Below are 57671 nucleotides of genomic sequence, written 5' to 3' on the forward strand. Positions count from 1 at the left end.
TCACCTGTCCCGCTGCTCCCGCAGGAGTCTCGCACTTCCGCTCCAATCAACCTTAAATAGTTTCGTTTAAAAACAACAATCTTTACGAAAAGAGCCTATCTAAAAAACCCTTAGACTTAAATCATTCTAAGGGTTTCTACATTTAATTTATCCGTTTCAATAAGTTACAGTTGAAAGTCATTTGTCACCAAGTTCGTTTATTTTTTTCGTAAGCTCATTAAACTTCTTATCGAGTTCTGTGTACTCTTTATCGTTTGGAGTCATAAAGCTAAGCTTTCCCAAAACTTCCTGCCTTTCTGTTTCAAGTGTTAATCGCAGTTCTTCCAAATTATCTCTTTTTGAGGATGTTGATTCATGCAATTGCTTTTGTATGCGATTATTCGAAATGACAAGTTTGCTGCTTGTCGTTTTTTCGAGAAAATATCGATCATGCGAAACGACGATTAGCGTTCCAGTATACTGTGCTAAGGTTTCTTCAAGTTGTTCCCGTGAAGCTAAGTCCAGATGATTTGTCGGCTCATCCAAAATAAGCACATCTTTTTCTTCTAATATATATTCCATTAACTTACACTTCACCCGTTCACCCATACTCATATTCTTAATGGGTTCTGTCCAATGAGACGCCGTGAAGCCTAAATGCTTCATTAAAGTTTGAACGGTCCCTCTCGACTCGAATGTATCTTTATGAAAAAGCTGGGCGGGTGTTAGTTCAAGTGGTAAATCAAACACTTCTTGCGTCAGATAGCCTATTTTTGCAGATGGAGAAATCCATACATCGCCCGCAAAAGTTTCATGTCCAAGAATTATTTTTAATAATGTCGTCTTTCCGCAGCCGTTGGGGCCTATAATGGAAATCTTCTCACCATGCTGAATCGTGAAATTGACGTTTTTAAACAGTGTTCGCCCGCTAAAAGTCTTCGTTAAATTCTTAACTTCCAAAAAACGTTTTCCCGTCTTGTTTTTTGTTTTAATTGAAAAGCGTACAGTATATTCTGATTCAACAGGTTCAGCTTTTGCTTTTTCAAGCTCTTTTTCAAGACGCTTTTGTTTAGATTTTACCTGTGCATCCATTCGCTTCGCTTTCACGCGATAGTATTCCTTAACTCCTTCCTTTTTCGTCGATTGTGAATGGGCTTTTTTTGACCAAGAAGTAATTTCTTTCATTTGTCCCTCAATCCGTTCAACCATTTTTTGCTGTTTTTCATATTCACGTTGTTGTGTAAGTCTTTTCTGTTTGCGAACCTCCATATAACTGGAATAATTCCCTCTGTGCTCAATTAGTTTTTTATCTTCAATCGACCAAATTTTCGTTGCTACAGCATCCAAAAAATAACGATCGTGCGAAACAAAAATGATGGTACCTCTATAATTTTTAATTTGTCCTTTGAGGAATTCTAAACTTTCCTCATCAAGGTGGTTCGTCGGTTCATCTAATAGTAAAAGGTCAGCATCTTTAGAAAGTCCTTTTGCTAACCGGGCTTTCAGTTTTTCTCCCCCGCTTAATTGTGGGAAGTCATGGCTTGGTACATGCATTTTATCAAGTAATTTAACTTCTGAAGGCGTCTTATCTTCTGAAGAATGGGACTCGACTTCTTGTTCAACCATAAAAACGTTCACGTCTTGCTGCAGCCATTGGATTTGTCCATGTGCAGGCTCTAAATCATTATTGATTAATTGCAACAACGTAGATTTTCCGGCACCATTTTTACCAATGATACCGATGATCTCGCCTTGTTGAACTGTAGCATTAACTTTTTCAAAAATGTTCTGGTCCAATACTTCATAACTAATATTGGTTAATTTTAAAAGTTCTTTCATATATTCAATCCCTCTCTTTAAGGGAGAATAAAAAAAATCCTCCCAGTTCATTTGGAAGGATTAGTCGTACCTGTGCATTATCAAATAAGAGCTATTTTCACGATAGCTCTAAAATTTATAGAAAATGGGTAGACTAATCCTATTTTGTATGATTTGAAATATGCGATTTCAAATTTAAAAAATAAGATTAGTTAATCATCGGCCACCCATCATCCCTTCTGATATTAATAAAATCAGTATAGCATAAAATAATCTTTGAAAACAAAAGGAAACAGCATATTACTTTGCTTTCAATCTGAATTTAAGGCTGTTTTAACATACTTTGTTGCTATTTACCAAGTAGTGAGTTGTGGTGGTTGATTTCCCCTCCAGATGCTCGCTTTCCTTGGTGCGGGCGGTGAGCCTCCTCGGCGTAAACGCCTGTGGGGTCTCACCTGTCCCGCTGCTCCCGCAGGAGTCTCGCACTTCCGCTCCAATCAACCTTAAATAGTTTCGTTTTAAAAACAACAATCTTTACGAAAAGAGCCAAATTTAAAGATTTAAAATTGTTTTAACCCAATCAAATATCTTATTATAAGGTGGGCAGTGGGCAACCAGCCTGCAGTTTTCACTATATGATGTTTTTATAAGGGATATGTTAAAATCATAAAACATTTACCCCCATAGGGTTGTTTCCTTAAGGAGGACTTTAATATGGAATATATCAAGGGAATCGATGTTTCACATTGGCAAGGTACTATAATTTGGGGGGAAGTTGCAAAGGCAGGCGTGAAGTTCGTTTTTATTAAAGCAACAGAGGGAACGAGTTATTCTAAGCTATCCTATTTCAAAGAAAATGCACCACTAGCATTGGCAGCGGGATTGAAAGTCGGGGCCTATCATTATGCAAAGTTTGCAACTGTTGCAGAAGCAAAGGCTGAGGCTGCTTATTTTTTAGATTCAATCAGCTCGTTTGCTTTAAATTACCCTGTTGTTCTTGATCTTGAGGAAAATAAAAAAAAGGCAAATAAAAAAACGCTGACCGATGCCGCAATCGCCTTTTTAGCAGCCATTGAAAAAGCTGGATACACGGCTATGCTGTATACTGGTAAATACTTTCTCGAAAATGATTTAGATGAATCAAGGTTGAAGAATTACGCTTTTTGGATTGCCAGATACAACAGGACGTTGGGACGCAGCACGGACATTTGGCAGCATTCTGATTCAGGTAAGGTAAGTGGAATCAGCACAAAGGTGGATTTGAATATAGCCTATAGGGATTTTACAAATACCATAAATACTGTTAGGACTGACGAACCACGTGCATTTAAAACTGAAACAACCTCAACTTATACTGTAACAAAAGGCGACACACTTAGCTTCATTGCAAAAAAACATAAAACAACCGTAAAATCGCTTGTCAGTCTAAACGGAATTAAAGACCCAGACAAAATTTATATCGGTCAAAAATTAAGGTTGAAATGAGCAAAGGAACTTTCAAAAGGTCAAAACAAGTAGGGGGAGCGGGTTTGCGATACTCGCGGGAAAAGCGAGTCCAGGGGGAGACCCCACAGGCGCAAAGGCGCCGAGGAGGCTTCCCGGAACGCCCGCGGAAAGCGAATGCCTGGAGAGTGGATCAACGTACAATTTGTACAAATCCTTAATTTACCGTAGACAAACTGGCTCTTCTTATAAGGAGGAGCTTATTTTAATGGATATTATATTTCTTTAAGTTCGTCTATTGCTACGTCAGATCTTTCCTCTAATGGGCCTCTTAGATGTACTGTAGCTGTTCTTCCATCTTCATTTAAATTATCAATCCAAACTGAAGTGCCATTATATCTAACCTCAATGTCAGATGAAGACGAAAGAATCTGCTTTACACGCTTAGCATCCATATAAATCCCTCCCTGTTAATTAGTCTTCCTATTATTTAGGGAAATCCTTGATTTTATTCATTTGATTAATGTTGCAACTAAATCATATAAGGAACAATGATGTTTACCTTTCCATGTTATCCGCCCTAGCTCTCTTTTTAATTAAGCTTGTATGAAAAGATGGGGATTATTAACACCTAAAATATTGAGTCAAATGAAAGTGACTATGTTTTTGTTACGAATATCTCCGTACAATGGCAGATGCCAGGAACATCATAAAAATATATGACAGAAATATCATTTAATGGAAGAATAGGAAGTTGGTGCTTTTCGAAGTGCGGAGATATAAATCCTAACCAATTGGAATGAAGTCTAAGCATAAAAGAATATTATAGAGCTGACGGATGCTTTACTTTAAATAGGGAGTAAGCTAATTGGACGGAAGGATTGAATAAGGAAGAAGAGAAGATGGGACAATATTGGAGGAGAAAGTGTTGTTGGGTTTGAAGTCATATACGCATTCTTTTACATGCTTTTAGGGGGGTATCATGGAACTATCGTTATTATTGGAATATGGCTGGGTGTTAATTATTCTAATTTTTTTAGAAGGGTTATTATCTGCTGATAATGCATTGGTTTTAGCCATAATGTCAAAGCATTTACCAAAAGAACAGCAAAAAAAAGCGATTAATATTGGATTGCTTTTGGCTTTTATATTTAGGATCGGTGCAATCTTCATCATTTCGTACCTTTTCCATGTTTGGCAAGTTCAAGCCATTGGGGCTGCATATCTGATTTTCATCTCATTAAAGCATTTATTAAAAAGGGATCACGGAGAAAAAGATAAAAAAGGGAAAAGCTACCGGATGACCGTTGCGCAAATTGCATTGGCTGATATTGCTTTTGCTATTGATTCCATTTTAGCTGCAGTCGCTCTAGTCATTGCCTTGCCAGATACGCCAATGGGGGATATAGGAGGAATGGATGGGGCAAAATTCATTGTTATTTTATTAGGGGCCATTGCAGGTTTAATCGTCATCCGGTTTGCGGCAGGATACTTCGTTAAGGTACTGACGGAGCGGCCTAGCCTCGAAACGGCAGCCATGTTAATCGTTGGTTGGGTAGGGGTTAAGTTATTAATGCATACCCTTGCACATCCAGCCGTGCACATTATCTCTCACGATTTTGTTGAAGGACCGGTTTGGAATATAATCTTTTGGTCTGTCATGCTTCTTATCGCTATAGGCGGATGGTTTTTATCTGGAAAAACAGTAAAAAACGATAAGCAAAATCACTAATGTTATTAAGAGTTGAAATAGTTCATTTAATTCCCTAAATGAGCTCCTTAGGGTTATTTTTTTGTTAACGTTGCCAAATTAGAACTTTAGACAGACTTCAAATTTGAACTGCACCTCCAATTGTTAGACATCATTCTAACAATTGGAGGTGCTTTTTTGCCATTGCTGCCATTTACCAAAGCCTTCCCGGCTGCAGTATGCCTTGTTTTCCATAACATTATCACCCTTATTTTTCTTTTAGTGACACTAGACTCTTCGTCATTCACAGTAGCAAGCGCAGCATCAAAAAAGTTGTCATTAGATTAAGAGCTAGCTTGATGGCACAAAATATTTTGGACTTTGTTCATAGAACTATAGTGTTTTCCATGATGTTTGGAGAAGGACTGCATGCACTTCAACCAGTAGTCGTCATTGCCTACGTTACACTCATCTTAATTATGGCGATGGCATCGATATCTCTCATTAAATGGATTAAAGAGGATCAAGCAGAAAGCAGCAGTATAGAAAAAACTTTCAATGAAGAACCTATAAAGCTAACATCTTAAAGTATCATTCATACTCAGAGGATACAGTAAAAGGGATAAAACGCCAACAGGCACCATCTTAAAAACAGCTGGTGCCTGTAGTGCGTTTGATGAAGACGTACAAATCTTTTTTGACCTGTAAACAAAAAATGCTTCTAAAATTACTCATCGTAAAGCCGATGATAAATGGCAGGTGATTCAGCGGAGCTTATTGTCGGGAGGGACTCAATTACCTATCTGTCTCTCCATTAAAGAAATGATGCACCGTATGAATAAAAACAAAAATGGCTCCTCATATTAAATGAGAGGGGATGTGTCACATGATAAAAAGTATATCTACTTTTCAAGCAACAATGGTACTGATTCTATCTATTGGGTTGATGAACCATGTTATCGTTTTGCCTTCACTGCTTGGTGCATCCGGAAGAGATTCATGGATAAGTACTTTAGTAACCGGGATGCTTTTTCTATTATGGCTTCCCATGGTTTATTGGATAATAAGTAAAACAAAGCAACAGCATATCATTGGTTGGCTTCATACTCACAGTCACCCGCTCGCCGCCTGGACCATAAAAATCCTTCTTTTCTTATATATTTCATTAAACTTATTTGTCACTTTATATAGCACATTTTCCTGGGTGAAAAGTACTTATATGATTCAAACGCCAGAATATATATTATTCATACCTTTCATCATTCTATGTTTTATTGCTGCCGAGGCTGGAATCAAAACAATAGCCATTGCCGGGGGATTGGTTTTACCCCTTGTTGTTGTACTTGGATTTATGATTATGACGGCAAATATACAGTATAAGGATTACTCCTTGCTTTTCCCTATTTTTGAAAATGGGATTACACCTGTTTGGGACGGTATCGTAATACTAGGTGGAGGTTTTACAGAGATCTTTCTTCTCGTTTTAATTCAACAGTTTGTAAAGACTGATATAAAGTTCAGGAGTTTACTTTTTTTAGGTTTATTTCTTTTGTTTATCAGCATGGGACCCATAATAGGCTCCATTACAGAGTTTGGTCCGGTACAGGCTGCAAAAATAAGCAATCCTGCATACGCTCAATGGCGGTTACTAACCATGGGTAAGTATTTGAACCGGCTGGATTTTTTATCAATATACCAATGGCTTTCAGGTGCATTTATCCGTGTTTCGTTATCGATATTCCTAATGGGGGAACTGTTTCAAATTAAAACAAAGAAAATAAAAAATATTGTATTGCTTGCTATATCAGTCTCCTTAATCATTGCGCTTTGTATACCAATCGACATTCCAGCATACAGGAATTTTACGGAACGATATTATTTTAAATTGAGTGTGATTAGCATTTTGGTTATAACCTTTTTCATTAATATAGTCATTTTTTTGAAAGAAAGGGTGAAGAAGAATGGAGCCTCTATTGAACAAGGCAAATAAGGGGAGTTCTTCGGAAATCCAACTAACGACGGAATATTTCAATGAACTATTCGGAATGAGCTCGGATGTAAAATTCAAAAGGCATATCATTACATCTGAGGGGAAAACAGATTCGGCCCTTATTTGTACTTTGATTTATTCAGAGGTGTTGGTCGATGTCAAAAAATTGTGGGAATCAGTAGCACGGCTTGAAGGTAGTGTATTCATTAATTCTAAACTGAAGGAAGAAGAGGTTATAGAGGATCCGCAAGACGAATTTAAAGTCAGTAGGGTTTTCCCTTCCTCCACTATAAAAGAAGATGTGGAGGAAAACGTATTTTCCGGGATGGTCCTGATGCTATTTGAAGAATTGGAATTATTATTTATGTTTTCCCTACCAAGCATCCCGAATCGAAGTCCCGAAGAAACAAGTAGTGAAATTTCCATCCGAGGTCCACGTGATGGATTTATCGAAGATATCTCTGTTAATTTAGGGTTGATCAGAAAAAGATATAAAACGGCATCACTCGAAAATCAAGCATTTACTATTGGCAAAAGGAGCAAGACAAAAATCAATTTATTATATGTGAAGGATGTTGTAAATCCAGAAACCATTGAAAAAGTAAAAAGGAAAATCTCCTCAATAAACACAGATATCTTGTTGGGAACTACTGAACTTGAAGAATTTTTATCAGACAGTAAGTTCAACCTGATCCCGTTATTTGATTATACAGGGAGGCCGGATTATGCTGTAGCCAGTTTAAATAATGGGCGCTTTGCCATTTTAGTGGATGGGTCACCAACTGCCTTAATTGGACCAGGCAATATTGCATTATTGTTAAAAGCCGCGGAAGATCGTCATACTCCATCTTACTATACAAATTTCGAATATTTATTTCGCATTTTCGGACTAATGGTATCAATATTTCTGCCAGGTTTTTATATAGCACTAATATCATTTCAATTAGACCAGCTCCCCTTCCCATTTTTGGCGACAATAACCGTATCTAGATTTGGGTTGCCCATATCACCTCAACAAGAGGCCTTCTTGATTTTGGGTTTATTTGAGTTGTTTCGAGAGGCAGGGATCACACTCCCAAAAGCAATCGGTCAATCACTTGCCGTTGTGGGTGGGTTAATTATAGGGGATGCGGCAATCAGAGGAGGGATTACATCCCCGACGATGTTGGTGGTGGCAGGTACTACTGCGGTAGCCACCTATACATTAATCAATCAATCTTTAGGTGGAATTGTAAGCATGGCCAGGTTTTTTGTATTATTTCTATCTTCTGTTTTAGGTTTATTCGGATTCTTTCTCGGTGTTTTCTCCATTATCCTTTATTTATCAAGGCTGCAGATTTTTGGTTTACCCTACTTAGCGCCTATATCACCACTATCCTTGAAAGATCTTTTAGGGGGCGGTGTCTTTGTGAAGCCATATCTCTTTAGAAAGAAACGAGCCGAAATGCTGAAAACAAAGGACAGAACAAAAGGGAATCGCTAATGAAAATGATCCTTAGATTTATACTATTCGTAATGAGCGTTGCTCTTTTAAGTGGCTGCTGGGATACCAAGGATATTCAAGATATTCAATATATAAGTGCAATGGGAATAGATTATCAGAATGGGCAGTATGTCATTTATGTGCAGGTGACGTCTTTTGCCGGTGTGGCTAAACAAGAAGGCTTGGAACCAAAACCAACACCTGTTTGGGTCGCCAAGGGACGCGGGAAAACAATGAATGAGGCCATGAATGACATTTATAAAAGGTCAAACCAGTATATTTATTGGGCTCATGTTAAATTGATCATTTTCTCTGAAAGCTTACTAAAACATGGATTGGACAACGTAAACGACCCCATTTTAAGATTTCAGCAAATTAGGGAAACAACTTGGTTATATGGAACGGATGATTCATTAGAAAAGATTCTCTTTGTCAATAGTTTATTCGGCTCTTCAGTGCAAACAAGCATTTTCAATCCGATGGATATTTATAAATTAAGATCCTTTGTCGAACCCATCAGGATCCAAAGATTTTATACGCAAAATTATGAAACAGGGATGACAATAAAACTACCGAAGATTTCATTAAAAAATGAGGTATGGAAAGCAAAAGAAAAAGCACAGAACACCGTAAAACTATCAGGGTCCTATTTTATTAAAAATAATCAGCTAAAGGGGGAGATAGCAAATAAACATCTTGGGGGGATGAGATGGTTAACAAAATCAACGGTAAGGTCCCCAATTGGAATAAAAATCAACAAAAACAAAAATGTTCAAATATCTCTAATGAGGCCAAAATTCAATATAAAGCCTATCTATGTAAATGATGCAGTCGAATTCGATATTTCAATTGAAGCAGAAGGTGCCATAACGGATATGGAAGAAAACATCTCCTTACCCCACCTTAAAGAAAAAATCCAAGGGGCATTAGAGAAAGAAATCAGGGATACCTACAAATATGCTCTTGAAAAAAATATAGATATCTATAATTTAGAAGGAGTTATCTACAGAAAGCATTTGAAAAAATGGAAAGAAATTTCTAAAGAGGATTTTAGCCTTAATGAAGGATCAATCCGTAATATTCAGGTGGAAGTTGGTATTAAAATAACAGGCGATTATAAATATGAGTACATGAATTGATCCTTCAAAAGTGGATTGCAGGCTGATATGACAGAATCTTTCTTCAAACCCGTTTTTTCAATGATCATGATATGGCAGCTAATGTAAATGATATATTCAACAACTAACTATGTAAGGATTTAATTTGGCTTACACAATGAGTAAAGGTAATTCAATTTTACTTCAATAGGCCTAACCGAAAACCAAGGGAGCGGTCCGGACTATGACTAAAGATGCTGCGATCGAGTATGCTTCAAAAGGGGTACGTGTGAACTCGATTCATCCAGGATATATCCATACCGGGATGGTGGACTATGCTTCTGAACAAACGGTCAGTTCAAAAGATGAATGGGGTAAAGAGCTCCCGTTGGGACATCTGGGCAGCGTCAATAAATGTGGCGAATACAGTGCTTTTCATTGCCTCGGACGAATCTTCCTATACGACGGGTACTGAATTTGTGATAGACGGCGGAGCGACTGCTCGCTAAAACCTGACTTTCTAGCGGGTAGTAGTAACTAAAACTAAGGAGTGTTTAGATATGAGATTAGAAAATAAAGTGGCAATCGTAACAGGGGGATCAAGCGGGATTGGAGCAAGTACGGCTCAATTATTTGCAGAAGAAGGAGCAAAGGTGGTCATTGCCGATTTTGCTGATCATGGACAAGCGGTGTCAGAAGAGTTAAATGGAAAAGGGTATGATACTCTTTTTGTTAAAACTGACGTGACGAATGAAAATGACGTAAAGAATATGATCGAAGAGACGGTTAACAAATATGGAAAACTGGATATCATGTTTGCAAACGCAGGAATTGCCAGAGACGGAAACATCCATGAGTTAAGCTATGAACAATGGCAAAAAACGATTGATATTAATTTATCCGGTGTCTTCCTATCCGATAAATATGCGATAGAGCAAATGCAAAAACAATCTACTGGCGGCGCCATTGTCAATACGGGATCCATCCATAGCCATGCAGGGAAACCGGGGGTAACAGCCTATTCTGCTGCTAAAGGCGGGGTCAAACTATTAACACAAACATTAGGTGCGACTTATGCGAAAGATGGCATTCGTGTCAATGCAGTTTGCCCTGGATATATTGATACTCCACTTATTGCCGAAGCACAAGGTGAAATAAGACAAGGTTTAATCGATTTACATCCAATCGGCCGGTTAGGCAGAGCGGAAGAAGTGGCTAAAGCCGTTCTCTTCCTTGCAAGTGACGATGCATCATTTGTTACTGGCACTAGCCTAATTGTCGACGGCGGTTATACGGCAGTATAAAACCATGTAAGGGTTAATAGCTGGTTCTATCAATCAGGAAAATCGTTAGATGTGATAATTGCATGTGAAATTGAGCTACTTCCGTAAGATGAGTGATGTTAGATTACTCAACTCTGCTGGAGGGCTCTTTTTTTGCATATTATAAAAAAATACCGGTGAATGCTAAAAACATATCCTTGGAAGAAGAAACGATACAAGCAGTTGCAGGGTTCAGTAATTTTTATGTTTATGGAGGATACTTTTATACTCTTTTTGAATGTGCAGTGATAAATAAGGCCAAACGGATAATTTGATTACGATCTAGTTTGGTCGCTTTATAGATATTCTCTATATAATTTTATATACATCCGGGGGAAAAATGGGGTTTTATCTAAAATTCAAAACAGAGTTGATTGGAGCATGTGTGGGAGACTCCTGCGGGAAAAGCACGTCGAGGGAGACCCCACAGGCGCAAAAGCACCGAGGGCGCGAACCGCCCGCGAAAAACGAGTGCCCTATGTTCCAAGCGACGTTCAAGGTTTTATAAAACTAAATAAAATGGAGACAAACTTGTTCTTCAGCGAGTTCGTCTACAGTCTGTACTCAGTTCTTTCTTACTTTGGAACTGAGCGTTTTGTATTTCGCGTCAGATCATTTTTATTGTTGATCCTATAATTAGCTTAATAGCGTTTTTCGTAAAAGACACTTTTACGAAGGAGCATTTTTAATGGCCTTATATTAATATCGCAAAAGTATAAACAAAAGAGAAGGTTAGTTCATTGATGAAAGTGGAAGTGAATCCAATTAATAGTGTTTTTATGTTAAAGTTATACAGTTGATATTTTATTACATAATTTCAATAGAAAGGAACAAAATCTGTATGATAAAGGATGGGTCAAATGGCGAAAAGAATAGTAGGTAGTATGTTGTTTTTATTACTAGGCATGGTTAGTTTTACTTTTTTATCTGGCTTAAAAGTTGAAGCAGCAGATCCAGTGCATACTGTATCCTCTCAAGAAACGGTAGAATCGATTGCAGCGATCTATGATATATCGACAGAGCAATTAATGGATATGAATGGTTTACCGGATGGTAAGTTATATATTGGCCAGAAGTTAACCATTCAAAATGCTTATACTCCTTCGAACTATCAGTGGTCAGAGAGAGGGAAACAAATTGGGAATTATGCGAAAACTTTTACAGGATTTAAAAAAACGGCTGGACAAGAGACACCTATCAAAGGGTTTGATTCTAGCGGATTGATTCATTGGGTACTCTCCCGGCAAAAGGTGCCTATCGACCGTTTGTCAGTTGAAGGCTATTATAAGCAAGGAATGGATACAAATACACCTAAGGCTGGAGATATTATATTTTTTCTGGAAAAGGGGAGTTCAAAAGTCGTGACCGCTGGAATCTATCTGGGGGGAAATCAGTTCGTTAATTCTGGATACGGAGCGGAGACAGTTCAGGTGAGATCTACCATGGAAAAATATTTTGCACAATACCAAGCCGAGTATAAAACGTATACACCAAAAGGAGAGCATGTCGTTCAAAATAATGAAACACTTAAAAGTATCTCGGATAATTACGGTGTATCGGTGGATACAATCAAAAAGCGTAACGCGTTACCAACTGATAGCTTGATGCAGGGACAGTATCTTCAAATATACAGCAGTCCCATGTATCCATTTTATTCCAATCAAGAGGCTTCCTATGATAAAGCTTATGATGTCATAAAGTATGCTTATACTCTACGTGGATTTACCTATGTTTTCGGAGAATATGATCCGATGATTGGAATGGATTGCAGCGGTTTTATCTATTGGGCCATGAAGGAGCAGGGTATTTCCCTTAAACGGGGTTCGGCAGCGGACTACTATTCCTTGCTGCCGAAACTCAGAGATCCAAAGGCAGGGGACTTAGTATTTTTTAGCGATACAGACTTAAGTCAAGAGATAACCCACGTCGGTATTTATCTAGGGGATGGTCGTTTTATTCATACAACAAGGAATACTGGTGTTCATATATCTGACCTTACTTCAAGTGATTTTAATAAGAAGTTCGAAAGTTTTGGGCAAGTTCAAATCAATATGGACTAAGATAGACACGAGAGAGTTAGAATACTTGGATTTTCTAGTCATATTATCCCCTTAAGGTAGGCAGTGTAACAAGATCACGAACAAACGATGTTACAACTACTATCTTGAGGGGTTTTTAATGGCTTAAAAAGGACAAAAGTTTTGTGGAATATACAAATGAAAAGAAAATGAAAGTTGTTAAGTTTTATCGGATATTAATAGATGTTTTAACTGCAATAAGAATCGAAATTGTGGATTAGAAAAAAGTTGTACTGTTTATAAAAAAGAAAAACCGAAATGACCTGATTTCGGTTTTTCTTAATGGGCTAATTGGGCAGTTAGTTCATTAAGAAAACTTTATTTAAATGATTGTGGTAAAAATTTCAAGTTAATTTTAAGAAAATGCTAGTTTTAGAAGGGACTGACTATGATATTGGAAACGAATATTTAAAGAGTAATTGAAAGATTTAAAAGTGTAAAAAGCCTTGGAGATAAAGCGGTAAATCAATTTCTATAGGAAAATACATGGGACTCATAATATCGAGTCTGTTGCGGTAATAGTAAAGCATTTGAGTGGAAATATGATTTCACAAGGTGGAATGACTTTTTAACTTTAGACGGGGAAAAGGGATATAGAAATCGTGATGAAGAATTTATAGAAGATATATCTTCAAAATCCGAGCTAACTATTGTTTGGGAAAAGGATGGAAAATCCTAATTGATATATACTTCAGAAAAAAACTGTTTTCTTAACGGGTGCCAGAGAATTTTATCTTGGTATAATCCATATGGATATTTTTATTTACTTTCATAATTTCTGCCACCAGCTTTTCTTGGTGAGATGATCTTAGATCCTTTTACTATATTCATCGATTTCGGTTAACATAGCAGCTGTTTTTCTTACTCTTAGAGTTGTTGAGCCTAATACTTCCCGCAATCGAATGGCTTTGATCCTCTTGTCCCTATATCCTTAAACAATGCTTGTCTCGTTCTTTCCCTTACGTTATGAATGCGTATACTTCCAATTTTTGTGCGATTGATTGAATATTTAAAAAACATTTGTTAGTTTCTGTAGTTTTATATTAGATTCTGTGGTTCCTGTGATAAATTAAAGGTGTTTTTTTGTAAGAAAAACACGAAAAAAACAATATATGTGTTTTGGGGTTTAATGGTATGCAAACTTTAAAGAAACGGTAGAAAGAAACTTTATAATTCTTGCAAATGGAAACAAACTTAAGAGGAGAAACCAATATGAATCATCTACAAAAGCAAATACTTTCTTTCCTTGAGGAATGCAATAGAGAAAGATGTGTAAGTAAAATTGCTGAAAAGTACGATAAAAATCTTGAAGTGGTAAGGGCTGAGTTAGTGATACTTGCGAACAAGAAGCTCATAGCTATCAAAAAGAGTACAACTGGGAAGATAAGCAGAGCAACGATTAGTCCAAAAGGTAAACAGTGCTTCAGGGAAGCTACTGCAATTAAGGGTTCAGTCCAAGAGCAAATCAATGAGTTGAAACAAAAGTTGTCAGCTCTGGAAGCCTCCTTCATACGTGCAAAAGAGAATCCAACTGGGGAGAACAAACAGTCACTATTGGATAATGCGAATACGGTTCAATCAGTGGCTTATGGATTAAACTCATTTTTAAAGTTGGATTGGATACCTTAAAGTAAACAATAACCTGAGAGGATAATCTGGGAACTCTTGTACATCTACATCATCAGGATCAAAACAGGCTAGCTCATGGGTTTATTGTCTAGGTGAGCTAGTTAATGAGATCCACCAAAAAAGGTCCGAGCCTAGTTGTATTGTTATCATCCATTATTTATTGTCAACCCCTTAAGGGAGCGACAGTCTGTGATGCACCGAGGCCGTTGGAGTCATACTAACGAATGGGCTCTATTGGCACCATAGTTCATCGCCTTACTCACCCAGCCATAGAATGGGTATGGACGATTATCATTCTGTTGGTGGAGCGCTGATTTTTGCGCTTAATGGATATGGCTGACATATTTGCAAGCTCTTGTCCTAATTCAGTACCAGTAAAGGTTGCTACAGATAGTTGAGTGTCTATTTTTTTTGCTGTTGTTTGTTTTTTGACATAATAGAAAACCTTATTTAGATAAATTATGGCTAAGGGGCAGAATAGCTTAATAAAAATAGGTAGATTAAGTGTGTTCAAGAAAGAAAAGTTTGTGGACTAATGAAAATAGAGAGTGTTATGTAGACTAATGATGTATAAAATATAACAAACAAAAGAAAAAACCAGTTTTATTAGACTGGCTTTTTCATCTTAATAGAACACTTTGTTAAATTCAGTTTTTGAGACTTACATGCTCAATCATCCGCTTCATTACCTGAATTTGCCCCATATGAGTCGCTTCATGCATTAATGTTAAACCTGCAAGTTCTCCAACAGTCTTACATCCTAGGAATGGTGTATCTAAATCTTGATCTAGCTGTTCAGGAGGAATTTGCTTTAAACGAGTTAATTGATCTTTCAACTGTACAACCAGCTGATCCATAGCAGGTATATTCCCTGTCCAATCGGCTGGTTTTGTGCCATTCCCAAACAACTTTATATAATTCGTGGGAAGATGGGTTGTTACATTCGGGAAACCAAACATAGTTTGTTCTGTAATTGTCAAAACGTGACCAGTATGCCAATGAATTGTGTTATTAAAGCCATCTGGCTGCACATCGTTTAGTTCCTTAGAAATGGACTCTACATTCTTGATGAAGTATTCTCTCGTCATCTCAAATTGCTTAAATACAAGTTGATTCATGTTTTCTCCCCTCTCACTAACAAAATCATCCATATTATACCAGTAAAAGCCGGAAAAGAATATGGTTTGAATTTCCTGAAATTAGCTTTATTTCAACCGGTTCTTGTTCCGCAATAGGGAGCAATCTTTTATAAAGAATCGCATTACTTATAGAACTATATTATTAGCATTGTTACAAAAATAAAAATTCCCATGAGGTTTTTTGGGCTCAACTGAAAATTCGATAAATACAAGTTAAATGCTAAACGATAATTGTTATACAATTGTAAAATTATACAGTTTCATTTGCGGTATAATGGAAATTATTAGAAATGTATTCTGGTGTATGAATATTTACATATAGAGAGCTATTCATTCTTCAAATTCTAGAATTAAAAAGGATCCAAATAATTTCTGAATAAAGATACCCTCAAAAAAATTAACTATTAAAGTAATGTTTGAGGGTAAAGTGATTAAAAGGGAGGGGAATTGTTTTTGACTATAATAGATATTGACCAATTGCTTTTTGCTACTGAAGAACTTGCCGAAGAGTCAATTCCATTTCATCTCGATGCATTTGATATTGATCAATTATTAGATAAAACAGATAACTGGTAAAGAAAAGCATACGTGAAGTGAACTGCACGCTAATGGAGGTTGCATGGGGATGGTCAATTTAAAGATGCAATTGGCTGGCTTCATCGCTCCTTTAACGATTGGTTTTGTCATAGACGCTTTCGATGGATCGTTTAATGGAGCTGTTTGGTTATTGGTTTCATTCGGAGTCGTTTGTTTTATCGCTTTCATGACCTTGAAATTGGGTAAGGAAAATTTCATGACTGAACATCCACAAACAATTCCTGCTGTAAAATAGTTTGAAATCAATGCAGGAAAAAGTGGTTATGATTTATAAAAGTTTGTTCGAAATCATATATAGATAGTGCAAAAACTCTACCGGTTAGATCTTGAAAGCCTGATGTTACTGAATTTCAGCTAACAGGGCTTTTTATATTTTTATACGCCATTAGCAATAATATTAATCAAACAGTATGGCCTTGGCATTTTCCATGATGAATATATAACTTTTCTAATGTCTGCAATTAATCTAAATGGTGGACCTGTCAAAGGGAAATGAATATACCATATCGTGCAGTAGAGTCCGAGGGAAGCACTAGTATAACTTTGGTGAAATCAGATGAAAATAACCAATGTTTTTAAGGAGGAAGCAAATGAAAGTAAATAAAATACATCATGTAGCAATAATTTGTTCCGATTATGAAAAGTCAAAGAACTTCTATGTAAATATTTTAGGGTGTGATATCGAGAAGGAAACATATCGGTCAGAAAGGAAATCGTATAAATTGGACTTAATCGTCGGAGGGGAATATCAGCTGGAATTGTTCTCATTTCCTGATCCCCCGCATCGTCCTAGTTATCCTGAAGCTAGGGGGCTTAGACATCTTGCTTTTGAAGTGGAAGATATTAATCTAGCGATTGAAGATTTAGAAAAAGAAAACATTCCAGTCGAACCAATCCGTGTTGATGAGTTAACAGGAAAAAGGTTCACTTTTTTTAGTGATCCGGATGATTTGCCTATTGAAATATATGAAAAATAGGATGAGGTTACCTCTATTTCTTAAGCTGATTTCTAAGATGAATACGATGATTTAAAGAGGTTACTTATATCAATTAAACTATGAAGATTCCCTATGATATGTCGATACCATTAAGTTTGATCCACTTGTATTCCATATTTCGATGAGAGCTGAAATAATCATCGGCTATACTATCTGTAGATTGGTCATTTAAATATGTCAGGAGATAAAAAAATGAATGTTTACAAATTTACAGTGTTGATACTTTTAACGACATTTTTGATGGGTTCTTCTTTTGCAGTAGTTAAAATTGGTCTACCTTATTCATCCCCATTATTATTAGCAGCATTACGCTTCACACTTGCCGGACTCATAATGGCGATAATCGTAATCTTTTTAAAAAGACCGCACCCAAACTCTAAAGGGGATTGGATAAAAATGCTCATTATCGGCACTTTTCAAACAGCCGGAGTAATGGGGTGCATTTTCCTGAGTTTAAGCACGATTACAGCAAGTGAATCCTCCATTCTTACATTCACGAACCCGTTGCTTGTTGTTGTATTCGGTACGATCTTTTCACAAACACGCTATATACTATATCAATGGATTGGTGTTTTATTAGGATTAGTTGGAGTAATTATAACGATGGGCGCGCAACTTGAATTTAAGGTTGGTATTCTTTTCGGCATTCTTTCTTCTGTTTTCTGGGCGATTTCCACTTTATTGGCGAAAAAATGGGGGGCGATTTCCGATACATGGGTTTTATCTGCCTATCAGATGCTTTTTGGCGGTTTACTGCTTTTACTTGGCAGCTTTATTCTTGAAAAACCATTTTTCATACTGAATGGCAATTCGTTGTTCATTTTATTATGGTTAAGTATCATGTCATCGATCGTGCAATTTGCTGTTTGGTATTACCTTTTACAAAAGAGTGATCCAGGAAAAACAAGTGCCTTTTTATTTTTGGCACCTTTCTTCGGTGTATTATCAGGGTGGGCACTATTAGGTGAACAGATATACACTTCACTCTTGATTGGCGGACTGTTTATCATCATTGGCATCTATCTTGTAAATAGCAATTTCCAAAAGGAAAATAAAATAGTTAAAAGAGCTTTATAGTAATCGCATGGATTTAAGCCGCAAAAGACAGAAAGTCCCTCATGGTGAAAAAGAACCTTTCTTTTTCATCATGAGGGATTATTAAATTATACCTCTATACAAAAAACTTCTTTAAATCCTTCTTTCCCTTTAGGTGTGACTTTTACTGCGCGAATAGATGGAACACGGACTATCCAGCCTAAATCAAAAAAATGGGTAAGGATCCCATTCCCTAAAGCTCCGCCAAGATGATGGTGACGTTCACTCCAGTCTAAACATGAGTGGGAAAATGAACGGCGTTTTCTTCTTAAATCAAGTAAATCGATGCCGAATTCTGAAAAAAAATGATCTCCTTTGGGTGTAACTGTAAACTCTCTCTCTTCTTTTTTCAAATATCCGGCTTTCAACATCGATTCAGTTAATTGGACGCCTAGTTTTCCTGCCAAATGATCATAGCAAGTTCTGGCTTCCTGAAGCATTTTGACCTGACTTGATTGTTTTAACGACCGAACTTCAGGAGGTGGGGAAATGGCAAGAAACGATTCCAAAATGTGCGCAATTTCTCCATTTGCTAGCTGATAATAGCGATGTCGTCCCTGTTTTTCAACTATAACAAGGTTTCCTTCCACTAACTTAGAAAGGTGAAAGCTGGCAGTTTGAGGGGTTATTGCAGCCATCAACGCTAATTCACCTGCCGTATGAAAACGCCCATCCAGCAGACTTGCAAGTATTGTTGCACGTGACGTTTCCCCAAGGAGGGAGGCTATCTCCACCATATTTGGATTTATACTCAAAATAGTTACCAACCTTTCTGCCGATAGATTAGTTAATAAGCTGAACGCCAATTAATCAGCATTAAAAATAAGTAAACTTATACTTCCATTATACAGTACCGCTGTCCTGGGATATTCGGTATATTCACGATTCCTGCTTTAATTAAATTTGAAAAAGAACCCTACAATAAAATTGGATAGTGTTCATTTCGTATTTTTTCGGAGCATATATGCAGAAATGATAACTTGGCATTAAAGCAATGCATATGAAACAAGGAGACTGCCCAAAATCAAAAAATTCATCTATAAATTATTTAGATGCTAGTTAATCCTCACTCGAAGGAAATTAATGGTCTTTGCTTTTAGTGAACGTTTTTTAACATAACTTTTTTAAACGGTTAACTGTGGTTTTAATTTGGAAGCAGGAGAACTGTTTTTAGGCTAACTAGAAATAAGAATGAAATGGGAAAGGGTAAACCCCAGGTGTCAAGCACATTACATCTTGAGTCATTTCTATAAGGATTTTATTGATGAATGAACGAGTTAAATTGGGGGCATCCGTTAAATTGGGTGCTTTTTTTATTAAGGAGAGATTATGAAATCAGGAGAGGCTAAAGAGAAGACTGTAAAGAAGAAAGACTGTCTATCCTTTAGATAAGCGTTTTTTACTGAAGTATATTCTTTGTAAACTAGGCATACATTGGTACATGTTCACTAACAGTAAACGTTCATAATAGTCTTGGAATAAATACCGGTGATTAGTCCCTTTTGTGAATTTAGTAGTTAAATAGGAGGGAATGCAGCGTATGAAAATGTCAGACGTTGGATTTAAAGGTCAAGTTTTTGGATTTATAAAGTTCACACCTTTTGTGGAAAGTTTTTTGTCTGGAGATTTATATATGAATAATTTCAAAAAGTATATTGATATAGAAAGTGCTTCAGGAGAAAAAGGTGTAGGAGACAAATTTGAAGCAACACATGTTTTTACGGAATTAACCATGAATTTTTTTACTCAAGATACCAATGAATTAATAATGTCGGGGCGAACTAAAAAATTGAATTTCAGAAAAAATATAAATGAAAAAAGACCATTATATTGTATGTTTGCAATTATTGGCGATATGTTAAAAGTGGTTAACGAGGATGAAAAATATTACTATACCAAATTTGATTTACCTAATGAACAAATCGATAAAATGATCAGGGAGTTCGGAGATAGCTTGATTTTTGTTACCCCATCGCAATTTATTGACAGAATTACTAGAACACTCAATGAAAAAGGTTATGCTTACAGAGGCGGCTTGGTAAAATATGATGATTATAACATCAATTCCTCAGCTAGGATGAGCTCTTATAAAAATCAAGGGACAGATATTTATTTTTGGAAAGATAAATACTTTGAAAATCAATATGAATATCGCATAGTTCTCACAGATCAAGAAGTTGATGAAGCCTTAATTGTGAACATAGGTGATATTTCAGACATTAGTACGATTTTTAATGCAAATGAATTTTTCAGTGATAAATTTGAAATAAGATTACGAAAGAAAGGAAATCTAAGCATCCATTAAATGGGTGCTTTTTATATTTGCAGGATTAGGTGTGGGAATATTTATAAATTTGGACTACTTTTCATATCTTTAATTTTTAAACCATTTATGTTTTAAGTGACCGCCATTCAATAGAATCCAAAATACAGCAAAACTACCCTGAAAATGACGACTTTCTTCTATGTTATTTATAAAAAACAAAAAAGTATCATTCGCTTTTAGATCATAGGGACCACGGTATCAAAACGTGGAAATATACTAAGCAAATATCGGCAACGTAATTACAATGGTGATTAGTGTATAAGCTCTATCACTTAATAAGATTGTTTTGATGTCTGCTGCAGCTATTTGATCCGCTCTTATAGGGAGTGACTTTTGAAGGTACTTCCTTTCGTGTTTGGCTCAACAGCTACCCTTTGACTAGGCTAATACGCATCAATCGCAACCTGTTCTTCAAACGAAATCCCCTTTTAGTTGTAGGGGAAGTAATGTTTTAATACCGACTTTTTTGCTTTTATTTTTAACAGCAAATTACTGGAAATCTGATGTGAATTCGTGTAATCTACAAAAGTATGTTTTTTTCCAAATCGTAAAGGGGGACCATAATTGAGTTCAACAAATCGTAAACAGACAACAATTGTTGCTCTTTTGCTTGCGGGTACATTCATTGCGATCTTGAATCAAACTTTAATGATTACCGCCATTCCTCCTGTAATGGAGGAGATGAATGTTACGGCAAATAGTGCACAGTGGCTAACAACCGTTTTTATGCTGGTTAATGGGATCATGATCCCTGTTAGCGCGTTTTTACTGGAGCGCTTTACCACCAGACAGCTTTTCCTTTCCGCGATGGGGATATTTGCTATTGGTACATTGGTAGCAGGGCTGGCTCCTAATTTTGGAATGCTGCTGCTAGGAAGGATGATTCAGTCGAGCGGAGCAGGAATCATGCTCCCGTTAATGCAAACAGTCTTCCTAATGATCTTCCCTGTGCATAAACGGGGTGCAGCCATGGGACTGGTCGGGCTGGTCATTTCCTTCGCGCCGGCTATTGGTCCCGCTTTATCTGGCTGGGTTACGGAGACCTACTCATGGAGGGTGTTATTCTTTATCATTCTTCCAATTGCTATTATTGATATCATCGTTGCGTTCTTCGCTTTAAAAAATGTAACAGAAGTTACACGGCCAAAAGTGGATGTGCTTTCGATTGTTTTATCTTCCGCAGGTTTCGGTGGATTATTGTATGGATTTACAGCGGCTGGTAATTATGGCTGGACAGACGAGAGTACAATCATATCCCTAGGCATTGGGACAATTTCACTTGTTTGGTTCATCAACAGGCAATTGCGACTGAAACATCCAATGCTGGAGTTCCGTGTGTTCACGTATTCATTATTCCCGATTGCTATCATTATTGGAGCCATTACCTTTATGGGTCTGATTGGTGCCGAAACGCTCATCCCGCTATTTATGCAAAACATGCGAGGATTTACTGCCTTTGAAGCTGGATTAGCCATACTCCCTGGAGCACTTATTACCGGAATAATGTCCCCGTTCATTGGACGTATTTTCGACCGGATTGGGGCCAGGTGGCTGGTTATTGGCGGATTACTCCTCATAACCGCTTCCTCCTTTACTTTTATGAATGTTGGTCCTTCGACAAGTTTTACATTTATAATGGTCATGTACAGTATTCGGATGTTCGGATTAGCCATGGTTATGATGCCTGTTTCAACGGCCGCCTTAAACCAGCTGCCTAAACGGTTAATCGCCCATGGTGCAGCAATGGATAATACGATGAAAATGATTGCCGCATCTGTAGGTACGGCAATACTTGTTACTGTGATGACATCAGCTACCGAAAATGCTCAGCAGCGTCCCGAGATAGTCCATCCTGATATGTATGGCGCGCAAATCTCATTTATTGTCATCGCTGTACTTTCGTTAATTAGCTTCCTCATTTCTTTTAAAATAAAGGATCAAAAATCAGCAGGAAAAGAGTTCGGGGAGAAGAATTAAAGGTTTGAATCCGAGTTTTTTAGCTAAATAATAGAACTCCATTTTTTACCTTGTTATGAATCTGGAGACTTTCCCTCCAGGCCCTATCATTCCTTCGTCATGCCTATCTAGGAGATTCTAAAAAAGAGGGGGAACAAGTCATCCAGGTGATTGTTCTCCCTCTTTTTTCATTTTATTAATTTAACCATTTTAGAAACTGGATCGTTTAAGAGCGCGCCATTCTTTAAACAATTTGAAAAAAAAAAAGAAGGCGTGATTTTGGAATTCATCGAACACCCACGTCTCCAATATCGTGTAGAATTTGGCCAGGCGGAAGCAGTCTTGTATCATGAGGAATTGACGAATGGAAACCAACGGGATGTTCCAATAAAAGTACTGGATAATCAAGAAGGATGGGAGGGGGATAAAGTGGAATGGTATATACAAAAAGTAGTAGCTGATTTATTAGGAGTATCCAAGGCAACGGTCTACCATTATGGAAAGCAGAAGAAAATCATTAAAATTCTGGACCCACATCGATTACATAAAGAGGCCCGTTATGAAAAAGCGGAAGTGGATCGATTAGTGTATGAAAAACAATTTTTAGTACTGGTATGAGTCCAAATGATGTTGCAAAGAAATTGGGGTTATCTGTACAAAGTGTTTATAAGTATATTCAAGATGGTTCCATAAAAGGTGAGGCCGTCCCTTATGGGGATAAAAGAATCACGTATGTAATTTCGGAAACAGCCTATCAGGAAGCAGAGAAGTCACTCAAACCAACTTTCACTCAGCGTCCAAAAAGATATGAATATTATGATTCAAAAAATAACATTGCTTTGTATCAAAGGATTCATTCGTCCAAAATAAAATATCATAGGCACGTGTGGTTCGTAATGAAGAAAATGTATTTGGTTTTTTACCTACCCAATATCCAAAAGTGGTTGACGTATGAAGAAGGAATGAAAACTTATACTTTAAAGCCATCATACTCGATCCACCAGTCTACTTTGGATTATAAAGGCTATGTTGAGCTTCAGGTACCAAAAAACGAAGTAGTATTTTATCCCTTCATTGACTATTTATATGGAATTTAGGGAATGGAAAACATGAGACTGAGGGCACAGGATCACACGATAGTACTCTTCATTCGAGCAGGGGAAAGACCATTAACGACAAAGGGTTTCTTTGCAGCTGATATTCTGCCATTTTTAATAAAAGGAGACATCTACAATGAAGAGGGTCACCTGATTTTTCGAAATTTCTATCGAAAAACTAGTTTGGAATTACCTATTGATCTATTAGAAAGTATGACAGAGTTAGATGAACAAGAAGGAATCAGTATGAGTAAGTGGGTAGAGCAAAAATTATCATCCATGCTAAAGTGATTTTGATTGAAGAAGGAGTTATTGGATTCATTCAAATAACTATATATTATCGGAGCTTAGGAATTATGTATATAAAACTAATCCTAAGAAGAAGATTTAAGAGATATACAATAGATATCTCTTAAAATAGTGTGATTCTAAAAGCTTCTATTTAAATCGAATGAACCATTATCCATAAAACAAAAGTTAATTTCGCTGTAAAGCGAATCTCAGTAACAAAGATTAGACATTTAAAGGTAATCTTTATATTATTGAAGGATTTTTGAATAATGGATGAAATTTCAACTTGCATTGGTAATTACTGATATTCCACGTAATGATTGCGTACCGTAAATTTGAATAAGAAAACAAATCCATAATTAAGCCATACCTGATTATTTAAGGAATAGATTTAACAAAATTCCCCACCAATAAAATGATATTATCATTTTTATAGATTTAGTTTAAAGTAGTCACAAAATCAATGAATAGACTATCCTGCCTACAAAATTCAATTGGGAAAGCACTCACTCTTCTCGAACTGATAAGGGTGGGCTACTATATCTGAAACTACGAAAATAGACTTTTAATTAGTTGAAGTGAACCCAAAAAGTTAGACACTTTATTTAATTAGGCAACCTTGAGGGCATGAACTCGGTAATCTACCGGGCTCATGTCTTTTAATTTCCCCTTAATTCGTTGATGATTTGAGAAACTAGCTTTACCCCTCTACTAGGCATACAATAAGCGAAACATCTTTCTTCCCTGTTTATATTCAACAGAATAATCAATTGTAGTTGTTCCGTATTGAAACCTATGCATGTTGTATAATCCCCTCTTGGCCAATCTACAATTAGAAATGTCTAAAGTAAGAAGATTGAATGGGAAATTATTACAGCTACAAAAAATATATTGAACTGAAAAAAAATAAAGTACTCTCTGGTTATGAGGCACATTTAGGTTTAAACGAGCCTTGTATTTTCAGGTTGTCGAGAGAACCATCTTATGATTTGTTGAGCAATAACATCTACAAATTCAGCAAAATCATGCAATTGCTCCTTTGGACATTCATCACCCTTAGGTTGATAATTTGTTTTTGCATGTGCGAACATGTTTCTAGTGTTTGAAACAGAACTAGCTATTTCATCAAACGCCTTTTGGCGATCCTCTGATTTGTTATCTATATTTATTTTATTTGTTTTCTTTAAGAATTTTGGTGCATGTTTAACTAAATCAAGTAGGTCACAACATGTCTCAATTGTAATCCTAGTTGCTAAAAAATCTTTATTGTTATTTCTATGCTCCTCAAAAATTTTACCTAATTCCAGTATATAATTCGCATCTGGAGTGAGTGCTTTAGGACTAGAAAGTTTATTTACGGTTTTTTCAATTAAATCTTTTCTTATTACTGTTTGAGAAACATATTCAATAACACGTGTATATGTTAAGATTAGCATTTCTGGATCATGAGTAGTAATAGTTGTGTTATAGATATCAAGTAATTCATTAATCCCCTTACCGTATATTAAAGGTCTTAATTTTAGGTTAGTTAGTTCAGAATCTGCAAAATCTGCAACTTCTTCCCAAGGATTGTGATCTGGTTTAGGGGCTATGTATGCTTCTAAACCCAGCGTTGACTTTAGTTCGAAAATATAGGAGTTAAATAAATGGTCTATTACATGATGATCAATTCCATCTCTTGATGATATTTGAAGGAATATGTCATCATTATCTACTGGTGGGACGTATTTACTAAGTTTTCCTTCCATTGTTAAGATGATACCGAAACTAGTTAGTCCATTTACAATGTTTAACTGATAGGACTTTTCTGAAATTATAATATTTTTACTGAAATCCATATCACTTTCTAAAAATAGCTTATTGAAAATTTCCCAATTATTGCATCCGACTCTTATGAATGCTAGTTTTTTGCCAATAAATTTATAATTATCAACGTTCTTTCCATTTTTTGCTTCATTAACAATATTTAGAATCAAACCAAGTTTATGTTTATAATCTTCATAAGACCTTGGTAACCCTATACTAATTTCAGTATTATAGTCAATTATAGTAATATCATTATTTGTTTCCTCTTCATCTATCACTTCTCCATCTTCATCCCAATATGGATAATAATGATCTAAATCGTATTTAATTTCATAGTTTTCGCAAAAATCTAATAGTTGGTCTAGCTCCTGTTTTAAGTTTTCTGGTTCAAATTTCACCTTCAATTTATTTCATCCTTTTTTTAAAAAAATATATCATGAATAATAGGATATTGTTAGTAATAAGGTCAGCAAATTGTGTTTTATAATACAATGTGAATATTCTCCTTCTACGTAATTCTTTTTTATCAATGAACAACAGCTTTATTTTTTCCATTCCAGCATACTATCACATCTCAAAATCCAACTTACTTTCATAAATACTGTATAGTGTTTTCTTTGATTCTACCCAACCATTAGCCTATATTGTGATAAAAATGATGATAAATTACCAATATAATCAATAATTATAAATACTAAGGAACAAGCATATATACCTACAAAAGCAGATGTTAATTTTCAGAAAGATTTATTTGATGCAGAGAATAAGATGAGGGGGAGTGTGGCTCCGGCAGACTACAAGCATCGTGTACTTCCTCTTATTTTTTTTCGGTATCTTTCAAATAGATTTGAACAAAGGAAATTTGAAATTGAAGCAATGACCCAAGACAACAATAGTGACTGGTACTCGGAGGACGAAGAGACACGACAAATCTTTTTAGAAGACCATGATTTGTCCCGTGCTGAAAACGTATTCTATGGTCCGGAGGAATCACGTTTATCTAGATGGTGTGACAAATAAGCAATATGCGCTTGCGACAGTTAACTTATTTAATGGGAGGCAGTTTAAAGTCTTAGAAGTTGAAAGGGAAAATCGTTCGCTTTCTATGCTGATTTTATCTTCCGCAGCGACAGTCAATTGGAATCAGCTGATTGATGAGCTATTAGTGAATTTAGTGAATAGTAGTGGTGTGAGGGAGAAAGAATTAATTAAAGCAGTGGAACGAAGAAAAGTTATAGTGCAAAAAGCAAAGCATAGTAAAAAGGGGTATAAACATAGAGCGAAGCTGTTGATTAATAAAAAATAATATGAATATCGTAGGATATAAGTGTAACGAAAAATAGAATTTATTGTTAATCTCTAATTCTTCATTCAATTTAATTGGTATAATAGACATAGATAAAAGATTTTAACTACAGGAGGCAACAACATGGCAACAGCAAACTTAGGCTTTGAAGAGAAGTTATGGCAGATGGCAGATAAATTACGTGGATCGATGGATTCCGGTGAATATAAAAACGTCGTATTAGGATTATTATTTTTAAAATATGTATCGGATGCATTCGAAGAGAAGTATTTAGAACTTAAAAATGATGAATGGGCAGATGAAGAGGATCGCGATGAATATGTCGCTGATAATATCTTCTTCGTACCACAAGAAGCACGCTGGTCATTCATCAAAGACAATGCGAAAAAACCTGAAATTGGTCAGTTAATCGATTTAGCTATGGTCGCAATCGAGAAAGAAAACCCATCACTTGTAGGGGTTCTACCAAAATCATTTGCGCGTCCAGAACTCGATAAAACACGTCTTGGCGAAACAATCGACTTATTCTCATTCAAAGTCGGTGATGAAGAAAGCCGTCAGAAAGATATTTTAGGTCGCGTATATGAGTACTTCTTAAGTAGATTTGCAAGTGCGGAAGGTAAAAATGGTGGGGAATTCTATACGCCATCATCCGTCGTACAATTATTAGTAGGAATGTTAGAACCATATAAAGGTCGCGTATATGACCCAGCTTGTGGTTCAGGTGGTATGTTCGTTCAATCATCTAAATTCGTGAAAGAACATCAAGGTAAAATTGATAATTTATCAGTTTATGGACAAGAGTCTAATCCGACAACATGGAAGCTTTGTAAGATGAACTTAGCTATTCGTGGAATTGATGGTAATTTAGGTGTGCACAATGCAGATACATTCCATAACGATTTACACAAAGGATTAAAAGCGGATTATATTTTAGCGAACCCTCCATTTAATATTAGTGATTGGGGAGGAGAAAAGTTAACAGATGATGTGCGTTGGCAATATGGTATTCCACCAAAAGGTAATGCCAACTATGCGTGGGTACAACATATGATTTCAAAACTCGCACCAGCAGGCACAGCTGGCTTTGTATTGGCGAATGGCTCCATGTCTTCAAATACAAGTGGTGAAGGTGAAATCCGTAAAAACTTAATTAAAAATGATCGAGTTGAATGTATCGTGACTTTACCTGGACAACTATTCTACTCAACACAAATCCCAGTATGTATATGGTTTGTATCGAAAAATAAAGCGAAAACAGGTAAACGTGAACGTAATAATAACATTTTATTTATCGATGCACGTAATCTCGGATTTATGGCAGACCGTACACATAAAGAGTTTAGCGAAGAGGATATTAAAAAAATTACAGATACATTCCATGCATGGCGTGGTACGAATGATCAAGAGTATGCAAATGAACTTGGATTCTGTAAAGAAGCTAAGTTAGAAGATGTAAAAGAAAATGACTATATCCTAGCTCCTGGACGTTATGTTGGTTTAGCAGAACAAGAAGATGATGGCGAACCATTTGAAGAAAAAATGGATCGTTTAACAAGTGAATTATCAGAGCAATTTGCGAAGTCGAAAGAGTTAGAAGAACAAATTCGCCGAGCATTAGGGAGGATTGGGTATGAAATCTAACTGGACTGAGTTAACTATTAATGATGTTTGTTCAGTAACTGATTGTCAACATAAAACAGCTCCAACTTTAGATATTGATACAGAATATAGAATGTTGCGAACGGCTAATATCCGTAATGGTCAGTTACGAGATGTTGATGAGACTAAATCGGTTACAAAAGAGATATATGACCAATGGAGTGTAAGAGGTTATTTAATACCTGGAGATGTTATTTTAACAAGAGAGGCACCAATGGGAGAGGTAGCCTTATTAAGAGAAAATGAAAAATATAAGTATTTTCTAGGTCAAAGAATGTTGCAATTGAAAGCTTCCCCAAAGGTTATAACACCAGAATTTTTATATTACTCTCTGCAAACAAAAGAATTACAACATCAAATTATGATGAATGAAGGAACGGGATCAGTTGTTAGTAATATACGAATTCCTTTGTTGAAAAAGATGAAACTATTTGTTCCAACATTATCCGAACAAAAGAAAATTACTAAACTTTTAATTGATATTGATAATAAAATACTTTTAAATAAAAAAATTATAGTTAATCTTGAACAACTCTCTCAAACCTTTTTCAAACATTGGTTTATCGACTTTGAATTTCCAAATGAAGAAGGTCAACCGTATAAATCAAGTGGTGGCGAAATGGTGGAAAGTGAGTTAGGGGAGATACCTAAAGATTTTACTTTGAGACTTTTAAATGATATTTGCGAGGTGAAAGATGGAACCCATGATTCCCCTAAACAAGTTGAAACTGGATATCCGTTAGTTACATCAAAACATTTGAAAGCTAATGAAATTGATTTTAGCACAACTAAATTGATTTCAGAGGATGACTTTGTAAAAGTTAATAAGAGAAGTCTAGTAGAATATAAAGATATTTTAATCAGTATGATAGGAACTGTGGGAAGATTATATTTTGTACAAGAGCATCATGTAAATTATGCAATTAAAAATATAGGATTAATCAAATCTTCTCAAACAGAGATTGCGGAATTCATTTATATGTATTTTAAAAGTCCGTTTATGATTAATTATATTAAGGAACGTATGACGGGAAGCACTCAACAATATATTAGTTTAACTGAGTTAAGAAAAATTCCTGTTATATATCCGAATAAAGAAATTATAGAATTATATTTAGAGACGTGTAAAGTAAACTTCGATATGATTTACAACCTAACAAAAGAAAATCAAAAACTTACTCAACTCCGCGATACTCTTCTCCCAAAACTTTTATCAGGTGAAATCGAAATTCCTGATGAATTGGAGGTGTAATAAATGTTTAGGTACAATGAATCTGAATTAGAGGTTGCCACGTTGGAATGGTTAGAAGAACTAGGCTATGAAATCGTTGAAGGTCCAGATATTGCGCATGATGGGGAAAGTCCAGAACGTGAAAGTTATCATGATGTCGTGTTAGTGGATCGTTTGGGTGAATCTTTACGAAAGATTAATCCAACACTTGAAACAGCGGTTATCGAAGAAGCCGTACAAAAGATTGTAGCAAATGCTTCACCAAATTTGATTATAAATAACAAGGGATTCCATAAGCTTGCGACGGATGGTATTGAGATTCAAATTCAAGGTGAAGATGGCTACAATCCAACGGTATCAGTCTATGTTTTTGACTTTGAAAACCCACAAAACAATGATTTTATGGCAGTTAATCAGTTCACAATTATCGAAGGACAAGCGAATAAACGTCCAGATGTCATAGTCTTTGTAAATGGTCTACCAGTAGTTGTCATGGAATTGAAAAATGCGACCAATGAAGATGTCGATATTACAGATGCTTATAATCAAATCCAAACATATAAACAAGCGATTCCAACTTTATTCCGTTACAATGCATTTTTAATTACGAGTGATGGTATTAATGCACGAGTAGGTTCACTAACTGCTAATGAAGAACGTTTTATGAAGTGGCGTACGGTGGATGGTGAATCACTGGCGAGTCCAGCAGAACCTCAACTAGAAGTGATGATTAATGGGATGCTAGAACCTAGTCGTTTACTAGATATTATTCATAACTTTATTTTATTCCAAACAGATGGTGCGGATACGTTTAAAATTTTAGCAGCGTATCACCAATATCATGCGGTAAATAAGGCAGTTGAGAAGGCAAAAATTGCGACAGCACAAGATGGAGACCATAAAATTGGCGTCGTTTGGCATACACAAGGATCTGGTAAAAGTTTATCAATGGTATTTTATGCAGGTAGGCTAATAAAGGCAATGAATAACCCGACATTAGTCGTGTTAACAGACCGTAATGATTTAGATGATCAACTGTATAAAACATTCTCAATGTCTAAAGAAATTTTACGTCAATCACCAAGCCAAGCGCAATCAAGTGATTCATTACGTGAATTATTGAATGTAGAATCTGGTGGTATCATCTTTACGACATTACAGAAATTTGCACCTGATGAAGAAACAGGCGAAATTCCGTGCTTAACAGATCGTACTAATGTTATCGTAATGGCAGATGAGGCTCACCGTTCACAATATGGATTTGGTGCTTCATTGTCACAACAAAAAGAAAATGAAGGTGAAGTGAAGTATGGCTATGCGAAATATGTTCGTGATGCATTACCCAATGCTTCATTTATCGGTTTTACAGGAACACCAGTAGAGTCTATAGACCGCAATACACCAGCTGTATTCGGTGAATATATTGATGTGTATGATATGTCACAAGCTGTAGAAGATGGTGCAACAGTTAAAATTTTCTATGAGTCACGTGTTATTCCTTTAGAATTACCAGAAGGTTTATCAATTGATGAAGATTATGAAGATATTACAGAAGACCAAGAATTATCTGTTAAAGAAAAGCTAAAATCGAAATGGTCTCGTTTAGAGGCGATTGCCGGTGCGGGTTCTCGTGTTGAAAAGATGGCGAAAGATGTTGTACATCATTATGAAGAACGCCAAAAAGCGATGTTTGGGAAATCAATGATTGTTGTTATGTCGCGTCGCATTGCGATTGATCTTTACAAAGAAATCATTAAGCTTCGACCTGACTGGCATTCGGATGATGATGACAAAGGTGCGATTAAAATTGTTATGACCGGTTCTTCAAGTGATCCGGTAGTATGGCAACCATTCATCGGAAATAAAAAACGTCGTGAATTTTTAGCACGTCGCATGAAAGACAATGATGACCCATTGAAAATTGTCATTGTACGTGATATGTGGCTAACAGGATTCGATGTACCAGCGATAAATACGATGTATATTGATAAACCAATGAAAGGTCATAACTTAATGCAAGCCATTGCACGTGTAAACCGTGTATTCAAAGATAAACCAGGTGGCTTAGTTGTTGATTATATCGGGATTGCAGATAACTTAAAACAAGCATTGAAACAATATACAGATAGCGATCGTGAAACAGCTGGTGTAGATACAGCACTTGCTGTCGATGTCATGTTAGAGAAGCATCAGTTAATTTTAGAAATGTTATACGGTCATAATTATTCTGATTTTAAATCTGAAAAATCATCAAAACGAATTAAAGCGATTGTAAATACGATGGATTATGTAATCGGTCTTGGCGAAGAAGAAAAGAAACGCTTCTTAGACACAGTAACTGAATTATCAAAAGCTTATGCATTATGTGCGACAACGCAAGAAGCAGAAGAATTGAATGATGAAATTGGTTTCTTTAAAGCGGTTAAGGCAAGTATCGTAAAAACAATAGGCGATGGCAGTAAGAAGAAAACAGCTACCCAAATGGATGCACAAATTCACCAATTGATTTCACAATCGGTTATTTCTGAAGATGTTATCGATATTTATAAAGAATTAGGCCTTGAAAGTCCAGATATTTCTATTTTATCAGATCAGTTTTTAGAAGATGTGCGTGCATTACCACAAAAGAACTTAGCCGTAGAATTACTGAATCGTTTATTAAACGGTAAAGTGAAAAACGTACAACGTAGCAATTTAATCCAAGCTCGTAAGTTCTCAGATATGCTTGCGAATTCATTGAATAAGTACAACAAACGTACGATTGAAACATCCAAAGTTATTGAAGAACTAATCGAGTTAGCAAAAGAAATGGACTCTGCATATAAACGTGGAGAACCAAACGGTATGGTGAAGGAAGAAATCGCCTTCTATGATGCACTAGCTTCTCATGAGACAGCTGAACAAGTATTAGGCGACGATACACTGAAAATCATTGCACATGAACTCACACAATCAATTAAAGAAAATATGAGTATTGACTGGAGTTTACGCGAATCTGCACGTGCGAAGATGCGTGTCATCGTCAAACGCCTTTTAAAAAAGTACGGTTACCCACCAGAAATCAGTAAACAGGCAGTCGAAACCGTCATTGAACAAGCAGAACTGATGTCAGAACAACTGGCGTTGGAGTTGTAAGGATTTTATAGGTGATTCTAATATAATTAGAATCACCTTATTTTAAATTTAATGGAATAGGGATGATCTATGTGATATCTAAAGTTTCTTAACATAATGTAGCTAGCTATAGTCAAATAGGGACAAGCTTTGAAAATTTAAAGAAAATTAATTTTATCTACGGAAATAATGGAACTGGTAAATCCACACTTTCTAGATTTTTTAATAACATAGGTAATAGAGCTTATTGGGGTTGTACTTATGAAGGGAATATGATAGAAAATAGATTGATTTATAATAAGAACTTTATTGATGATAATTTTATATCTGATAATGATATTCCTGGAATATTTACTTTAGGTAAAGAGCATGTGGAAATGCAGGTAGAACTTGAAAAAGCGCAAGAGAATATCGAAAAAAATAAGCAAGAGAAAATTAAAGCTCAAAATAATTTGGCTATTACTAATGAAAAGATTAATGAATCAATGAAAAAATTTATTGACTTTATATGGAGTAAAAAAAGTGATAAAACAAGTAAAATAAGCGAATTGTATCAACATGCATTTACAGGATTACACGGGAGTAAACAGCGTTTTTATGATGAATACCGTATACAACAAAATTCTAATGAATCAGACTTATTAGATGATGAAGATCTCTTTAAGAATGCGGAAGTAATATTTGCCAAACAACAAAGTGAGTTACCCCAAATACCAATTCTAGAAAATAAGAGCGATTTAGATAACGATATTTTTAGTAAATCAATAATCGGACAAGAAGATTTAGAATTTGCAGACTTAGTTGGAAAATTAAATATACATACATGGGTTCATGAAGGATATAAAAAAATTCAAGATAACAATTTAAATTATTGCCCGTTCTGTAGAAGTGAGTTAAAAGAAGAAATTATTAGCTCTCTCTCAGAAAATTTTAACGAAAAGTTTGAAAATGAAATAATAGAATTAAAAAGAAAAGAATACTCCGTAAATATAATTAAATACTTGGAAGACTTGCAGACTTTAGACAATAAATATCTCAGAAAAGAAATTGTAGAAAATACTTTATTAAAAGTCCAAGCAAAGAATGAAGAAAATTTAAAATATCTTTCTGAAAAAGAAAGAGTACCTTCAAATAAAGTTGAATTAAATCTATTCGAAAAGGAACTAGAGAAATTAATCGAGCAATTAAGTTTAGATAATGAAAAGATACAAATACATAATAGCACAGTACAGAAAATTGATGAAGAAAAAGGGAAAAAAATAGGGGATATTTGGAGATTCTTTTTAAATTCAACTGATGAAGAGTCCAAACGATACGATAGAGAAATGAAACAGTTAGAAGGACAACTAAAAGGATTGAGAAAGTCTATTGGGCAAAAAGATTTGTATATCGCAAGAGAACAACAAAAGTATGATGAAATCAAAGCGATTATGTTTGGAATTTCATCTACAGTAAGTGCTATAAACAAACAGTTGCATTTATATGGATTTAAAAACTTTTTATTAGAAGCTGCAGGAAAGTATAAGATTGTTAGAGAAAATGGAGAAGATGCTAATAAAACTTTAAGTAAGGGCGAAAAAACATTTATTACTTTTCTTTATTACTATCACTTAGTGAAAAACGAAGAAAGTAAAAAATTGATTTTTATAGACGACCCAATCTCAAGTTTAGATAGTACAGTGTTATATATAGTTTCTACTTTAATTAAAGAATTAATTACAAATATTGACACATTTAAAATTGAGCAAATGTTTATATCCACACATAATACGTATTTCTTCAAAGAAATAACTTATAGAGTAGATAACTGTAGTTATTATGTTATACGAAAAAATAATGATATCGGTTCATATGCTAAAAGATACGAGAAAAATCCAATAACGACTTCATATGAAGCTCTATGGAAGGAGCTTGTAGAATTAAAGGATTCAAGTTCAAATATAATTCAAAACATTATGAGAAGAATTTTAGAAAACTATTTTAAGTTTCTTGGAGGAATTGAATTAGAAGATCTTGTGTAACATTTTGAAGAAGATGAAAAAATAATTGTGTCTTCATTAATCAAGTGGACACATGATGGATCACATCATATAGAAGAGGACTTATATGTACAACAGCAGTCAGAAATGAATGAAAAATATTTTGAGATTTTCACTAAACTTTTTATTAATAGTAACCATGAAGGGCATTTAAAAATGATGATTGACAAGTGTGTTGTTGTAGAAAGTGAAAATCCGTTTAGAGTTGTACAGAGACAAAGTGCATGAAGTCATTTATTGTTTTAATTATCTTTTTTACAAAACCTCATTTCACCAAAAAACAAATCAACATATTTTGATCAATCATTGCTCAAAACGCGTGGGTTTCTTCTATTATAAAATCAACGTTTGTAGCATGCTTTTGATCAAACTTTATTTCAAAGCTACATTTATACAAAGGAGCAGAGTATGAGAAAATCAAGAGTTTTTATCAGCTGTATTGGATACGATTATATTGCAGCAGAACAAATAAAAGAACGACTAGAAAAAGTGGGATTAGAAGTTTTTTTTATTGATAGAGGAGAAAATTTTAATAATAGGTTAACTTATGCTGTTAGTCCAGACGATTATGTAATTTTACTAATGTCAGATTTTTATAGAATAGGTAATGAAAGTAATGATCAATGGATAGATTTACATAGAATAGTGAAGGAATTTCATTATAGAGACGTTAATTTAATACCAGTATACCTTTCTAAAATGAGAAAATCTTCAATTTTAAATAAGTTTAAAGGGTTTAATTTGTACAACGATTTCGAGGAGAATTTAGATAAATTAGTATCTTATTTAGAAAACGTTAATAACTTAGATTTCGAAGAAATCAATGGGTTAGAATTTCAACTTTTAATAATAGATTTGTTAAAAAAATTGAAATTCAAAATTGAAGAAGTTAAACAAAGGTCCAAAAATTTTGATATTGATATTCTAGCAAGATCAATCCATAAAAATCCACTGGTGGGGAGCTTTACAACTAATTGGATTATAGAATGTAAGCTTCATAAAACAAACAGATTAGACGTAAGCGCTATTAGAGAATTTACTTATTTAATTTCAGCACAATTTCCAAATCATAAAGGGATTTTAATTACAAATGGGGTAATTACATCTTCAGCAAGAGAAGCTTTAGAGATATTAGGTGAAAAAGAGAAGGTAAGTGTATATATTGTTGATGGTGGACAGCTTAAACAATTACTTCTCAAATATCCTGACATAATAAATAAATATTTTTCTCCTAATAAGGAGGACTAGTATGACCACAGCTATAGAATTAGTTGAGAAACTTAATGAGTGTCCACCAGGTCATAGTCATTGGAACGATTTTGAGGAAATTTGTACTGAAATACTTACATTTTTATTTGTTCCACCTTTGAGAAATCCGCATACTCAAGCAAAAACCTATTCAGGAATAGATAGAAGAGATGCTGTATTTCCGAATTGGGAAGATCAAGGAGATAGTACATGGGCTAAAATTCGAAGAGAATTAAATGCTAAGCTGATTTTATTTGAGTTTAAAAATTATGACACTAGTGATGTAGGTAAAGAAGAAATTTTACAAACTAAAAACTATATTCGAGAGGCAATGGGAAAGTTAGGTATAATTTGCTCAACGAAGTTACCCAATAAGGCTGCACATATAAAAAGAAATACTATATACTCCCAGGATGGCACTGTAATTTTGTTTATTACAACAGAAAAATTAGTTGAAATGTTATATATTAAAGAAAGGGGAGAAAATCCAGCTGATTTAATAATGGATGAAATCGATAAGTTTTATTTGCAACATGAATAAAATAAAATGGTTTCGATAAAAAACATATACAATCTTATCAAGACTTAATTGAATTTTAAATGTTGTTTTTAAATAAAGTCACGGTGTTTATAAAAAAGTCGCGATGTTTTGCCCCTTTGAATCTGTTTATCTAAAGGGGTGTTTTTATAGTGAAAAGAAGATCTGAACTGAAAGGCGGATTATCCAAGGATAGATATCAATTTGTGAAGGATTGTACTTAAACTACCATGAAAATAGACTTCTGGAATTTAGGGGAAAAGGCGATACTTAAGAAGACGCAGCTCATTGTTTTTTAAAAAAGGGGAGAGCGCCTAATTTACTGATTTATTGTAGGTAAGTGGACTGGATTAAGATGCTTCAGGTTCTTGTAATGTAACTGTGTATCCTAAACTTTCAAGTCTTCTTAGTGAATGCCGAAAAATAGATTGTTGTCTCTGTTTATCAAAGTAGTCTTCGCCTAAGTCTACATACATTTCTTTTCGAGTTAAGAGATAATAGGAGATACGTAACATGGCATGAGCGACTACTATTCCTGCTCGTTTCTTACCTTTTCGTGATGCTGCACGCCTATACAGTGCTCCGAGATAGTTTTTAGATCCTCTTACAGAATGAGCTGCTTCTGTTAATGCTGATCTCAAATACTTGTTTCCTTTTTTTGTTTTAGCCGATTTTCTTTTTCCCGCACTTTCGTTATGCCCGGGAACTAATCCTGCCCAAGAACACATATGAACTGCACTTGGAAACTGTTTCTTAATATCAGTCCCAATTTCAGATAAAATTTGCTCAGCCATTCTTGTAGCTATACCAGGAATAGAGTCTAATCGTTCCACATCTTCTTGATAGGAGCTTACTCTTTCCTCGACCTCTTGGTCGAGCATCTCGATTTGTTCTGTTAAAAAATCAATATGCTTTAAAATGGTTTTTAACATGAGGCGTTGATGCGAATTGATATAACCTTTAAGGGCGAGTTCTAGTTCATCTTTCTTCTTTTTCATTGTGGGTCGAGCAAAGTTTGCTAGTTTTTCAGGATCTTCTTCACCTTCGGCAATTGCGTTAAGCATGTCTCGAGCTGAAACACCCATAACGTCTGAAACGACAGAGCCTAGCTTAATATTTGCGCCCTCTAGCACTTTTTGGATTCGATTATGTTGTCTAGCACGTTCTTCAATGATACTTCTACGGTACCGAACTAGTTCACGTAGTTCCCGTTGATTTCGGTCTGGAATGTAACTAGCTTTTAGAAGTCCATGACGAAGAAGTTTGGCAATCCATTCTGCATCTTTAACATCTGTTTTACGCCCTGGCACTGCTTTCATATGTTGAGCATTCACAACCAAAAATTCAATCTCTACAGCTTCTAATAAATTAACAATAGGTTTCCAATATACACTGGTACTCTCCATGGCAACATGAGTACAGTTATTCTTTTTAATCCAATCCACTAACTGTATTAGAAAAACAGTTTTTGTTGAAAACGTTTGAATCTCCTTTCCTTCTGGTGTCATAATACATGCAGTAATATTGTCCTTATGGACATCCATACCACATGCTCTTTCAATGACTACTTCCATTGAAAACATCCTTTCTACGGCTCTCAATACAATTGGAGGCTGGTGCAAAAACCAGAATAGGATTAATCTACCATGTGTGCTTCCCGTAAGGGAGCGACAGTCAGTGGTGCACCTTGGTCGTTGGAGTCAGACTAACGGATGGGCTCTAACGCACCATAGTTCATCGACCTTCCTCTCCCACAGCCGTAGAATCAGTATTGACCGTTCTGAACCATTTTCATTCTCTGTGGTGAAGCGCTGATTTTTGCGCTTCATGGATGGCTAACGGGCGCGATTGTGGAACAACATAGGTAGAAATGATCAAACTTTTTTATAAAAACCAAACTTAAATCTGCTGGAGAAGAATCCATTTTGATCAATCTTTTTTCAAAATGGATTCTTTTTATTTATCGTAAAACTTGGGATTGCGAGGTATTTTTGAACAAACTTTATTAAGCTACAAAAAGTTAAGTCTTCGGGATCTGAATGCGTTGAATGAATATGATAGCTTTAACATATACAAGAGGTCGAGGTGGAGCGATTAGGAGGAAGTGAGATGACATGGCAAAGGAAAAATATGAAGAGTGACTAACTGATAAAGGACTGCTGCTGATTGAAGGCTGGGCAAGAGATGGATTAACAGATGAACAGATAGCTCATAACATAGGGATTGCTATTAAAACCCTATACAACGGAAAAAAGACCATTTACCGATTTTACAGGCATTTAAAAAGGGGAAAGAGGTAATTAATCGCCAGGTAAAGAATACATTGCTCAAACGTGCGCTTGGTTATCAATACACAGAAGTAACAGAGGAAGAGTCAGAAGATGGATTCAAAAGGAAAGTAGTTGTTCCAGATACTACAGCGCAAATCTTCGGGTTAAAGAATCGTAAGCCTGCTGAATGGCGTGATAAACAGGAATTAAACCAAAGTGGCAATACTACCCACAGCATCAAAACTCAATCCAATTCAGCAAATTGTAGGGGAAGTATTTTCTATTTTTTCACACAATCAACACATGCAGAATTATACTACTCTAAACAATTAAAAATGGATGTCTAGAAATACTTAATCAATGAGAACAACTATGAAATTTTTTAATGATCCTAAAAAAAAAGAAATATTAAAATAAGTACTATGTGCAATTATAACAATAACTATTGAAAGTTTCCGACCAGAAGCTGATAAAGATGATAAAGGCAAAAAAAAAACAAAGCTAAAACCGATTCCTTTTTAAACTATTCTCGTAATTCCGTCATTGCTGCCATAACTTAATCTAATCTTGTTCTAATATATGAAAGGATAACTTAGCTAATTGAAACTAGAACCTATCGGTATTCCCTAAGGAGAATATGGGATTCAAAAAAAGATGACTCTGATTTATTTTAAGCAGACGATCCAAAAATGCACTTGACGAAGGAATCGGATAAACAGACTTTTTGTCAATATTTCTTTTAAAGTATAGGGTAAACACCCTCACTAATAAATGTAGAATTAAAAGGGATTAAGTTCCAAAAGGGGGGGCGACGTTTTGATGAAAGCAAAAGACCTTAAAGCTAAATATCAACCTATTGTTGACATTCAATGTGGTGAAATCATAGGTTTTGAAGCAACCATTCTAGGTGTTCTAGAGAATGATAAAACAATAGGATACGAAGCTTTAAGAGAAGCTAACGGATATGATGATTTAGATTTTAAGGCCAGAGATAAAGCACTGAACGAGTTCAAAATAGAAGAGTATAAACTGTTTGTTAACTCGTCTCCTAAAGAAATGTCTAAACCTTTATTTTACGAAGATATAGATCTTTCTAACGTTGTTTGGAAATCACAGAAGAATCTTCTATTACGGACGGAAAAAGAATAAAGAACAGAATAAACAAATTAAAAAGCAACGGTTTAAAAATAGCTTTAGATGATTTCGGCTCCAAACATCAGAATCACGATAAATTAGATGAATTTGAACCAGAATTTATTAAATTAGATAAATCAATAATAAAAAATCAAAAGCCAGAAGTCCTCGAACGGTTTACACCATTCATCAAGGACTATAAGGTGATTGTAGAGGGTAGAAACACAAGAACAACTGATAGTTTTGTAAGCTTAGGTTTCCAATATGTACAAGGATATTATATATGTAAACCGCTAGATATAAAAATCATAATGGAACACATTATTAACAACGTGTTAAGAAAAAAATTGACAAGATATTAAACCAGTGACCAATTCATAATTATTCGAGGTTAAATTATACAATCTGAAACCCGCTGCTTGATGCAGCGGGTTTTTATGGTCTCTATAACTACCTACATTGTGAGGTGAAAGTAAGGGCAAAATAGCAAAAGGACATTATATATGACGTGTGAAATGGTACACGTCATTTTCAAGGGAAACTTTTTCGCCTTTCGTGAAGTCGGGGTCCTCAAATTTGTCTCGCCAAAACAAAATTTGGTGTTCTAAGGGCAACCTCTCGTCAATGCAGAAAACGAAATTTGTAATTGTACTAAGATATTCTTGAACAAGAGGTATACTAAGATTTAAGGCAGGCTGTAATTTAGGTTGTTGATTCCTATTATCTCTAGATACAGAAGTATGAATAATTCCATTACGTGTATTATTTATCTTCCTATATTCCTTGTACAACTTGTTTATGTGTTTATTGCTTTTGATCTTAGGGAATACTTCAAAAATTAAATTCTTTATTATTTCTGTGTCCTGAATGTACTCCCTGTCTTCTTTGTCATACAACGCCTTAACCTTTGGGTTGTCTTCAAATATTCTCAGCTGCTTAAAGTCATAAAAGAGAAAGTAAAGGTAAGATTCAGCAAAAGTAATAGCTGAGACAACGCAATTTCTTAAAAGGGTCGTCAGGGTAGATCTAAATTCAAAAGTACTATCTAATTCAGCATATCCTCTGCTATTAGAGGCTTTATTATGACATTCATCTATTATATTCTTCTGTTCCATCGAAAGATTCCATAAGTTTATCATATCAGTATATGTAATAAACTCAGGTTGTGTAAGTATTAGTCCTTCATATATAGAGAAGTCTAGCCAATGGTGTGGCTTAACGGGAACCCCTTGTTTTTCAAAATGGGGGACTATTTCAATTATCTCTTCTAGTTCAGAAGCTAAAAACATTGTTTTTCCTTTCTTGACATCTTCTAATTTCTCTCTGAAAAATAAAAATACCCTATCTATTGTTGCATCTTCATACGGACATTTGAAGTGTCTTGCTGCAAAGACGTCCTGAACTTGCTTCTTGACTCGTTCTAAACTGTACTTTCTTGTTACATCAATAGGGTTTTTCAGTATGTCACGGGTGATACGAATGTTCTCGATTTGTCCTTGTTCCAATTGTTCACCATTTATGAGGTTAAGAAAGATAGAACCTACGACATATTTGTATAGTTTTTTAGGTTCACCACTTAAATTACGAATCGTTGCTGACTTAGTTATAAATGTAAGCATATCTAATGAGTCAACCAAGATATTTTTGCCTCCCTTAGTAATATTATTTTTGCTTTCTCGAACATATTGTCGCTTATGATTCAGCTGGGACATTAAAAATCATAGTATCATATGAAAATACGTTTTTCCTACAACAAAAGATGAAGTCGTTTTAAACGCCTCCCATATATTTCAGCTTTTATTATGTTAACAGAAATCAATTATAATAGGGAATGATTAGTAATTAGATGAGGAAGTGCACAAGGTGATTGCAATTGCACCAACTGATTTAAATTGGTTTACAATGCTGAGTTCAAAAAATACACCAAGTATGGTTAATTTCTTGATCACACGCTTAAATTCTTTTTTATTTTTAATAGTTTTACCTAGAAATGAACTAATTGGATCAGTAAAAACAGAGGAAGAGATTGGTTGTTAATGAGAAAAGATAAATGCCTAACAAGGACAAAGTTTGGACGGATAAAATAGTTTTAGGAATAAAGGCTTGAAAACGTTGATATTCTTTAATTAAAGAAGAATAAAAGCTACAATAGTTCGAAATATTAAAAAAATACCAGAGTAATTTGATAAGAGGGAAATAGGCCTTAGAGGGCTAATAGTTGGCGACACAGTGGGGACGAGATGGCAACATTAAATTACTTTAACACTAATTATGTAAGTGATAACCTACGGTAAAATAGAGTTTAAAACTGTTATAAAACGATTTCGCTACCTTGACAGGGCAGGGGTAGTGGGTTCGAATCCCTCACAGGTCATCTTACAGTTAAACCCCTTGCTATGACTGGTTTTTGAGCATTCCCCTAACTTTTTACAGTATGCAATACCTGCGCAATAATAGAGGTAGAGGATTTAAAGGATCTTTTATTACACAATTTCACTAGTTTACATAACGTTTATTATAGTCACTTTGTAAAGAATTCTTAGCAATTATTACAGGTATAAAGCCTTACTTTGTGACAGAAGCATAGATGGTATCTAATCCAATGTTTTCATTTCTACATACATTCAAAAAAGAGAAGACTCGAAGATCTTCTCCTTTTTCATTTAATCCTTTTCACGATAATTGGTTCCTTCTCTCTCCCATCAGTTTCGTAGCTTTTAGCCTTCTCCTGCTCAGGGGTAGTTTAGTGGGCAGCTCTTGTGGTGAGATGAGAACACCAATCCGATTCCTGCCAACAAACGAACAGGTGCCTAGGAAATCTAACGCAGCACAGAAACCCTCGGATAGATATCCGGAGAAACAGCGTTGCGAGGCTGACCAACACTCTCTCCTCAAAAAGACAAATCCAAGAACAAAGTAACGATTCCTCGTTCAGCCATTTTAGTGGCATACAGATTCGCACTTTGACATTACCATTCTGGATATTGCAGACAGAGCAAATGTAATCGAGGAACCATCTATCTTCATTACTTAGAATACTTTCGTAGTCAGTTCCTTAAGTTTAATATCGAAGAGTTCAAGAAAGATGTGGACTTAACAAAATTACGATTAAAGTGAAGATGTCCTTGTTCATTTTGTTGCAAATGCTTTTGTTCTCTAGGTATGTCCTTTTTGATCAATAGTTTATTTTATACCTGAATAATAAAAAGAAAGAAAATGTTTAAGAAGAGCTCTAAATTATTTTAATATTTAAAATATAGTTTTTGGTAACTAACCCTCGAAATGGTAAAAATGTAATTACATAAAATTTCTTATAATGGTACTATTTATTTAGTTAATATTATTATAATAAACCAAAGGGATGGTTTTTTTATGCCAATCAATAGCCTTAAAAGTTTAATCAGTGAATTAGTGCCTATAATTCTATGAAAATTGAGTACACCTTGGTCCGAAATTGATTTAATTTTGAAGCATGCATTAAACTTGTGATTATTACAATAAATGAAGAATGGAAATACTTAACCTGGAATTGGAAGTCTTAAGCAAGGTCCTTCTCAAAATAATCTAAAAATGGGGGAATTAGTATGATTCTTAAACAGTTGACTGTTGAGAATTTTAGGAATTTTGAAAATGTGGATATAGATTTAACTAACCGTAATATTGTATTTGGACTAAATGATATAGGTAAGAGTAATTTTCTATCTGCTATACGGTTTTTACTAGATAGAAACTTTAGGAGAAATGGTTTCATGGATTCAGATTTCTACAATAAAGATACAAATAGAGAAATTGTAATTACTCTTAAGATTGGGATTGCTGATGATGAAGAAAATGATGATAACAAGAAAATTTATACGATGATGAGTGGTGCTATTTCTTCAGGTGCTGAAGAAATCTACATTCAACTTAAATCATTGTATGATGGTGAAGCTCTTATGGGACAACCGAATCTCTTTTGGGGTGTTGATTTAGAAAATTTGGAGGAAATCCCAAGCAGTCAATCGTTTTTTGAATTAGATAAATACTTTAATGTAGTTTACATAGACTCATCCATAAAACTAGAGGATACATTCAAGAGATATTCGAAAGAAATTTTAAAGGGTGAGTCAAGTATAAATGAGGATGAAAGAAAAGTACTTAGCACTCATATTAAGAATCTAAATAAAAGTGTAGGTAAGTTGAGCACAATTAAGGCATTTGAAAAGGAACTGATAGATGAGTATAAAAAATTCAAAGATGACAAGAACTTCAATGTTTCAATTCGATCTGAGATTGAATTAAGCAATATTCATAGTAAACTTACACCTTATATACTAGATGATAAACTTGAAAACTATCCAACTTCCGGTGATGGTCGAAAAAAAATTCTTGCTTACACACTACTTACGCTTGAGAACCGTAGATTAGAGGAAAGGAAAATTAACATATTCCTGATTGAAGAATTAGAGAATCATTTACATAGGTCAATGCAGATTGCATTGTCGTATCAGATTTTTTCTGATGATATATTTAAGTACTTATTCATGACAACACATTCATCATTAATTGTAAGTCAGATGGATGATGTTAACCTAATCAAGTTATTCAGGGAGAATACAGTGGTGGGGAAATCTTTCATATATAGAGTACCTGAAAATTATAAAACATTGAAACAAAAACTAAATCAAAATTTAGCGGAAGCAATCTATGCAGATGTAGTTTTGCTTGTTGAGGGACCATCAGAGAAGATACTGTTTGAACGAATACTAAAAGATAAGTGTGAACGCTATGAGAGTTTTGGTGGTTATATGCTTGAAGTAGATGGTATCAACTTTAAAGAATATTATGAGGTATTAACTGCACTTGGTATTAAAGTGCTAGTTAAAACTGATAATGACCTCAAGAAAGTAAAAGGAAAAACAGAGTGTAATCTTTTAGGTGTAAACAGATGTCAAAGACTTATAGGTAGAAGGGAAATAATAAATCTAAGCGATATTGACCCTATAAGATATGAAAAAGATTCTAATTACATAGTTGAAAGGAAGAAATTTGTCTTTAGTAAGTTACCTACAACAATCAAGAGATTAAAAGACAACAATATTTATTTATCCAGGGTTGATCTGGAAAATGATTTGTATGAAGTTATTCCTGGGATTATGGACAAATTAGCTAGGGAAAAAAATAGTGCAAAAAATGGTATTGATTATTTGCAAAGTGCGAAACTGATTAACATGATCGAATTATGTACGAGTATTAGTAAACACGGAATAGACAAGATTTATAAACATGAGAGATTCGAGTGTCTGAAAGAGTTGGTGGATTTATGTTGCCGGTAGATATTGATATTAGGGATGAGATCCTCACTACAAAAGGTAATATTGTAATAAGTGCTAGTGCGGGAACAGGGAAAACATACACTACTATACAAAGAATTATCAAAGATGCAGAGGAGAGTAATAACTATCAATCATTTGCAGCTGTTACTTTCACACGAAAAGCAGCGAAGGAGATTATAAATCGACTAGGTCCAAATAAGGGCGAAGGGTTTGTAGGAACAAATGATAATTTTATTTGGTTAGAGATTATTCAACCATTCATGTATGATGTCTATGGTATGGATTTCAGGAGAGAAATCAAACCAGACTTCAATGATGATAATCAAATTAGTTCTTTTGATCAAGGAATAGAGAAGATTAGGAAGACGCAATTGATGTGTAAATATCGTAATATAAAGAAAAATTTTGCCTTCCAGTTGGCACTAGAAATTTTAAAGAATTCTCATTCTGCTAGAAGATATATGAAAGCAAAGTATTATCGAATTTATATTGACGAGTATCAAGATAGTGACGTAGATATGCACAACTTCTTTATGTATCTATGCGATGAACTAGATATTCCGTTATTTATTGTAGGGGATTCTAAACAGTCGATATATGGTTGGAGAGGTGCTTATAGTAGTGGGTTTACTGGATTATTTACTAAACAAACCTTCAAGAAATTTGAATTATGGCATAACTTCAGGTCAAACAAAGTTATTCAAAATTACTCAAATATATTCATGAAGAGTGTGAGAAAACATTATCAACAGACTGAATTTAACAATGAAGTGATTGCTTTTAAGTACAGTATTGATAGTGAAGCTATCCAATATATAAATGAATGGATTGATGTAAGTAAAAAATGTGCCTTTTTAAACTTTAGTAACTATAACGCAGAGACGTGGAGTGAACGATTAATAAACATTGGTATTCCGTTCGTCTTTATTCCTGGCTCGCCTTTGGATTATACTAATCTTGAAAGTGAACACATTTGGCTAGCAAGAGCTATAGCTCATTATTCATTACAGCATCGATATAGTGAGTATGATTTTAGGGATGAAATACCGATGCCAGAAGCTTACAGGATTTCTGATATAAAGAGCATGCTAAAAGGAATTAAGGAATCACAGCATGACTGTAACCTATATGAAGAAAATTGTTTTAAATTGTACGAGTTCCTCGGTTATAGTGAATACTTGGATAAAATTAAGAAGGAGATAGGTAAATTATTTGAAGTAGTGAATGATGAGAAATATATACCCACTTACAATCAAGACCGTTACAAATTAACTTCTGGTACAATCCATTCATCTAAGGGACTTGAGTTTGATCAGGTAATCTTAAATGCCCAAGACTATGACATGTCAAGAGATGGTATGAACTTTTTGCATTACGTTGCAATTTCTAGACCAGAAGAAAGGTTATTAATAATTGCTCAAAATGGCTTTATGGACAGATATAAAGGCTATATTAATAATGTAATTTCAAAAACACAGAACTTAGGAATTGAAATTGAGGTGGCAAAAGTCATTAAGATTATAGATTAATAATAATGATTGAATTGAAATCACAATTTTAATCCTCAATTAGGCGCTTTCCTTTTAAAAGAATAGTTCCTGTAGAAAAGTACATTTCTCCTGCAAACATTCATTCAGGACAAAAGAAAAAGCAAGTATCTCTCATTGTTAATCATATTTATTATTGGAGCAAAAAATTCATGTGATGCTGAAGAAAGCTGAAGAGTACCAAAGATATGAGAGAAAACCAGGGAAAATAACATGCGTTTTAGTCTTTTTTACGGTCCTTAAGAGATAGATGGTTTAATTATAAGTCTTTGCTATTATAGCTTAGCAGCAGGTACTTTTATTGAACTTACGGATGTGATTTTACAAAATCAGGGGTTGCCCAAATAGGTGGTTTCTTCTCTTTTAAAAGTAGAGGTTTTCTACTACCGGAGACTTACTGGTAACCTCCCTATTTTTTTGTCTGTCTGTATCCATCTCCAAAATATTAAAAAATTCACAGAAAAAAAGATTAGGGGAATACAAATGAGTGATTTGAGAGTATGGTATGATTCATTACCGTCAGAAGGAAAAAGTGCTTTTAAGTTAGTATTGATAGTTATCGGGCTACTACTGGCTGGATTCTTTAATTTATTCGAACCGAAGTTTATAGCCCCATTTTCATTTTTGGTTATCGCTTTAGCGAGTGTAGTTTTTACTTTTTATAGACCAAGTACTTATGGAGGAATATTAACGACTATATTAATAGTGATAGTGGTATTAGGGCTTATCTTTCTCGTTGATAAAGGTAATGATGACGTAATCTCAATGTGGGCTAACACTCTCTCATTGTGGGGGGTTGCTGTAACGCTATTAGTGATTATTGTGAAAAAAGCCAAAACAGATACTAAGATACAAGATGACGAACAATTTCATTCCGTAGATGTTAAAAACAGGTTGAAAGAATGGATAAACTCAGGAACTTGGAAGGATATGGACCGTTCTAAAGCAAAGGAAATGAGGAAAATGCTCTACAAATTAAGAATACCGGAATATGAATTTGAGCCTAAAAATCCGCAAGACAAATTAACAGACAAAGAGAAAAAGGAACTAGATGAATTTTGAAAATTCAAATCACAGTCACTGATAAGCCTAGTGGTTGCAATGGCACTCCTTAGTTAGGTGGACCAGGTAACACACGATCAGGGATGTTAGTTCTGATCCACATAAAAATTATTGAATCAGGCATGATTGAGAAAGTTGAGGGTGATGGTGTTATTACGATGCGTTCCTCGAATATCAATTTGGTTCGGCTTATAATGACGGAAAAAGCACATTCTCTTGGAAGAAATATTCAACTGTCTGCCTGTATAAACAGGGAGCAGGAGAAAACAAGTATATACCTTACCCCTAAGTTTGTATTGGCTTCAGGAGAAAGTTTCTAGCTCCCTGTATTATTTGATAAGGGTTGGCCGAAAGGTGACTAATAATAGCAGTGCTCAAATGGACGACATAGTTTAATAAGACATCAAAAGTTTAAGACATATCTATCCCCTTTAAACAAGCAAGGGGATAGATATGCCTATTTAGCCTTTTTTTTTCTTTTGGTTTGGCTCTGTTCTTAACAATTGTTGTTTTCTACACCTTGTCTTATTCAACTAACAGGTGCCTTAGCTTATGAGTAAGACACTACTCTAACTCAAAACCTAAGGAGAAACCCTAATATGAAGTTTATAATGCAAGATAAAGCAATATATAAGGGTTTAAAAAGGAAGTAAGGGGATACAATGCAGAGTCAAGGCGACTCCCTATAACTTTTTGTACTTTCTTGTAGTGCCAAAACTTCGAAAATGAGCAGCCATTAAGGAGATTGTAATACTCCTGAGTGAGTATGAGCATTTGAAAAAAAATAAACATAGACTAACAGATAGCTATTACGATTTGAAATGAAAATTTTTCAAAAACCTTGATAAAAAGGGGTGTGAAAATAGATACGATTCCCCCCTAAGAGAACCCACTATTGGTTATCGGTGCTTCAAATTTATTTACGGGGAATTAATTTTTTTTCTAAGTCTTAGAAAATTTTCATATTTATCTCTCATTTCAGGACTTTCATCATATCCCCATTCTTGGTATCTCGTAATAGCTATACCTAAAGCAATAACTAAGGATTTCACATCTTCTAATTCTAAATCTTCGAGCGTTGCATTTCGAAAGTTACCATATTCATCTCTAGTAGTATGTTTTTTCACTGAATACTCTCTCCTTTAGAATGGGTAAGGAATTCTATTTTTCTCTTAAAAGATGCACCTTCTAGAAATTTTATTAACATTTTTTTCTATACCCATCTAAAAAAGAATTTAAAACATTATTGTTCTACTATAAAATTTACTAAGGAAAAATAACGAGGTCTTGAAGAGTTCTGTTAAATGGAGAAAGAGAATAAACAATGAAGAATCTTTTGAAGTTTTCAATAGAGATTGTTATTTAGGGAATCTACGGCCAGCAACAATCGAATATTATAAGATTGAATTTATAGCAGCTATTAAAAATTAATACTAGACTACGTGCTCTGAATAATATAAGACGGAGGAAGAATTGCTCGTGGTGATTGAAGAACAGCTAGATAAGTTTATAGAGCTCTTCCATCAAGATCTGCTCGATGAAACAATTTCCGGGAGATTTACATAAGAGTAGGTTTTTTCGAGGTCCTCATTGTGAGGGCTTTTTTTTGTTGCAAATATAAACACCCAATTAATTCTAGGTATTTTGGGTTTAATGAGCGTATATTGTATTAGATGCGCTTCAAAAGGATTATTTTAAAAATAAGCCCATTTTACTAGGTTGGTTTGATATACTAGAAATGGAAAAATTGAGAGGGTCATTTTAATTAGTAGGGAAGTGTAAAAAATGCTCTGGAAAATGTACTTTTGGCTAATTATAGCTATATCGATAGCTTCAATGTTTGTAGAAGCGGTTCATGGTCCGGTGATAGAAACTACGGATACTGTTATCAGTATTATTTCCACAATTGGATTTTTTGGTTATGTATATAACAAAGAATTGTTATCAAAGTCATTCTGGAAATTCATATTTATAATTACTGTAATTGAAGTGCTTGCATACACAATGTTGGATGTGCTTAATGATCCAGAACTTGGAGTAGGGGGAATGATTTTCGTTACAGCTTTCACACTTATCATTATGTATCCTTTCTTTCTAGGTTTATATAGATATGGATTCCGTAAGCAAAATTTAGCTTAGTGACTTCATAATAGCAGGTGCATTTGTTTAAATAAGGCATTAAAAAAGGAGAAAATACAATATGTTAACAGTCGATAATTATATTGATTCTATTAAAGCTAACCTTGAGAAACATTCAGATTTGTTAGTAGGTAACCTTAAAAATATCATTACATACAACTATTTTTCTGAAATAGATTTGTTGGATTTTACCGCATTTATTGAGCCTACAAATTTTGAAATTTCAATAAGGATGTTCTCTATGGATAGAGAAGCTAACGAAGTTTTCTATGAAGGTAATGACACAACTGTTTTTGCAGGTAGTGTTGATGTAATTCCTGATGTAACATACTATCAGTTAATCGACAATTCATTGGATAATTTTGTTGATAATTTTTACGAAGAAAACTATCCAGAAATATACGAGTTAGAACAAAAAGCGTTTACAGATTGGTTTGGTCAATGTTGGAAAAAATCAGGTGGGGATATATTGAATTTACCATCGTTCTTGGTTTTCCACGACGATACTAAATCATATGAGTTAAAAAATAATCAATGGATTGATGATGAAGAAAAATGGTCATAAAAAACGATGAAGAATGCCTATATATAGGCATTCTTTTTTAGTATCCAAATATCAACATTAACGATTAATATAACTTATATTTAAACATCTCAAATTTGCAACTGCTTTTAATTTGTCTTCGCGACGAGCGCCTAAAACAATTTTAGGTTTTTTTTCGCCAAGTATTTTGCAGTTACTTCTCCAATTCCTGATGAAGCGCCAGTGATTAAAACTAATAAGCCTATTCGAGATCACTCTCGAGTAGGCTTATTTATTATTACAAGCAACACCTTTACTTATGGTTCCCGTAATGAATCTAAATGATATTTTTATTTTTCATTGATCAAACTATCAATTAAACAATTCTTGTTTGATACCCTTTTGTTTATTTTTCGGAGGGGTAAGCTCTTTAGGAATTAGGGAGGTATACGTTTCCCCATCGAGTCTTTCAGCTAACTCTTTTTTAGCATTATCAAGTAATTCTGGGTTTTCAAGAGCCGAAATAGCCGTACATGCCATTGCTTTTCCAGCTAATAACATGGCATCATGGGCGTAGCTTTCTTTACCTTGTGCGACAGCCTGCCAAGTATGAAAGGGTGTTCCAAACGCCCAGGTGGAAGTAACACATTGTGCAGTTGGAACATTCCAGCTAACATCGGCAACATCTGTAGACCCCCCCATAAATGTTTCTTTTTCAGAAAAAGGAACGATAAATTCGGCAATAGGTCGTTCTGCTAATTGAGAAGCTCCTTGTTTCCCAACTTGTAAAGCTGCCGCACGCTTCTCCTCGTCAGTCAACGATTCATAGATTGTTTTTGCATAGTTTATATCCTGTTCAGTAGCAAGAGGAGCTCCTATTTCCTGCATATATTGGTGCATCACTTTTTCAAGGGTCATATTAGGGATTAAATTATGGCAGGAACCTTGAATTTCGAAATCAACCTTCGTTTGCGTCATAAGTGCCGCACCGCGGGAACAGTTAACTACCCTGTCATAAAGCTCTTTTACTTGATCTGGTTTCGGTGCACGGATTAAGTATGTTACTTCGGCCTCAGCCTGAACAACGTTTGGAGCCAATCCTCCTGTATTGGTTACAGCATAATGAATTCGAGCTTCATCAATCATGTGTTCCCTCAAATAATTGACTCCAACATTCATAAGTTCGACTGCATCTAAGGCACTTCTTCCTAAATGTGGTGATGCAGCGGCATGGGCACTTCTCCCTTTAAATTTAAAGTGTGCATGGATGACAGCATTGGCAGTGGAGTTCATTACAGCATTCATTGTTGAAGGATGCCATGAGAAGGCAGCATCAACATCTTTAAAAAGACCGTCTCTTGCCATAAAGGTTTTCCCGTATCCACTTTCTTCTGCTGGACAGCCAAAATATTTTACTGTTCCACCAAGCTTATTTTCCATCAAATAATCCTTAACCGCAATAGCTGCCGCTAAGGAACCTACGCCCAGCAAATTATGTCCACAGCCATGGCCATTTCCATTTTTAATAATGGGCTCAGATATACCGCTGCGTGCTTGTTGACTTAGCCCTGCCAAGGCATCATATTCCCCGAGAATCGCAATGACCGGATGACCAGATCCATATGAGGCAACAAAACCTGTTTCAAGACTAGCTATTCCCTTTTTTACGGTAAACCCTTCCTTTTCCATTGCCTCGCTAAGCAAATCAGCTGAACGGAATTCCTCAAATCTGGTTTCTGCAAACTCCCATATTTGATCACTTAGCTGTGTAAACAAGGTGCGTTTATTATCGATTAAATTTGTAATTTTTTCTGATAGAGTAGTCAATTTTTCCATCTCCTAAATTGCGTTATTTTTGAAAGAAGGAACCTCTTTCTTAGTGCGAATTAAAAATAAAGATCCCGCACACAATAGAGCAAACATAATCAGCATAATAAAAGCAACTGTATAAGAACCGTCAAAAGCATCGACTAAAAATCCTATTAACATCGGAGTAAGAACCCCAGCGAATTGGGCTCCGGTATTAATGAACCCATTTGCAGTACCTACAACCTCTTCAGACAGCATTTTTAATGGAGCTGAGATGATCAGAATAATATTAAACGACATGAATACAGTAACAACACTTTGATAGACAGCAAACATTGCTATATTTGGTGCATAAGCCATTAAATATAGAAAAACCGCCGTTAATACTGCAAATACAGCTGCAATTACCTTATCTTTCCCTTCAGGTAATTTATCCAAAATATAGCCGCTTACAATCATCGCAATAATTCCTGCAAACGCTGGAATAGCTGAAATATACCCGACTGATGTTAAGTCGAGATTGCGTTCCGCTACTAAATAAGTTGGCATCCACGCCATTAATCCCCATTGCACTGCATAAATGGCAAAATAGGCTATGAACAAATTCCAGATAATCGGAGTTTTTAAAACTTCTCTTAAAGGCGCTTTATTTTTTAAATGGTTTTCGCTTTTTCCTACAGTTGAATCTTTCCGCTCTTTTATAAAAAATACATAGAGGAAGGCAAATATAATACCAATGGCACCCGCAATATAAAAGATTGTTCTCCAACCGATACTTTGCATGGACTGGGTACCTATTATTGGTGTTATTACCCCCATAATCGTCCCAGAAGTGAGCATGAAGGACATGGCACGGCTACGTTCATTTTGTGGAAACCAGCTCGCAATACCTTTTGACGCAGATGGAAAAAAGCTGCCTTCTCCAAGTCCAAAAAGAAATCGAATGAGGATTAAGGACATGAAGGACCACGCCATTCCCGACAAAATCGTGAAGACGGACCAAGCAAAAACAGCCATGATAATGATTTTTCGGAAACCAAACCGATCTGCGAGCCACCCACCGGGAATTTGCATTAAGGCATAGCCTGCAAAAAAGCTGCTTAAAACAATTCCAGTCTGGGAGGCACTTAAATGTAGATCCTCTGAAATACCTAAAATCGCATAATTCATAAAAAATCGATCAAAGTTTCCAATTGACCATCCTAAAAATAGCAAGATGATAATGACATACTTCCAGTTCTGCGACAATTTAGATACCATATAATTCCTCCTGGCGAAATTAGTTGAATTCTGTATAATTATAAAAAAATCTAACTATTCAAACAATGTTTGGTTCTATATAATAATTACATAAGCTATGTGGAGGTCTACATATTCCTATGGAGGTTGTATAAAGTGGAAACATTGATGAAAATCAAACAATTTTTAGTGGGTGACTGTTGCTTTTCACATTTTCAGCTGTGGCAAAGCCTAAATGGATTAGATTTTTCACTTGTTATATCTCATCATTTTGACAAAGAAACACCCATACCAGAAAGATTTTTCAATGAAAAAATTCGCACCCATGAAAATTACACCGATATTTACTATCATTATGTCAATCATACAACCATTGTCCTTAGGCTCAGCAAATCATCCGTATTAAAAATCGAAAGCAAGCAAAAACTTAAAACGATAATCGATTTACATTACTTGCAAGTAATGCTAGATAGAGAAAAATATATTAGGAACAAAATGATGGAGAGCATCCGTGATATATCCGTACACGAAGATTTAGATGATTTGCTAAAAAAAATATTAGAAAATGCCTTATCTGTTATACCTGTAGCTAATATGGGAGTTTTATGGATATACGAACCAAGCTTAGAGGTGCTTTTTCCTAAAGCATGGACAGGCGGTCCTAATGAAGAAATTGGAAAAATGAGAATGAGGGTTGGGGAGGGAATTATCGGAAAAACCTTTAAAGATAATAAATCTTTTATTCTTACAAATATAGAGGGAATTCTCTCAGAATCCTCTAATATTTCACCAGGTAATCTTTTTCATTTGTATAACTCTGTCCAATTTGACGATTTACAATCCATTATTTCAGTTCCAATAAAGGTTGAAGAGAGTACTTTATGTGTATTGATCGTCTACCAAAATGGTGCTTATCCTCTTTTAACGAAAGATGATCAACAACTGTTAGAAAGTTTTTCCGATCAGGTTTCTATTGTTTTAAGAAATTCGAAGCTATACCAAAATCTAAAAAAACAAAATGACCTTTTAATTCAACGAGATACCATACACAATTCTTTAATAAAACTATCTCTTCAAAGTAAAGGTTTACAAAAAATCGCAATTGAAATAAAAAAGATGATAAACCATCCATTAATGATAGTAGACTTAACAGATGATCAATTATATTCAAGTCCAACCGCATGGAAAGTGGAGCTTCCTTCAGAACTGATAAAGTTAAATACAAAATTACCAACTCAATCTTTTTTTACTGAGTCTTATAATAGTCAGTCATTGTATATTCACCCTATTATTGCTATTGATGTTCCAATTGGAATAATGGCCGTAGAAATGGAGGAAGATGACCTTTTTCCTTTAAACAAAATGATTATTGAACAGGCAAGCTCAGTAATTGCATTAGAGATTATCAGAAAACAAACATTAGTGGATTCTTTTTATCAAAAAACAAATGATCTATTCAATGATTTTATTCAGAGCCAAGAATATAACCTGATACGAAAGAAGGCCAGTGAGCTTAGAATTAATGATCATCCCTATTATATGGCAATCGTAATTCATCTACATCCTCATGCAGATTTCCATTTTGTTAATATGCAAATGCACAAACTTATTGCCCAAATTAAAAAGCAGTTAGGAATATTTGTTTCAATCGTTTTTGGTTATGGAAATAAAGTGACGTTGGTATGTCAATTTAATAACTTTGCAGATCAAGATTATGTTAAAAGGAGATTAGCGCTTATTCATTCCAACTGGATTAATGTGCATGAAGAAACGCTAAAAATAGGGATAGGTACCTGCTATCCAAGTATGGATAATATAGCGAAAAGTTACTCCGAAGCGGATAAAGCCCTTTCCTTTCTAATCTCGAGACAGCTTAAAAGTATCGTTAATTATCAGGATATTGGCATAAATCATCTGTTTATTCACCAACCCATTGATGACTTGAACTCTTTTGTAAATGAAGTTTTTAATCCCCTCCAATCTGATAAAGACGGTACTTTGGATTTAGAACAAACCCTGCTTGCCTATATGGAGAACGACCGTCAAGCTACACAAACAGCCAAAAATTTGCATATCCATGTAAATACTTTATATCAAAGGCTAAAAAGGATCGAAGAAAAGCTTCAAATTTCCTTTTCGAATCCAGAAGACATTTTAAAAGTTCAACTTGCATGTTATTTAAGAAATTCAATCGTCTCACTAACCTGACTACCGCAATATTGCTATTAACAGTTTGTTAAGCTGCAGTTAAGAGAACTTTCGCTTTTGTAACAAACGGGGTAAAGTGTTCACTTGGATTATGGCTGGCAACAGTTTGCAGTCCTGCAAACTTCAATCATTGTAAAAACACTAATCTTTATATATGCGACAAATTGGAGCTCTATAAGATAGAACCTATATTTTAAAATGTTAAAATGTAAGTATAATTACATTATTCAGTTAATTTGTTTTTTACACTACCCCTGGTTGCTAGGGGACATTGGTTCTCGTCTACTAACGTAGCAAGGGACCAAGGAAACATTTTTAAAAATTCCGTACATGTGGAAAACCGTTTGTAAAAGGCTTTAATACCTTAAGGAGGAGAAAAAGTGAGTCGAACGAAAAGCATCATTTCACTTAAAAATATTATCTGGAAGCGAAATGGAAAGCTGTTATTGAATGGGGTTTCATGGGAGGTCCAAAAAGGGGAACATTGGGCACTTCTAGGTCTAAATGGATCAGGGAAAACATCTCTTTTAAAAATGATTACAGGTTATCAATGGCCGAATAGTGGTGAAGTGTCAGTTTTAGGAAATCTTTTTGGAAAAACGAATATTCCTGAACTGCGGAAATCCATCGGCTGGGTCAGTTCCTCATTAGATCAGGAATATCAGTCACGCCCAAATGATACAGCACTTGAAGTAGTTTTAAGCGGAAAATTTGCTTCAATTGGATTATATGAGGAAATTACAGAGGATGATGTAAAGAAAGCAAAAGCATTACTTGACCAATTCAGAATCAAATTTTTGTCTAACCAATTTATCCACACACTCTCTCAAGGTGAAAAAAGAAAAGTAATGATTGCAAGGGCCCTTATGTCTTCACCGCAATTATTAATCTTAGATGAGCCTTGCAATGGACTGGATATTTACTCTAAAGAAGAGCTGTTAGCATCTATTGAAGATATGACTGCTGCACCGAACGGCCCAACCATTTTATATGTTACACATCATATTGAAGAAATCGTACCATCTATAACCCATGCTCTGTTAATCAATTCGGGGAACGTTATGGATAAAGGAGAAAAAAGGGACGTATTAACCGAATCATTATTGGAAAAGACCTTTTGTGTCCCAGTCAAAGTAGAATGGGAGAATGAGCGTCCCTGGATCCGGATTAAATCCCTGTTATTTTCTGAGAAAAAATAAACCTAGTATGCTGAAGAGTAAAGTATAGCGTTCGTAATGGTAAAACTAAAAGGTGAATATAGACTCATTTCCATGGAGGCCAAATTAAATAACTTGATTTAGTGAGGCATAATAATAGTCGTTAGGACATCTTAATTTATCCCAATATGAAGAATGGTAGGTGTCTTTATAAGGGAGACGCAACCCTGTGTTACTCCATTAAATTGAGTTACAGATGTTACATTAAAAGCCATAAAAAAACGCATAATAACGCG

46 protein-coding genes and 6 pseudogenes are annotated in these 57671 nt (G+C 35.0%); 40 read left to right on the forward strand and 12 right to left on the reverse strand.

Annotated features, from left to right (window positions below):
• Positions 1–177: 177 nt before the first annotated feature.
• Positions 178–1818 (reverse strand): ribosomal protection-like ABC-F family protein, encoded by a 1641-nt coding sequence (abc-f, locus tag ACJ9PY_RS09210; protein WP_411739835.1) that lies wholly within the window; start codon positions 1816–1818, stop codon positions 178–180.
• A 693-nt stretch (positions 1819–2511) separates the two neighbouring features.
• Here abc-f and ACJ9PY_RS09215 point away from each other — a divergent pair.
• Positions 2512–3282, forward strand: coding sequence for a GH25 family lysozyme (locus ACJ9PY_RS09215; RefSeq protein ID WP_411739837.1), 771 nt, complete (start codon positions 2512–2514; stop codon positions 3280–3282).
• A 233-nt stretch (positions 3283–3515) separates the two neighbouring features.
• Here ACJ9PY_RS09215 and ACJ9PY_RS09220 read toward each other — a convergent pair whose 3' ends face one another.
• Entirely contained in the window at positions 3516–3695 is a 180-nt protein-coding gene (locus tag ACJ9PY_RS09220; RefSeq protein ID WP_034313120.1) for an H-type small acid-soluble spore protein, read from the reverse strand.
• 527 nt (positions 3696–4222) lie between these two features.
• Between ACJ9PY_RS09220 and ACJ9PY_RS09225 the strand changes: the two genes are divergently transcribed.
• The 11 genes and pseudogenes from ACJ9PY_RS09225 (at position 4223) to ACJ9PY_RS09275 (ending at position 14529) form a co-directional block, all read left to right on the forward strand.
• Positions 4223–4972, forward strand: coding sequence for a TerC family protein (locus ACJ9PY_RS09225; protein WP_095679481.1), 750 nt, complete (start codon positions 4223–4225; stop codon positions 4970–4972).
• A 317-nt stretch (positions 4973–5289) separates the two neighbouring features.
• Positions 5290–5517: a hypothetical protein gene (locus tag ACJ9PY_RS09230; RefSeq protein WP_411739838.1), complete on the forward strand. Its 228-nt coding sequence runs from the start codon at positions 5290–5292 to the stop codon at positions 5515–5517.
• Between the two features lie 299 nt (positions 5518–5816).
• Positions 5817–6920, forward strand: coding sequence for an endospore germination permease (locus ACJ9PY_RS09235; protein ID WP_363928950.1), 1104 nt, complete (start codon positions 5817–5819; stop codon positions 6918–6920).
• Positions 6892–8403: a spore germination protein gene (locus tag ACJ9PY_RS09240; RefSeq protein WP_411739839.1), complete on the forward strand. Its 1512-nt coding sequence runs from the start codon at positions 6892–6894 to the stop codon at positions 8401–8403. Before ACJ9PY_RS09235 ends, ACJ9PY_RS09240 begins: the two co-directional genes overlap by 29 nt.
• Entirely contained in the window at positions 8403–9542 is a 1140-nt protein-coding gene (locus tag ACJ9PY_RS09245) for a Ger(x)C family spore germination protein (RefSeq protein ID WP_411739840.1), read from the forward strand. The genes ACJ9PY_RS09240 and ACJ9PY_RS09245 overlap by 1 nt, the downstream gene beginning before the upstream one ends.
• 181 nt (positions 9543–9723) lie before the next feature.
• Positions 9724–10009, forward strand: a pseudogene (locus ACJ9PY_RS09250) (SDR family NAD(P)-dependent oxidoreductase); the annotation flags it as partial.
• Positions 10010–10060: 51 nt separating this feature from the next.
• Positions 10061–10804: an SDR family NAD(P)-dependent oxidoreductase gene (locus ACJ9PY_RS09255; RefSeq protein WP_411739841.1), complete on the forward strand. Its 744-nt coding sequence runs from the start codon at positions 10061–10063 to the stop codon at positions 10802–10804.
• Between the two features lie 878 nt (positions 10805–11682).
• On the forward strand, positions 11683–12882 hold the full coding sequence (locus ACJ9PY_RS09260; RefSeq protein ID WP_411739842.1) for an NlpC/P60 family protein: 1200 nt from the start codon (positions 11683–11685) through the stop codon (positions 12880–12882).
• 518 nt (positions 12883–13400) lie between these two features.
• A complete protein-coding gene (locus tag ACJ9PY_RS09265) occupies positions 13401–13472 on the forward strand; it encodes a hypothetical protein (protein ID WP_308788967.1) in 72 nt (23 codons plus the stop codon).
• A 32-nt stretch (positions 13473–13504) separates the two neighbouring features.
• Positions 13505–13579, forward strand: a pseudogene (locus ACJ9PY_RS09270) (hypothetical protein); the annotation flags it as partial.
• Positions 13580–14112: 533 nt separating this feature from the next.
• The gene (locus ACJ9PY_RS09275) at positions 14113–14529 is read left to right on the forward strand and encodes a hypothetical protein (RefSeq protein WP_258249582.1); all 417 of its coding nucleotides are present in this window, start codon (positions 14113–14115) and stop codon (positions 14527–14529) included.
• 647 nt (positions 14530–15176) lie between these two features.
• On the opposite strand, the gene ACJ9PY_RS09280 is transcribed toward ACJ9PY_RS09275, so the two are convergent.
• Positions 15177–15647 carry a DinB family protein gene (locus tag ACJ9PY_RS09280; RefSeq protein WP_411739843.1) on the reverse strand — a complete coding sequence of 157 codons (471 nt, stop codon included), beginning with the start codon at positions 15645–15647 and terminating at the stop codon, positions 15177–15179.
• A 474-nt stretch (positions 15648–16121) separates the two neighbouring features.
• On the opposite strand from ACJ9PY_RS09280, the gene ACJ9PY_RS09285 reads away from it, so the two are divergent.
• The 4 genes from ACJ9PY_RS09285 (at position 16122) to ACJ9PY_RS09300 (ending at position 18340) form a co-directional block, all read left to right on the forward strand.
• Positions 16122–16244 (forward strand): hypothetical protein, encoded by a 123-nt coding sequence (locus ACJ9PY_RS09285; RefSeq protein ID WP_262869108.1) that lies wholly within the window; start codon positions 16122–16124, stop codon positions 16242–16244.
• A 49-nt stretch (positions 16245–16293) separates the two neighbouring features.
• On the forward strand, positions 16294–16500 hold the full coding sequence (locus ACJ9PY_RS09290) for a hypothetical protein (protein ID WP_411739844.1): 207 nt from the start codon (positions 16294–16296) through the stop codon (positions 16498–16500).
• A gap of 355 nt (positions 16501–16855) precedes the next feature.
• Positions 16856–17242, forward strand: a complete 387-nt coding sequence (locus ACJ9PY_RS09295) for a VOC family protein (RefSeq protein ID WP_411739845.1) — start codon at positions 16856–16858, stop codon at positions 17240–17242.
• 213 nt (positions 17243–17455) lie between these two features.
• Positions 17456–18340, forward strand: coding sequence for a DMT family transporter (locus ACJ9PY_RS09300; RefSeq protein WP_411739846.1), 885 nt, complete (start codon positions 17456–17458; stop codon positions 18338–18340).
• A gap of 86 nt (positions 18341–18426) precedes the next feature.
• Here the strand turns inward: ACJ9PY_RS09300 and ACJ9PY_RS09305 are convergent, their stop codons facing one another.
• Complete coding sequence (locus ACJ9PY_RS09305) at positions 18427–19113, reverse strand: ArsR/SmtB family transcription factor (protein WP_411739847.1); 687 nt, start codon at positions 19111–19113, stop codon at positions 18427–18429.
• 785 nt (positions 19114–19898) lie between these two features.
• Here ACJ9PY_RS09305 and ACJ9PY_RS09310 point away from each other — a divergent pair.
• From ACJ9PY_RS09310 to ACJ9PY_RS09325, 4 genes are all read left to right on the forward strand, one after another.
• Positions 19899–20663 (forward strand): hypothetical protein, encoded by a 765-nt coding sequence (locus tag ACJ9PY_RS09310; protein WP_063576744.1) that lies wholly within the window; start codon positions 19899–19901, stop codon positions 20661–20663.
• Positions 20664–21248: 585 nt separating this feature from the next.
• Positions 21249–22661, forward strand: coding sequence for a DHA2 family efflux MFS transporter permease subunit (locus ACJ9PY_RS09315; RefSeq protein WP_241637598.1), 1413 nt, complete (start codon positions 21249–21251; stop codon positions 22659–22661).
• Positions 22662–22919: 258 nt separating this feature from the next.
• On the forward strand, positions 22920–23258 hold the full coding sequence (locus ACJ9PY_RS09320; RefSeq protein WP_411739848.1) for a hypothetical protein: 339 nt from the start codon (positions 22920–22922) through the stop codon (positions 23256–23258).
• A 482-nt stretch (positions 23259–23740) separates the two neighbouring features.
• Positions 23741–24028 carry a hypothetical protein gene (locus ACJ9PY_RS09325; RefSeq protein WP_411739849.1) on the forward strand — a complete coding sequence of 96 codons (288 nt, stop codon included), beginning with the start codon at positions 23741–23743 and terminating at the stop codon, positions 24026–24028.
• Positions 24029–24637: 609 nt separating this feature from the next.
• Here the strand turns inward: ACJ9PY_RS09325 and ACJ9PY_RS09330 are convergent.
• Together ACJ9PY_RS09330 and ACJ9PY_RS09335 are read right to left on the reverse strand one after the other, a co-directional pair.
• Positions 24638–24715, reverse strand: a pseudogene (locus ACJ9PY_RS09330) (IS3 family transposase); the annotation flags it as partial.
• 254 nt (positions 24716–24969) lie between these two features.
• On the reverse strand, positions 24970–26238 hold the full coding sequence (locus ACJ9PY_RS09335; RefSeq protein WP_411739850.1) for a hypothetical protein: 1269 nt from the start codon (positions 26236–26238) through the stop codon (positions 24970–24972).
• A gap of 364 nt (positions 26239–26602) precedes the next feature.
• On the opposite strand from ACJ9PY_RS09335, the gene ACJ9PY_RS09340 reads away from it, so the two are divergent.
• The 8 genes and pseudogenes from ACJ9PY_RS09340 to ACJ9PY_RS09375 all read left to right on the forward strand — a co-directional run bounded on the left by ACJ9PY_RS09340 (position 26603) and on the right by ACJ9PY_RS09375 (position 36975).
• On the forward strand, positions 26603–26854 hold the full coding sequence (locus tag ACJ9PY_RS09340) for a type I restriction-modification system subunit M N-terminal domain-containing protein (protein WP_411739851.1): 252 nt from the start codon (positions 26603–26605) through the stop codon (positions 26852–26854).
• Positions 26844–27140, forward strand: coding sequence for a Tn7-like element transposition protein TnsE (locus tag ACJ9PY_RS09345; protein WP_411739852.1), 297 nt, complete (start codon positions 26844–26846; stop codon positions 27138–27140). The genes ACJ9PY_RS09340 and ACJ9PY_RS09345 overlap by 11 nt, the downstream gene beginning before the upstream one ends.
• Before the next feature lie 123 nt (positions 27141–27263).
• Positions 27264–28784 (forward strand): type I restriction-modification system subunit M, encoded by a 1521-nt coding sequence (locus ACJ9PY_RS09350; protein ID WP_411739853.1) that lies wholly within the window; start codon positions 27264–27266, stop codon positions 28782–28784.
• Positions 28774–30054 carry a restriction endonuclease subunit S gene (locus ACJ9PY_RS09355; protein ID WP_411739854.1) on the forward strand — a complete coding sequence of 427 codons (1281 nt, stop codon included), beginning with the start codon at positions 28774–28776 and terminating at the stop codon, positions 30052–30054. Before ACJ9PY_RS09350 ends, ACJ9PY_RS09355 begins: the two co-directional genes overlap by 11 nt.
• Before the next feature lie 3 nt (positions 30055–30057).
• Positions 30058–33168, forward strand: coding sequence for a type I restriction endonuclease subunit R (locus tag ACJ9PY_RS09360; protein ID WP_411739855.1), 3111 nt, complete (start codon positions 30058–30060; stop codon positions 33166–33168).
• A gap of 107 nt (positions 33169–33275) precedes the next feature.
• Positions 33276–35168, forward strand: a pseudogene (locus ACJ9PY_RS09365) (AAA family ATPase); the annotation flags it as partial.
• A 426-nt stretch (positions 35169–35594) separates the two neighbouring features.
• Positions 35595–36434: a restriction endonuclease gene (locus tag ACJ9PY_RS09370; protein WP_411739856.1), complete on the forward strand. Its 840-nt coding sequence runs from the start codon at positions 35595–35597 to the stop codon at positions 36432–36434.
• A 1-nt stretch (position 36435) separates the two neighbouring features.
• Positions 36436–36975, forward strand: a complete 540-nt coding sequence (locus ACJ9PY_RS09375; RefSeq protein ID WP_411739857.1) for a hypothetical protein — start codon at positions 36436–36438, stop codon at positions 36973–36975.
• A gap of 347 nt (positions 36976–37322) precedes the next feature.
• On the opposite strand, the gene ACJ9PY_RS09380 is transcribed toward ACJ9PY_RS09375, so the two are convergent.
• Positions 37323–38546, reverse strand: a complete 1224-nt coding sequence (locus ACJ9PY_RS09380; RefSeq protein ID WP_411739858.1) for an IS110 family transposase — start codon at positions 38544–38546, stop codon at positions 37323–37325.
• A 749-nt stretch (positions 38547–39295) separates the two neighbouring features.
• Between ACJ9PY_RS09380 and ACJ9PY_RS09385 the strand changes: the two genes are divergently transcribed.
• The 3 genes from ACJ9PY_RS09385 to ACJ9PY_RS09395 all read left to right on the forward strand — a co-directional run bounded on the left by ACJ9PY_RS09385 (position 39296) and on the right by ACJ9PY_RS09395 (position 40738).
• Positions 39296–39589 (forward strand): hypothetical protein, encoded by a 294-nt coding sequence (locus tag ACJ9PY_RS09385; protein ID WP_411739859.1) that lies wholly within the window; start codon positions 39296–39298, stop codon positions 39587–39589.
• A gap of 472 nt (positions 39590–40061) precedes the next feature.
• On the forward strand, positions 40062–40391 hold the full coding sequence (locus ACJ9PY_RS09390; protein ID WP_411740256.1) for an EAL domain-containing protein: 330 nt from the start codon (positions 40062–40064) through the stop codon (positions 40389–40391).
• Positions 40346–40738: an EAL domain-containing protein gene (locus ACJ9PY_RS09395; RefSeq protein WP_411739860.1), complete on the forward strand. Its 393-nt coding sequence runs from the start codon at positions 40346–40348 to the stop codon at positions 40736–40738. The genes ACJ9PY_RS09390 and ACJ9PY_RS09395 overlap by 46 nt, the downstream gene beginning before the upstream one ends.
• Positions 40739–40873: 135 nt before the next feature.
• Here ACJ9PY_RS09395 and ACJ9PY_RS09400 read toward each other — a convergent pair whose 3' ends face one another.
• Positions 40874–42013 carry a hypothetical protein gene (locus ACJ9PY_RS09400; protein ID WP_411739861.1) on the reverse strand — a complete coding sequence of 380 codons (1140 nt, stop codon included), beginning with the start codon at positions 42011–42013 and terminating at the stop codon, positions 40874–40876.
• Positions 42014–42239: 226 nt separating this feature from the next.
• Here ACJ9PY_RS09400 and ACJ9PY_RS09405 point away from each other — a divergent pair, with 226 nt between their 5' ends.
• From ACJ9PY_RS09405 to ACJ9PY_RS09425, 5 genes and pseudogenes are all read left to right on the forward strand, one after another.
• Positions 42240–42413 (forward strand): hypothetical protein, encoded by a 174-nt coding sequence (locus tag ACJ9PY_RS09405; RefSeq protein WP_411739862.1) that lies wholly within the window; start codon positions 42240–42242, stop codon positions 42411–42413.
• A 913-nt stretch (positions 42414–43326) separates the two neighbouring features.
• Positions 43327–43530: pseudogene (locus ACJ9PY_RS09410) on the forward strand (TetR/AcrR family transcriptional regulator); the annotation flags it as partial.
• A 430-nt stretch (positions 43531–43960) separates the two neighbouring features.
• On the forward strand, positions 43961–45691 hold the full coding sequence (locus ACJ9PY_RS09415) for an ATP-dependent nuclease (protein WP_411739863.1): 1731 nt from the start codon (positions 43961–43963) through the stop codon (positions 45689–45691).
• Positions 45655–47220 (forward strand): UvrD-helicase domain-containing protein, encoded by a 1566-nt coding sequence (locus ACJ9PY_RS09420; protein ID WP_411739864.1) that lies wholly within the window; start codon positions 45655–45657, stop codon positions 47218–47220. Before ACJ9PY_RS09415 ends, ACJ9PY_RS09420 begins: the two co-directional genes overlap by 37 nt.
• A gap of 501 nt (positions 47221–47721) precedes the next feature.
• Positions 47722–48300: a hypothetical protein gene (locus tag ACJ9PY_RS09425; RefSeq protein WP_411739865.1), complete on the forward strand. Its 579-nt coding sequence runs from the start codon at positions 47722–47724 to the stop codon at positions 48298–48300.
• A 920-nt stretch (positions 48301–49220) separates the two neighbouring features.
• Here the strand turns inward: ACJ9PY_RS09425 and ACJ9PY_RS09430 are convergent.
• A complete protein-coding gene (locus tag ACJ9PY_RS09430; RefSeq protein WP_411739866.1) occupies positions 49221–49427 on the reverse strand; it encodes a hypothetical protein in 207 nt (68 codons plus the stop codon).
• Between the two features lie 658 nt (positions 49428–50085).
• Here ACJ9PY_RS09430 and ACJ9PY_RS09435 point away from each other — a divergent pair.
• On the forward strand, positions 50086–50439 hold the full coding sequence (locus ACJ9PY_RS09435; protein ID WP_411739867.1) for a hypothetical protein: 354 nt from the start codon (positions 50086–50088) through the stop codon (positions 50437–50439).
• A 61-nt stretch (positions 50440–50500) separates the two neighbouring features.
• Positions 50501–51004, forward strand: a complete 504-nt coding sequence (locus ACJ9PY_RS09440; protein WP_411739868.1) for a hypothetical protein — start codon at positions 50501–50503, stop codon at positions 51002–51004.
• A 105-nt stretch (positions 51005–51109) separates the two neighbouring features.
• Here ACJ9PY_RS09440 and ACJ9PY_RS09445 read toward each other — a convergent pair.
• The 3 genes and pseudogenes from ACJ9PY_RS09445 to ACJ9PY_RS09455 all read right to left on the reverse strand — a co-directional run.
• A pseudogene (locus ACJ9PY_RS09445) lies at positions 51110–51228 on the reverse strand (SDR family NAD(P)-dependent oxidoreductase); the annotation flags it as partial.
• Between the two features lie 106 nt (positions 51229–51334).
• Positions 51335–52789, reverse strand: a complete 1455-nt coding sequence (locus tag ACJ9PY_RS09450) for a M20 family metallopeptidase (protein ID WP_411739869.1) — start codon at positions 52787–52789, stop codon at positions 51335–51337.
• A gap of 12 nt (positions 52790–52801) precedes the next feature.
• Entirely contained in the window at positions 52802–54031 is a 1230-nt protein-coding gene (locus tag ACJ9PY_RS09455) for an MFS transporter (RefSeq protein ID WP_411739870.1), read from the reverse strand.
• Positions 54032–54166: 135 nt separating this feature from the next.
• Between ACJ9PY_RS09455 and ACJ9PY_RS09460 the strand changes: the two genes are divergently transcribed.
• Together ACJ9PY_RS09460 and ACJ9PY_RS09465 are read left to right on the forward strand one after the other, a co-directional pair.
• A complete protein-coding gene (locus ACJ9PY_RS09460; RefSeq protein WP_411739871.1) occupies positions 54167–56218 on the forward strand; it encodes a helix-turn-helix domain-containing protein in 2052 nt (683 codons plus the stop codon).
• A 380-nt stretch (positions 56219–56598) separates the two neighbouring features.
• Entirely contained in the window at positions 56599–57417 is an 819-nt protein-coding gene (locus tag ACJ9PY_RS09465) for an ABC transporter ATP-binding protein (RefSeq protein WP_411739872.1), read from the forward strand.
• Positions 57418–57671 lie beyond the last annotated feature (254 nt).

Origin of the sequence: Peribacillus sp. S4, assembly GCF_046715815.1 — a bacterium.
Lineage (GTDB): Bacteria > Bacillota > Bacilli > Bacillales > DSM-1321 > Peribacillus > Peribacillus frigoritolerans.

Bases quoted from the DNA above. Each gene is read 5' to 3' on its own strand.
- abc-f (WP_411739835.1), bottom strand. From the start codon at position 1,818: ATGAAAGAACTTTTAAAATTAACCAATATTAGTTATGAAGTATTGGAC.
- ACJ9PY_RS09215 (WP_411739837.1), top strand. From the start codon at position 2,512: ATGGAATATATCAAGGGAATCGATGTTTCACATTGGCAAGGTACTATA.
- ACJ9PY_RS09220 (WP_034313120.1), bottom strand. From the start codon at position 3,695: ATGGATGCTAAGCGTGTAAAGCAGATTCTTTCGTCTTCATCTGACATT.
- ACJ9PY_RS09225 (WP_095679481.1), top strand. From the start codon at position 4,223: ATGGAACTATCGTTATTATTGGAATATGGCTGGGTGTTAATTATTCTA.
- ACJ9PY_RS09230 (WP_411739838.1), top strand. From the start codon at position 5,290: ATGGCACAAAATATTTTGGACTTTGTTCATAGAACTATAGTGTTTTCC.
- ACJ9PY_RS09235 (WP_363928950.1), top strand. From the start codon at position 5,817: ATGATAAAAAGTATATCTACTTTTCAAGCAACAATGGTACTGATTCTA.
- ACJ9PY_RS09240 (WP_411739839.1), top strand. From the start codon at position 6,892: ATGGAGCCTCTATTGAACAAGGCAAATAAGGGGAGTTCTTCGGAAATC.
- ACJ9PY_RS09245 (WP_411739840.1), top strand. From the start codon at position 8,403: ATGAAAATGATCCTTAGATTTATACTATTCGTAATGAGCGTTGCTCTT.
- ACJ9PY_RS09255 (WP_411739841.1), top strand. From the start codon at position 10,061: ATGAGATTAGAAAATAAAGTGGCAATCGTAACAGGGGGATCAAGCGGG.
- ACJ9PY_RS09260 (WP_411739842.1), top strand. From the start codon at position 11,683: ATGGCGAAAAGAATAGTAGGTAGTATGTTGTTTTTATTACTAGGCATG.
- ACJ9PY_RS09275 (WP_258249582.1), top strand. From the start codon at position 14,113: ATGAATCATCTACAAAAGCAAATACTTTCTTTCCTTGAGGAATGCAAT.
- ACJ9PY_RS09280 (WP_411739843.1), bottom strand. From the start codon at position 15,647: ATGAATCAACTTGTATTTAAGCAATTTGAGATGACGAGAGAATACTTC.
- ACJ9PY_RS09290 (WP_411739844.1), top strand. From the start codon at position 16,294: ATGGTCAATTTAAAGATGCAATTGGCTGGCTTCATCGCTCCTTTAACG.
- ACJ9PY_RS09295 (WP_411739845.1), top strand. From the start codon at position 16,856: ATGAAAGTAAATAAAATACATCATGTAGCAATAATTTGTTCCGATTAT.
- ACJ9PY_RS09300 (WP_411739846.1), top strand. From the start codon at position 17,456: ATGAATGTTTACAAATTTACAGTGTTGATACTTTTAACGACATTTTTG.
- ACJ9PY_RS09310 (WP_063576744.1), top strand. From the start codon at position 19,899: ATGAAAATGTCAGACGTTGGATTTAAAGGTCAAGTTTTTGGATTTATA.
- ACJ9PY_RS09325 (WP_411739849.1), top strand. From the start codon at position 23,741: ATGGAAAACATGAGACTGAGGGCACAGGATCACACGATAGTACTCTTC.
- ACJ9PY_RS09340 (WP_411739851.1), top strand. From the start codon at position 26,603: ATGAGGGGGAGTGTGGCTCCGGCAGACTACAAGCATCGTGTACTTCCT.
- ACJ9PY_RS09350 (WP_411739853.1), top strand. From the start codon at position 27,264: ATGGCAACAGCAAACTTAGGCTTTGAAGAGAAGTTATGGCAGATGGCA.
- ACJ9PY_RS09355 (WP_411739854.1), top strand. From the start codon at position 28,774: ATGAAATCTAACTGGACTGAGTTAACTATTAATGATGTTTGTTCAGTA.
- ACJ9PY_RS09360 (WP_411739855.1), top strand. From the start codon at position 30,058: ATGTTTAGGTACAATGAATCTGAATTAGAGGTTGCCACGTTGGAATGG.
- ACJ9PY_RS09370 (WP_411739856.1), top strand. From the start codon at position 35,595: ATGAGAAAATCAAGAGTTTTTATCAGCTGTATTGGATACGATTATATT.
- ACJ9PY_RS09375 (WP_411739857.1), top strand. From the start codon at position 36,436: ATGACCACAGCTATAGAATTAGTTGAGAAACTTAATGAGTGTCCACCA.
- ACJ9PY_RS09380 (WP_411739858.1), bottom strand. From the start codon at position 38,546: ATGGAAGTAGTCATTGAAAGAGCATGTGGTATGGATGTCCATAAGGAC.
- ACJ9PY_RS09390 (WP_411740256.1), top strand. From the start codon at position 40,062: ATGAAAGCAAAAGACCTTAAAGCTAAATATCAACCTATTGTTGACATT.
- ACJ9PY_RS09415 (WP_411739863.1), top strand. From the start codon at position 43,961: ATGATTCTTAAACAGTTGACTGTTGAGAATTTTAGGAATTTTGAAAAT.
- ACJ9PY_RS09425 (WP_411739865.1), top strand. From the start codon at position 47,722: ATGAGTGATTTGAGAGTATGGTATGATTCATTACCGTCAGAAGGAAAA.
- ACJ9PY_RS09435 (WP_411739867.1), top strand. From the start codon at position 50,086: ATGCTCTGGAAAATGTACTTTTGGCTAATTATAGCTATATCGATAGCT.
- ACJ9PY_RS09440 (WP_411739868.1), top strand. From the start codon at position 50,501: ATGTTAACAGTCGATAATTATATTGATTCTATTAAAGCTAACCTTGAG.
- ACJ9PY_RS09455 (WP_411739870.1), bottom strand. From the start codon at position 54,031: ATGGTATCTAAATTGTCGCAGAACTGGAAGTATGTCATTATCATCTTG.